The following is a 55809-nucleotide window of genomic DNA, read 5'->3' as shown; positions in this document are numbered from 1 at the left end:
GGCGCTGAAATCGAATCTGGTGCTGCCGATCGGCTATGGCTACGGCGGTGGCTTGCGCGAGACCTTGAAGTCCTCGGGGTATTCGGCGGTGGCGGTGCGCAGCATCCGCATTGTCGGCGCCGGGGATGCCGAGGAAGCCTTTGAACAGTTGCAACACAGCCATTGCACCGCACTGCTCGACGCCCAGTACGCCGACATCGGCGTCAGCCGCTCCCGTGGTGAATGGCAAGTGGTGCTGGCGCAACCGGTGCTCGACAGCCGCGTCGGCGACAACCGCAGCGTCGGCAAGGCGCTGCTCGCCGAGGTCAACGCTGCCCGGGCGCGCCCACGGATGTGTGGGCGCCAGCGCTTCGCCGCCGCCCGTCCGCTGAGCTGGAACCCCGCGCTGGGCGCCGCCGCGCAAGGACACAGCAAGGCCATGGCCTACGGCAACTACTTCGCCCACCGCGACCCGGACGGCGATCTCCCGGCGGATCGCGCCCGGGCGGCGGGTTATCGGGGGCGGCAGATCGGCGAAAACATCGCCGCCGGCCAGAGTTCACCGGGCAAGGCGATGGCTGGATGGCTGGCCAGCCCCGGGCATTGCGCCAACCTGATGAACCCGATGTTCACTCAGGTCGGTGCCGGATTCGCCAGTGAGGCGCGCAGTGATGAAGGGGTTTACTGGACGATGGTGTTTGGTGCGCCTTGATTTTCGGGGTTGATGCGGCTGGCCCCTTCGCGAGCACGCTCGCTCCCACATGGGTTCAGCGTAAACCGGACCCAATGTGGGAGCGAGCCTACTCGCGAAGGGGTCGGTACGGACAACATCAATCACTCGGGCCGCCGCACTGTTTGTAATCGGAAAAGTATGAAATCGAGACCTTCGCCGGATCTCAAACAAGCAATCCGGCGCTCTTCAGCAGCTCATGCAATCCCTTTGGAACCAATGACCCGTGCTCGCTGAAACTTGCACTGTCATGCCAGCGGATGATGAAGGGAGCCCCGTCGCTTTCATGGCCATGAATTTGCGCACGTTCATACGTGCGAGGATCGGCAAACGTCGCATCGTAGACCTGGACAATCTCATGCCCCGGTTTGCCGTTGTAGACGAACAGACTTTCAAGTGTGCCGAGCAGGCGTAAGTCGGTCACGGACAGCCCCAGCTCCTCCTGTACTTCACGCACGATAGCCTCGGCACTGGTCTCGCCGAATTCAATACCACCGCCAACAGGCCGAAAACAGATTTGCCGGCTGACCGGGTCACGAAATTCGTTAACCAGAATTTTGCCGTTATGGTGAAAAACACAGATTGCGAGCGCGCGAATACGTCGTTCGTCCATGGGATGAGGTCCGTTTACAGATGTGAGGCGCAGAATTTAACCACGATTCGCGCTGCACATCTGTGGACGCCTAATGCAGCAGGTCACCTCAGACCGGAGAAATCGTCGCGAGCATTCCAATCAGAATGGTCAACGTCAAAAACCCACCCAGGAAAATCGCCATTTTGTTCATGCTGCTCTCCTCAATACCGAGCTTGCGGTGCACCGGGCGCTTCGGGATGAAGGACTGCCGCAGGTGACCGGACTGCAGGGCCATTTTGATCGCCTGACTGAACCGGAAACAGAGGCAGATCCAACAGAAAAATACGGATCAGATGCCCATCTGATCCGCTCTGCCCATAGCCCGGTATTCAGATCGGCACACGAAGGTTCGTAATCCGCCGCTTTGAACTAGAGTGATTGCCGTCGCGTGAAGAACAAAAACAATCCCAGGAGTGGTCAATGTCCGAACTGAACCTGCACCCCAACGCCGCCGAATCCCTGAAGCGCTGGCACGAGATGATCCGCACCGGCAATCTCAAGGCTCTGCCTGAACTGCTTGATCCAAATGCGGTGTTCCGCTCACCTATGGCCCACTCGCCCTACCCCGGCGCGCCCGTGGTGACGATGATCCTCAACACCGTGTTCGACGTGTTTGAAGATTTCAAATACCACCGCGAACTGGTGACTGCCGATGGTTTGAATGTGGTGCTGGAGTTCAGTGCCAAGGTGGGGGCGAAAGAGCTGAAGGGGATCGACATGATTCGCTTCGATGAGAGCGGGAAGATTGTCGAGTTCGAAGTGATGGTGCGGCCATTGAGCGTGTTGCAGGCTCTCGGCGAAGAGATGGGGCGGCGATTGGGCGCCTACCTGGCGAAAGCGAAACCTGTGTAGGAGCTGCCGCAGGCTGCGATCTTTTGACTTTGACTTTGACTTTGACTTTGACTTTGACTTTGACTTTGACTTTGACTTTCAAAACTAGAACAAAAGATCGCAGCCTTCGGCAGCTCCTACAGGGGGGTTGTGGCACAAAAAAAGCCCACTGACCGTTACCGGTGCAGTGGGCTTTTGTGCGAATGGCGTCTAGTTACAGCGCCATGTCACGTGCAGCATTTTCCTTCGGTGCTTCAGCTTTTTCAGCTGCAGGTGCGGCCGGAGCAGCAGCCTGACCAATCACCGGAGGGGTTGGCAGTTCGAGGATCTTGGCGGTGTATGCCCACTCTTGTGCCACTTTGGCCGGATCGTTGTTCAGCTGAGTGCCGTAGCTTGGCACGATCTGGTGCAGCTTGGCTTGCCACTCAGGGGTCGCGACTTTTTCTTTGAAGACTTTCTGCAGCACGCTCAGCATGATCGGTGCAGCGGTCGACGCGCCTGGCGATGCGCCCAGCAGGCCGGCAATGGAGCCGTCTTGTGCCGCAACGATTTCGGTGCCCAGTTTCAGCACGCCGCCAGCGGCTTCATCACGCTTGATGATTTGCACGCGCTGGCCGGCTTGCCACAGGCGCCAGTCTTCGGCTTTGGCGTTCGGGAAGTATTCCTTCAGCGCGTTCAGACGGTCTTCATCCGACAGCAACAGTTGACCGGCCAGGTACTCGACCAGCGGGTATTCCTTGATGCCGACCTTGGTCATCGGCCAGATGTTGTGGGTGGTGGTGCTGGTCAGCAGGTCCAGGTACGAGCCTTCTTTGAGGAACTTGGTGCTGAAGGTCGCGAATGGGCCAAACAGGATGACGCGCTTGCCGTCCAGAACACGGGTGTCCAGGTGCGGAACCGACATCGGCGGTGCGCCAACCGAAGCTTTACCGTAGGCCTTGGCCAGGTGCTGCTCGGCGATGGCCGGGTTATCGGTCACCAGGAACGAGCCGCCGACCGGGAAGCCAGCGTATTCCTTGGCTTCAGGAATGCCCGACTTTTGCAGCAGGTGCAGAGCGCCGCCACCCGCGCCGATGAACACGAACTTGGCGTCGGTTTCGGTCTTGGTGCCGTCTTTCAGGTTTTTGTAGCTGACGCGCCAGGTGCCGTCGGCGTTCTTGGTGATGTCTTCGACTTCACTCGACAGCTTCAGGTCGAAGTTAGGCTTGGTCTGCAGGTAACCGGCGAACTGGCGGGTGATTTCGCCGAAGTTCATGTCGGTACCCAGCGGGCTCCAGGTGGCCGCGATTTTCTGGTTCGGGTCACGCCCTTCCATAATCAGCGGGACCCACTTCTTGATCACAGCCGGGTCTTCGGAGTACTGCATGCCGGCGAACAGCGGGCTCGCTTGCAGGGCTTCGTAGCGCTTTTTCAGGAACTTGATGTTGTCATCACCCCACACGAAGCTCATGTGCGGCGTGGTGTTGATGAACGAGCGAGGGTTCTTCAGAACGCCTTGCTGAACCTGCCAGGCCCAGAATTGACGGGAGACCTGGAACGCTTCGTTGATCTCGACGGCTTTCGGGATCGTCACGTTGCCTTTGTCGTCTTCCGGGGTGTAGTTCAGCTCAGCCAGGGCGGAGTGACCAGTACCGGCGTTGTTCCAGCCGTTGGAGCTTTCCAGGGCGACGCCATCGAGACGTTCGACCATTTCCATCGACCAGCTCGGTTCCAGCTCATTGATCCACACACCCAGGGTGGTGCTCATGATGCCGCCGCCGATCAGCAGAACGTCGACTTTCTTTGCTTCTGCAGCATTGGCGGACGACATCCCCATCGCCAAAGCCAGCCCGAGCAAGGCTGTGTTCACTTTCTTAAACATCCGTTGCACCTATGATAAAACGCCTTCCGCCCGCCGCTGTTGTGGGTATGAGGGCCTTTTGTCGCGACACTCAGGCCAGGGTCGCGGACACCTTCACACTGCAATTTTGACGGGTGGGCACACAAGGCCGACGTACCGCATCGACCTCAGTTAATGTCCCTTCTGAACTGACTTTTTATCATTATTGGCTTCAGCTACTTGAGCGACAGGGATTCCGTCAGCCTGCCAAACGGCAAGCAAACTGAATAAGGTCAAACCAAGTTGGCGCGAAGAATATCACGTCAGGGCAAACCCGCGCGTCTGTTCCCGACTTGAGAGTCTTTTTCCGCTGTGGGCGTTATCGGCCGGTTTGGGCTGAACATGATCGCCGAAACCTGCGGTGGCTGAGCTGACCCCATCGCGAGCAGGCTCACTCCTACAGGGAATGGGCTGCTCTCGCGATGGCGGCACTACAACCGAAACCGATCCACCGACAACGCCAGCGCCCCCGCCAGGCTTGACAGCTCATCGGTAGTATTGGCCGTCTGCCCGATCACTTTGCTGTTGCCCTCGGACATCCCGGCGATCATTTCCACCTGATGGGCGATTTCGTTGCTGGCATGACTTTGCTCGCCAATGGTGCGGGTGATGTCGTTGACCAGTTGCGTGGTGCTGAGGGTGGCGTCGAGGATTTCGCGAATCGCCCGTTCGACTTCAGCGGTGACCGCCATGCCCTTGTCGACCTGGGCCACGCCGGCTTCCATGCTGCTGACCGCTTCGCGGGTACTGTGCTGGATGCGTGCGACCATCGCAGCGATTTCCTGGGTTGAGGCGCTGGTGCGTGCCGCCAGGCTGCGCACTTCGTCGGCAACCACGGCAAAGCCTCTGCCCTGCTCGCCGGCCCGCGCCGCTTCGATGGCCGCGTTGAGTGCCAGCAGGTTGGTCTGGTCGGCAATGCTCTTGATCACCTGAATGATGTTGAAGATGCCTTCGGATTCCTGATCCAGCGTACGGATCACCTGCGCCGACTGTTGCGCCGAGCGGGCGATGTCGTCCATGTCGCTGACCACCTGATGGATCACCTGCCCGCCGCTCTTGGCCAGCGACTCGGCCTGATTGGCCATGCCCAGCGCGCGTTCGGCATGACGAGTGATTTCCTCGATGCTGGCGGTCATCTGGCTCGCGGCGGCGGCCATGGTGCCGGCCGCGGCGCTTTGCTGTTGACTGCTGTCAGCGACCTGATGGCAGCCGTGGCTCAACTGCTCGCTCATGCCGCTGACGCCATGGGCGTTGCGCCGAACGACGTCGATCATGTTGCGCAGGTCGCGCTGCATGGTCGCCAGACTGCGGATCAGCGTACTGGCCTCGTCCTTGCCGGTCGGCTCGCTGATCGGCTCGCTGAGATTGCCGTGGGCGATGCTTTGCGCAATATGGTTGGCGGATTTCAGCGGCCCCATGATGCTGCGGGTCACCCAGCGCCCTTGCGCCACCAACAGCAACAGGCTGGCGAGTAACACCACGCCGAGGGCGAAGTTGGCATTGCGAATCGCGCTGTCGGTGGCCTGGCTGGTGTCGCGGGTATTGCTTTCAATCAGTTCGCTGAGGGCGGCCATCTGCGTTTCGAGCTGACTGAATGCGGCATTGAACGTGCCGAGTTCCCGCTGCGCGCTGTCCGGGTTGTCCAATGCGAGGCCGACGATGCGTTCGGCGGCCTCGATGTAGGTGTCCAGGCTGGGCTTGATCTGCTCCAGCGCGGTCTTGATGGTCGGGTTGACCGGCAACTTCAGGTTTTCTCCCAGCACGTCGCGAAAATGCGTGGCGTGTTCGTTGATCGAGTCCCGCACCTCGCCAGCCGTGCCGGTGCTTTTGCCCAGGCCCACCAGCATTGCCGAGTACACATCGGCCCGCAGCGCGTCGTGCATCATGTCGGCTTCCATGTGATTACGCAGCGCGCTCATGCTCACCGCGTTGTCGTTCACCGCTGCGGACATGCGCGTATTCCCCACATAGCTGACCAGACTCACGATCAGCGCCGTCAACAGACTGGTTGCAATCAGCAGCCGCAAACGCAATTTGATCGACACCGTGGGTTCCTCCCCTGAGGCGCGCCGAATGCGCCTTTCAGGATTTCAGTTAAGCTTATTTGTGCAGATGTGCCGCTTCAGAGCGTTTCAGCAAGTATCCGCGTGTTCAAACGGAACTCCGGCAAAGGTCGCACCTCTGAGATTATGTAGTCCTTCCTTTTTGCTTCGCGCTTGTGGAGGAACATCGTCATGCGCAAGTTAGTGCTCATTTCTTCTCTTCTGCTGTGCCTCCCTGTCGGCTCGGCTCTGGCCCGTGTCGATGCTGGCGATGTCGCCACCTCGGCGGGCGTTTCCGCATCGCTTTACTCGACCTTCAAGGATCACAAAATGGTGATCCCGGCGCGCGACGACCTGTCAGCGTTCGTCGCCAGCGGCGGGGCCATCCGTGGGGTTTATCTGGAGTCGGTGCTGCAACAGGTGCGGCACGACAACCCCGGCCTCAATGCCAGCGATGAAGACCTCGCCAACGCGATTCTGGTGCATTACGAAGGCCTCAATCAGTAGTTGCCAGGGACGCAGCGGCCGATGGACGGCAGCTAAGGGCGCATAGGCAAAACCGTCTGACGGCCTCTATGATGGAGGCCATGACGACTCTTGCGCCTGCTGCGCCTTTGCGCTCACCCTGCCCGCCCGGCGCCTGCGATTGCGGGCGCGACGCGTTGCTGGAAACGCCGGGCACGGATCTGCGCATTCTGCGCCTGACCCGCGAGCAGGAAAAAATCCTCCTCGCCCGCCTGGAACAACTCAAAGACCTCGCGGATTTGCGGCATCTGCAACAGCGCATGCACGAGCAATTGGGCCTGCGCGTGGAAATCGCTCCGGGGTTTCATGAGGTGCGCAGCATGCTCGGCATCGAGATTCAGATCGAAGACCTGCCGGGGCTGTGCCGCAAGACACGCAAGTCGATCCCGACGGCCATTCGCCGGGGGCTGAACAACCATCCAGAAATCGCTTTCGAACTGCTCAACGCCCACGACTTGCTGCGCGACACCTGATCATCTCTTCATGCCAACCCGCTTGCGCATCTCTGCGGTGATGCTCTGGCGGGTTTTCTTCAGGTCGGCCCACGGCTCGTCGCCGACCTCGTTCAGACGCTCATGAACATTGCTGATGTTCCACTGATTGCCGCCCTTGATCTCGGCCACCTCTTCGCGAAACAGCGGTACCGACACCGGCAGTCCCTCCCGGGTGCGCGCCGCATAGGCACAAATGGTGGTGGCGCCCAGACCGTTGCGCAGGTAATCGATAAAGATCCGCCCGACACGGTTTTTCGGCCCGGACACCGCGGAAAAGCGTTCCGGCAACAGCTTGGCCATATGGCTGACGATCGCATGGCTGAAATCCTTGACCTCGTCCCAGCCATGCTTGCGCGTCAACGGCACCACCAGGTGAATACCCTTGCCGCCACTGGTCTTGAGAAAGGCTTTGAGCCCGAGTTCATCCAGCACGGTGAGGGTCAGCGCCGTGGCTTCGACCATGCTTTTCCACGGCAGCGCGGGATCCGGATCGAGGTCGAGAACAAACCGGTCAGGCTTGTCCAGATCGACGGTGGTGGCGTTCCAGGTGTGCAATTCGACCGTGCTCATCTGCACTGCGCCGATCAGTGCTTCGGCATTGTTGATCAGCATTACCGGTTGCCCGGTAACGTCCTTGTCCAGTGTGGTGATGCCGGGAATCGCCAGGCGCTCGGCGTTTTTCTGGAAAAACAGTTCGCCGGCAATGCCGTCCGGCGCCCGCACCAGCGCGACCGGGCGATCCTTGAGCTGCGGCAGGATCCACTCGGCGACGCTGGCGTAATACTCGGCCAATTGCATCTTGGTGGTGCCGCTGACCGCATCGATCACCCGATCGGGGTGGGTAATGCGCACTTTGCCGCTGGCGAGGCCGAGCTGTGATGGCGCCGCTTCGGCTTTCTTCGGCTCAGCAGCTTTCTCTGATTCTGCAGTTTTCTTCGACGCGGCAGCTTTTTTCGACGGGGTGGCTTTCGCTGAAGTCTTCACGGGTTTCGCGCGCTCCTCGGTAATCGACCTGGCCGGTTTGTCATTGCGCAGACCATGGAACACGGCGTGACGTACCGAGCCGTCCTTGGTCATTTCGGCGAACGCCACTTCTGCCAAAAGATTCGGTTTGAGCCAGTGCACGCCCTTGGCCTCGAAGCCACTCGGTGGATTGACCACCGCCGCCTTCTTGACCTGCAACGGCTTGAGCTGGGCCAGGATGCTTTTCAGTGTGGTTTCGTTAAAACCGGTGCCGACCTTGCCGGCATAGCGCAGCTCGCCACTGTCGCGATCGTGCAGGCCCAACAACAGCGCGCCGAAGGCACTGCGCGCGCCTTTCGGATCGGTATAGCCGACGACCACAAATTCCTGCCGATGCTTGCACTTGAGCTTGATCCAGTCGCTGCTGCGTCGCGACACGTAAGGCGAGCCGAGACGTTTGCCGATCAACCCTTCCATCTGCATCTGGCAGGCGCTGTTGAGCAGTGCGTCCGCCGTTTCATCGAAAGCTTCGGAGAAGCGCAGCAACGGCTGCTCATGCCCGCCGAGTACCGTGGACAACGCCGCGCGACGCTCCTCGACCGGCACTTCGCGCAGGTCGACACCGTTGAGGTACGGCATGTCGAACAGGTAGTACAGGATGCTCGCACTGCGCCCGGCTTCGAAGGCGTTTTGCAGCGCCTGAAAGTCCGGTACACCCTGCTCGTTGGTGACCACCACTTCGCCGTCCAGCCATGCCGATTCCAGTCCCAACTCGGCCAGTGCTTGCGCCTGTTGCGGCAGTTTGTGCGTCCAGTCGTGACCGTTGCGGGTGAACAGTTGCACCTGATCGTGATCGATGCGCGCCAGGATCCGGTAGCCGTCGAACTTGATCTCGTAGCTCCACTGCCCTTCCGGTGCGCTGTCGACCAGCGTCGCCAGTTCCGGCTTGAGCTGCGCCGGCAGTTTGGCCTTGCGCGCCCCGGTAAGTGTCCCGGACGCCGCTTTGCGTGGTTTGGCCGGGGCCTTTTTCACCGGCTTGACTTGCTCGGCGGCGAGCTTGGGTTTGCTGATCAGGGTGCGTTCGCTGAGCACGCTGTCCGGCTCCGCGCTGAGCACATCGTAGTCGTCTTGCGCGCGCGCGGCGCTGTCCTGATGTTTGATCAGAAACCAGTTTTCCTTCTTGCCCGGCATGTGCGTGCGCACCAGATTCCAGATGCCGGACAGCTTCTCACCCTGCAGCTCGAACTTGAGTTTGCCCTTGGCGTAGGCCTTGGCCGGATCCTCTTGCGGAATCCACACGCCGCGATCCCAGACGATCACATCGCCGGCGCCGTAATGCCCTTCGGGAATGCTGCCCTCGAACGTCGCGTAATCCAGTGGATGATCTTCGACGTGCACCGCCAGGCGCTTGACCTTGGGGTCGAGCGACGGCCCCTTGGGCACCGCCCAGCTCTTCAGCGCACCATCGAGTTCGAGGCGAAAGTCGTAATGCAGGTGCGAAGCGTCGTGCTTCTGGATGCAAAACTGCAGCGCATGCTCAGTGGCCTTGCTGCGTCCACGGCGCTTGACGGCGGCGGGTTCCGACGTCGCGGAAAAGTCGCGCATGCGGTTGTAGTCATCAAGGTTCCTGGTCATGGCGCACCTGCCTTGTGTCAGCCAATGCGGGTCACGGTCAGCGCGACCACGGCGATCCGATCCACGCGCTGGTAACCGGGGTTCAACAACTCTTCACCGAACACGTCGGGATCCAGCTCGCGATAGGTCCAGCCGAATCGCGTCGAATCCAGTCGTGGCACCACGGTGTCGAAAAACGGATCGTGGCCATCTACCATCGCCACGCCGGTGTAGAGCAGCAACGAGCCACCGGGCGCCAGCCGATTGAGCGCCTGCTCGACGATGCGCAGCGACAGCCCGGCGCCGAGCGAGCCACCGCCGTGCCGATAGGCGCGACCGGCCGGGTCTGCCATGTACGGCGGGTTGGCGACAATCAGGTCGAAATTGCCTTCGGTGCCCTGCAGTACATCACTGGCCTGCACCTCGACATTCGCGACTTCGGCCAATGCCGCATTGATCGCGGTCAGGCGCAGCGCGGCGGGGTTGATGTCAACCGCCAGCACTTGCGCTTCACGCCGGGCGCGAGCAATCAGGATGGCGCCGACGCCGGCACCGCAGCCGATGTCCACCGCGCGCTGAATCGGCGCGAAGCTCTGTTGCAGATGCGCGTGAATCAGTTGCGCAAAACGATAAGTGTCAGGGCCGAAAAACACCGAATCGGCGGCATCGGTGGGAAAGCCGGAATGCACGAACAACAAGTCATCCAGACTCGACCAGCGCACCCGGCTCTTCAAACGGCCGTCGTAGACGTCAATCACTTGGGCATCCTGCAATTGCCGCTGTTCGTCGGCGGACAGCAGTCCCGGTTCAAACGGACGCGACCAGCCGAACACATCGCGCAGGGTATCGGCGACCTGCCCTTCGTCACGCTGATTGACCCGCTGATGGGTCAGGGGCGTCGGCGTGATGAAACGGTAGCCGTCGGCCTGCAAGCGCCGGCCGAGCTGCAGCAGCGTCAGGTCATCGGCGGACAGTTGTTCTTCCTGATTCATGGAGATTTCCTTAGCGCAGACTGGATTTGAGTTCGATGAAGCGACGTGTCGCCATCAGCCCCGCCGGGTGAGCATGGCGGGCCGGTGCCAGCCACGGGATCAGCGTGGCCATTTGCGCGTGTCCGTCCTGACCTTGCAGGGCAGATGTCAGGCGCTGCACATCGGGATCGTGTTCGGGCACGGCGGCGTCCGGGGTGGCGACCTGACGGCTGCGCCGTGGTGCTTTGCGTTGCTCGGCCGGTGTCCAGTCACCCGCGATCCAATCGTGCAGCAGCTGCTTTTCATAGGGGCTGAACACGCCGAACATTGCCGCGCCGTCGCCGTCGATCAACTGCCAGAAACGGCTGGCTTGTGGATCTTCGTTGCGTTTGATCCAGCCCTTGTCCTGCATCGCCTGCAGGAAACCCGGTAGCTGCTCGGGAGTGGCCAGCCACTGATTGACGGTTTTGCCTTCGAAGCGGCAGTAGTCGGAGTGCATGTGCTGACCGAACGGGCGCTTGCGTTCGAGCATCGCCAGCACTTCCTGCTCCAGGTCAAAACCCTCGATGATCGCGCGACTGCCCTGCCCCAGGTCGTTGAGTCGATAGCCCAGCGAAACACGGCTCAGGAATTCGTCGCGATCAGCTTCCAGCGGCAGCAGGTCGAGCACCGACTGCACGGCTTTTTGCGCATGGCCAGTGCTGGCATTATCGATGGTCACGTGGAGGGTGAAGTAGTACGGATCGATGCCCAACTCGCTGAGTTCATAGGCACTGATCAGCAAGTGCAGCGGCAATTGTTCGTAGCCGAGGTTGTAGCCGATAACCTCCGGCAACAAGCTTTCGCCACAGGCGCCGAGCGCCAGTTGCAGCGCGCCTTGCAGGTAGCGTTCATCGGCCATCGCGCTGGCGTCCTGCAAACCGTGCTCAGCGAGCAGTTTGCGGTAGATCACCACATGGTTTTGCGCAGGATTACCGTCGCCGAGTTCTTCCAGATAGGTGCACAGCAACCCGTCGAAACGCGGGTCGCGCCACTGCGGCAACAAACCGTACAGCCACGCGCCATCCACCAGTTTGGTCGGCGCCACGGCTTGTAGAAAGTACAGCGCATGAGCCTTGTTGCTGAAGAACTGGCGCGGTCCGCCGGCCTGGCGTTGTTGCAGGTAATCGGCGTACTGGCGGGCAACTTCCGTGCAGTGCCCGGCGACCCAGTTTTGCCACGCCAACGGATCCTGCGGAAGTTCTTCGGGCAACAGCGCGGCACGTTGCAACTGCTCGGCGAGAAAATCCTGCGCGAGGGTTTCAGGCGCATCCTCAAGCAGCAGTGCCTCATAAATACGCCGCAGATCGCCGTCGGCAGTGATGGGCTGTTGCTGCGCGCTCGGCGCCTGCAGAGGGGTCAGGGCAGTCATGTCAGTGTTCTCGTTCGGTTGGCCGGTCAGGGCGTTGTTTCACGCCTCTACATCAGCAGAGCAACCGCTACGGAGAAAAATTCAATCGACATGAAAATTGCCCTGACGGACGGAGCATCGCGGTCCCGGCACGGGCTGCCCGAGACCGCGAGTTTTGACGATGCTTCAGCCCTGCCCCTTGGACTGTTGTTCCAGATGCACCTGCAATTGCGGGTCGATCTGCAACGCGGCAGCCAGTTCATCCAGGTAGTTGCGTTCGGCGTCTTGCTGATCGTCCACCAGAATCACGCTGACCAGGTACATTTCGGCGGCCATGGCCGGGTCATCGTTGGCAGCCGTGGCGACTTCGTTGGCGTCCAGCGGTTTGGCGACTTCGCTTTCGAACCACTGCTGCAATTGCGGATCGTCGGTGTGCTTGCTGATTTCATTGTTGATCATCTGTTGTTCCCGGGCGTCGATCTCACCGTCAGCCTTGGCCGCCGCGATCAGCGCCCTCAGCACAGCATGCCCGTGTTCCTCGACTTCGGGCCCGGCCAGCAGATTCGCCGTTTGCGGGATCTGTTGTGGCGCCGCCGAAGCCTGACTACGTTGCCAGGCCTGATACGCCTGGAACGCCATCATCCCCAGCGAGGCCAGCGCCGCATAATTGGTGCCGCCGGAACGACTTTGTGTTCCGCTGCCACCGAGTGCCCCACCCAGCGCGCCGCCCAATCCACCGCCACCGCCGCCAAGCAAGCCCCCCAGCAATCCACCCAAACCGCCCAGCCCACCGGACTGCGCCGCACTACCGCCGGGGCCTGCTCCGCCACCCAACAAACCACCGAGCAAGCCGCCCAGTCCGCCCAGACCTGCGCCGGCCGAGGCGCCACTTTGTTGTCCCGCCGAGGCCTGACCCCGTAGCAGTTGTTCAAGCAAATCGCTGGTGTTCATGATCTCGTCCTCAGGCATTGGCAATAACTGCGTCAGGCAACAATAGACCGCCGGCGCCGACGCGCCAGCACCGTTTGGCTGACGCTGACAGATTTCGCCGAGGTATTTTTTGTGCGGGCAGCTAAGATTCAAAGGTGGTGAACCTTATCCCGGCCAAACCGGTCGATAGCTGCAACCCCGACCCGGTTTGCCGGCGCCCTTTGCCCAAGGGTGATACCCGGCTTGCTTCATTTATCTGGAGAACGCCCCTGTGATATCGACCGTACACATCGCCAGGCTCAAAGCATGGGGCGCCCATGGTTTTACCGCGACCGGCGTGGTCACAGCCTTTCTGGCGACCCTCGCCCTGCTGGAGAACCAGCCGACCCACTGCCTGATGTGGCTGGGTGTGGCGCTGATCGTCGACGGTCTCGACGGCGCGCTGGCGCGCAAGGTCAATGTGCAATCGGTGCTGCCAAGTTTCGACGGCTCGATCCTCGATCTGGTGATCGACTACCTGACCTACGTGTTCATTCCGGCGCTGTTCATCTATCGCTACATTCCCCTGCCCGACTACACCCTGCTGCTGAGCGTGTCGCTGATTCTGGTGTCGTCGCTGTTCTGCTTCTGCAATGTCAACATGAAGAGCAAGGACAACTATTTCGTCGGTTTCCCCGCCGCGTGGAACGTGGTTGCCCTGTGCCTGTACATCATCGACCCGGGGCCGTGGATTACCTTTCTGACCATTATCGGTCTGGCGCTGCTGACCGTGACCCGCATGAAATTCCTGCACCCGTTCCGCGTACGCCGGTTCATGCCGATCAACATCGCGGTGACGGCGATCTGGCTGTTGTGCAGCCTGTCGCTGGTGCTCAATCACCCGGTTATCAATCCGCTGGTGATGGGTTTGTGGTTGCTGGCGTCGGCGTACTTTCTGGGGATCTGCATCTGGCGTACGGCGCTGGAGTGGTTTGACGGGGCGCATTTGAAATAGCACCAGACCTGCCAAACACGAATACCTGTGGGAGCTGGCTTGCCAGCGATTTCGTACTGTCAGTCGACATCGTTTTGACAGGACGGCCGCCATCGCTGGCAAGCCAGCTCCCACAGGGATTGGCATTGTTCCGCCATTCAGCGTTTGCTGATGACCACCTCCAGATACTCGCTCGGCACCACCAGCGACTTCTCTCCCACGCGGTTCGAGCGGGTCAGCAGGTCCGCCAGATCACTCTCCAGCGCTTGCGCGCTTTCCGGCGGCAATGCCGCAAAGGCCTTGTGCACCGGCCCGTACCAGTGGCGGAAAATGTCGATGAAATGCGCCGCCGAGCGATAGCGGAAGTTGAAGGTGCGGCGGGTGACCTGCAGCAGAAATTCGCGCTCATTGAAGTGGCTGTGCAACCACGCTTCAGTGCCCCAGTTCGACGGCGGCTGGGCCACGGCGGGGGGTGGCACGTGGCGACCGAGAACCTTGAACATCTGGCCGACGAAACCTTCCGGTGTCCAGTTCGCCAGACCGATGCGCCCGCCGCGCCGGCAGACCCGTGCCAGTTCCGCCGCCGCAGTCGCCTGATCCGCGGCAAACATCACACCGAAGGTCGACAGCACCGCGTCGTAACTCTCATCGGCGAACGGCAACGCTTCGGCATCGGCGACCTGAAAAATCACCTCCAGATGCTCGGCCCGTGCCCGATCCTGTCCCCGCTCCAGCAGCGCCGCGACATAGTCGGTCGAGGTCACCTGACAACCACGTCGCGCCGCCGCCAGTGTGGCGTTGCCATTGCCGGCGGCGACATCCAGCACCTCCTCATCGCAGTGCAGGTCGCAGGCCTCGGCGAGGTTTTCGCCGACGATCTGCAAGGTGGTACCGATCACCGCGTAATCACCGGTGGCCCAGGCGACTTTCTGGCGCTCTTTCAGACCCGTCAGATCAATGGGGGTACTCATCAATCGTGCTCCGCAGCAGGTTGGAGGACTTCATTCGGCCGTGGTCGGGTCAATGACCGTCATCACCCGCGCCACGCTGTTGGCCGGAAATCCGCCCAGCCTGGCGTGCTCGCGCACCTGCTCTTCGTCAGGGGCGATATAGACGCAATAGATTTTGTCGGCGGTGACGTAACTCTGCAGCCACTGCACCTGTGGCCCGAGTTCACGCAACACCTGGCAGGAGGTTTGCGACACGGCTTGGAGTTCTTGCGGCGACAGCTTTCCGGCCCCTGGAATCTCGCGTTCAATCACGAATTTCGGCATGGCAACCTCGCGTTCTTTTTATCAGTGACAGGGCCGGCAGTGGCCCTGCTCATCCACTATCGCGCCGAGGGTCGATGGCGTCCCTGCCAATCGTCCGAAGAGCCCGGAAAATCGCGGCCGGGCCGATGAGTGGCGGTTTTTTGTAAAGGCCTCGAGACACTCCGAGATTGCCATTGCATGGGGCAATCGGCTTTTATGCCTTCCCGTCTTCCGTGAATGGATTCCATCATGTCCCTGCGTTTTGAATGGCTCGTCGATCACCCGCAGCACAGCGACACTTACGCCGCGTGGATCCACCGCCAGTTCGCCTACGAATATGCCGAGCAACCCTTGGCCGAATGGCAACGCGAGTTCGCTGCCGGCCAGAACAATGGCGACTGGTCGTGCCTGATTGCGCTGGACGGCGAACGTCTGCTCGGCGGTGCGGCGCTGGCCCGGGCGGATCTGGCCCTGCGTCCGGATCTCGGCCCTTGGCTGGCGTGCGTGTTTGTCAGCCCGCAAGCTCGTGGCCAGGGGTTGGCAGAGCGGTTGATCGATGGCATCAGCCAGGCGGCGAAACAGCGCGGTTTCGCACGTTTCTATCTGCACACACAGAACAAGCAGGACTACTACGCCAAACGCGGCTGGACAGTGCTGGAGCGCTTTCGCGCCTGGGACAACGAGCAATGGCTCATGGTGCGCGACCTGTGAGCAATTGATATGCGCGGGCGGTGACTGTCGATGCATCTGAGCACTCAGTTCTGGTTGTTACAGCCATCGGCAAATTTGCGGTAATCCAGCACCTGGGTTTTTCCGGCCGAATCCAGGTACGTCATGCGCGCATCGACAACGCCGCAGGTCACTGCGCTGTCCTCGGTCATCGACAGCACTTTCTGGATGTCCAGGTGCGTGCCGTAGGTGTAGGTGTGCGGGCTGACATCGGCTTCAGCCCGGGCCGACAGGGTGCAGATGTTCAGGGCGGCGAACAGGCAGGCGGCGACAACGGTTTTGTGCGTCATGGTGGTTTCCTCAAGGCTTGTATGGGTTGAGCCGAGGCAAGCTGTGTGGGCCTCGATGGAGCCTATTTGAAGCGAGTGAGGTATCGCGCCTGTGTCAGGAAACGGCCGCTATCAATCACTGTGTATCCCCACCGCCCGGAGATACACGGCGATACAAAACCCTGAAAAAATCGCGTTTTTGCATGTGTGTGTATCCGCCATTACGCCAGATACACTGCAATACAAACCCGGGCAGGCAAGCCGGCGCAGGCTCGATAGACTGCATGGCATTGCCCTTTGATAGAGGTTCTGCACCGATGGAACATGTCGATCACATCCTCATCGTCGACGACGACCGCGAGATCCGCGAGCTGGTCGGCAATTACCTGAAGAAGAACGGACTGCGCACCACCGTGGTCGCCGATGGTCGGCAGATGCGCAGTTTTCTCGAAGCCAACACCGTCGACCTAATTGTGCTCGACATCATGATGCCCGGCGACGATGGCCTGCAGTTGTGCCGCGAATTGCGCGTGGGCAAACACAAGGCCACACCGGTGCTGATGCTCACGGCGCGCAACGATGAGACCGACCGCATCATCGGCCTGGAAATGGGCGCCGATGATTACCTGACCAAGCCGTTCGCCGCCCGCGAACTGCTGGCGCGGATCAACGCCGTGCTGCGGCGCACACGGATGCTGCCGCCGAATCTGGTGGTCAGCGAAAGCGGTCGCCTGCTGGCCTTCGGCCGTTGGCAACTGGATACCTCGGCCCGGCATCTGCTGGACAAGGACGGCACGCTGGTCGCCCTCAGTGGCGCCGAATATCGTTTGCTGCGGGTGTTTCTCGATCATCCGCAACGGGTACTCAGCCGTGATCAGTTGCTCAACCTGACCCAGGGCCGCGAGGCCGATCTGTTCGACCGTTCGATTGATCTGCTGGTCAGCCGTTTGCGCCAGCGCCTGCTCGATGATGCGCGTGAACCGGCCTACATCAAGACCGTGCGCAGCGAGGGTTATGTGTTTTCGCTGCCGGTGGAGATCCTCGGAGCCTCGGCATGAGTCTCAAGCTGCATTGGCCACGCACCCTGGCTTCGCGGTTGTCGCTGATCTTTCTGGTCGGACTGATACTGGCCCAGGCCCTGTCGTTTGGCGCGCAGTATTACGAGCGTTTCCAAAGCGCCAGAAGCACCATGCTCAGCAATATGCAAAATGACGTTTCGACGTCGATTGCGATCCTCGACCGCTTGCCCGCGCAGGAACGCCCCGCCTGGCTGCCACGACTGGCTCGCACCAATTACGATTATCGGTTGGACGACGGCGACCCCGGCGCCCCGCTCGACGCCGAGGAGGTACCGGTGGCTGCGACCTCGATCAGCAGTGCGATCGGCGGCGCCCATCCGCTGTCCTTCAGCCGTTTTCCCGCGGAGAAAAAACACTTCCAGGCCCATTTGCGCCTCAGCGACGGCAGCCCGCTGACCATCGATGTGCGTCCGGCCATGCCCCCCCTGTCGCCGTGGCTGCCGGGGGTACTGCTCGGGCAACTGGCGCTGCTGATCGCCTGCACCTGGCTGGCGGTGCGCATCGCGATCCGCCCCCTCGCCCGGCTCGCCAACGCCGTGGAAAGCCTCGACCCCAACGCGCACCCGGTATTGCTCGACGAACACGGTCCGACCGAAGTGGCCTACGCCGCACGGGCCTTCAACGCGATGCAGGCGCGCATCGCCGCGTATCTGAAAGAGCGCATGCAACTGCTGGCAGCGATTTCCCATGACCTGCAAACCCCGATCACCCGCATGAAGCTGCGCGCAGAGCTTATGGACGACTCGGTCGAGAAAGACAAACTGTGGAATGACCTCGGCGAGATGGAACATCTGGTGCGCGAGGGCGTAGCGTATGCCCGCAGCATCCACGGCTCGACCGAGGAAAGCCGGCGCATCGACCTCGACTCGTTTCTCGACAGCCTGGTGTTCGACTATCAGGACATGGGCAAGGACGTGCAACTGAGCGGCAAAAGCGCGGCGGTGATCGATACCCGCCCCCAAGCCCTGCGCCGGGTGCTGGTGAACCTGACCGACAACGCACTGAAATTCGCCGGTGCCGCGCAGTTGCAGGTGGATATTGGCGACGGTCTTTGCATCAAGATCCTTGATCGCGGACCGGGCATTGCCGAGACGGAGTTGCAGCAGGTCATGCAGCCGTTCTACCGGGTGGAAAACTCGCGCAACCGCAGCACCGGCGGCACCGGCCTGGGCCTGGCGATCGCCCAGCAGTTGGCCATGGCCCTCGGTGGCTCGCTGACCCTGAGCAACCGCGAGGGTGGCGGACTGTGTGCGGAGCTGAAACTGCCACTGCGCTGATCCCCACACTGGAATCTGCATGGGACACAAACGCTGCATCTTGTCCCAGCCCGACTAGACTGATTCATTACCCGGTCGAGGGGGAATGCAGGACGACGTCAGCTGTGCCCTGCCCACTTTTGTGACCACCGCCCTGCGGCCCATGCCTCGACAACGTTTTGCCACCGGACGGTGATCCTGTATCAGGAGCACTCGTGATGGACGAAACACGACTCAACGCATTCATGGGCAAACTGGTCAACGACATGGGCGGCGCCGCGATGCTGGCGAACGTCATCGTTGGCGAAGAACTCGGGCTGTACCGGGCGATGGCCGACAGTCAGCCGATCACCCCGCAAGCCCTCGCCGAAAAAACCACCTGCAACCCGCGCCTGGTCCGCGAATGGCTCAGCGCGCATGTCGCGTCCGGCTACATGGAACATCACGATGGCCAGTTTCGTTTGCCGGAAGAACAGGCGCTGGCGCTGGCGGTCGAGGATTCGCCGGTGTACGTCGCCGGCGGGCTCGGCGTGGTGGCCTCGTTTTTCCATGACAAGGACAAACTGGTCAAAGCCATGCGCGGCAACGGCGCCCTGCCCTGGGGCGATCACCATCCGTGCATGTTCAGCGGTACCGAACGCTTCTTTCGTCCCGGCTATAAAGGTCACTTGATCGCGGAATGGCTGCCGGCGCTGGAAGGTGTGGTCGCCAAACTCGAAGCAGGCGCCAAAGTCGCCGACATCGGCTGCGGCCACGGTGCCTCGACGGTGATCATGGCCCAGGCATTTCCCAACTCGCGCTTCGTCGGTTTCGATTATCACGCGCCGTCGATCACCGTCGCCACCCAGCGCGCCGAAGAAGGAGGCGTCAGCAGCCGGGCGAAATTCTTCCAGAGCAATGCCAAAAGCTACCCCGATGACGACTATGACCTGATCTGTTACTTCGACTGCCTGCACGACATGGGCGACCCGGTCGGCGCCGCCCGGCATGCATTCAAATCATTGAAGGACGACGGCACGGTGCTGCTGGTCGAGCCGTTTGCCAACGACGCGCTGGACGACAACATCACCCCGGTCGGACGCCTGTTTTACGCGGCCTCGACCTTTATCTGCACGCCGAATTCGTTGTCCCAGGAAGTTGGCCTGGGGCTGGGTGCGCAGGCCGGTGAAATGCGCTTGCGCAAGGTGTTTGCCGAGGCCGGGTTCAAGCATTTCCGCCGGGCGACGCAGACGCCGTTCAATCTGATTCTGGAGGCGCGCAAATAAACCACCGCGGTCACCTGTGGCGAGGGAGCTCGCTCCCGTCGGTTTGCGAAGCGACCCTGATAACAGGCCTGCTGCGCAGTCCAGCGGGAGCAAGCTCCCTCGCCACAGGGTTAATGCTAACCTGCGGGCATCGTCCTCCCCGGAGTGCTGACCATGCTCGATAGCCCGATCCGCGAACACTTCGACACTCTGTACCAGGCCATGGCCGATGGCGGCTTTGTGGTGCTGACTGGCGCGGGCATCAGCACGCCGTCGGGCATCCCGGATTACCGCGACAGTGAGGGTGTACGCCGGGGCCGGCAGCCGATGATGTATCAGGAATTTCTAGCCGCTCCGGAATCCCGTCGCCGCTACTGGGCGCGGGCCATGCTTGGCTGGCCGCGGGTGCGTCAGGCGCGGCCCAATGCCGCGCATCAGGCGCTGGCCGATTTGCAGCGCCGGGGTCTGATCAGCGCCTTGATCACGCAGAACGTCGACACCCTTCACGATCAGGCTGGCAGTCACGATGTGATCGAATTGCATGGCAGCCTGCACCGGGTGTTGTGCCTGGATTGCGGCCAGCGCAGCGCGCGTGACGACATTCAGCAGCGGATGGTCGAGCAGAATCCGTATCTGGCCGGGGTCGATGCGGTGCAGGCGCCGGACGGCGATACCCTGCTCGATCCGGCCTTCGAAGCGCGTTTTCAGACTCCACAATGCCCCTACTGCGCCGGTGAGCGGATGAAACCGGACGTGGTGTTCTTCGGCGAGAACGTGGCCCAGCCGACAGCGGCGCGGGCCATGGCCGCAGCGGAAAGTGCCGAGGGCTTGCTGGTGGTGGGTTCGTCGTTGATGGCGTATTCGGCGTTTCGTCTGTGCCGGGTGATTGCTGATCGGGGCAAGCCGTTGCTGGCGATCAATCTGGGCAAGACCCGCGCCGATGATCTGCTGGATCTGAAGATCGAGGCGTCCTGTGAACAACTGCTGCCGTTGTTGGTGCAACGCCTGACCGCCTGAACCCAAAAATCCCCTGTAGGAGCTACCGCAGGCTGCGATCTTTTGATCTTGCTTCTAAAAAACAAAGTCAAAAGATCGCAGCCTGCGGCAGCTCCTACAGGGATGGGGCCGCAGTTCAGGGTTCAGTGTTCGGCTTTGAGGATGTCGAACAGTGCCTGCGCCGCTGCGGACAGCTCATTGCCCGGCTCCGTGAGCACACCAATCGCCCGCTCCACCGAATCATTCAACGTCAGGCAATGCGCGCCCAGCTCCAGCATCTGTTCGGCACACAACGCTGGCACCGCACTTACCCCCAGCCCGCTGGCGACCATGCGTCCGACCGTTGCCAGTTGATGACTTTCGAATTCCACCGGCAGTTTCATGCCCCGGGCCTGCAAGTGTTCTTCGAGCATCACCCGCACCGTTGACGGTCGTTGCAGGGTGATGAACGGTTCCTGCAGCAGGGTCTGCCAGTCGATCTCCGTGCGCTCGGCCAACGTGGAATCCTGCGGCACCACCGCGACAAAGCGATCGATGTACAGCGGGGTAAACGTCAGCGAGGTGTTTTGCATCGGTTCGAATGCCACACCCAATTCCACGTGGCGGTCGCGAACCATTTCCAGCACTTGCTCGTTGATCACGTCGTTGACCGTGACATTGACGTTCGGATAGCGCGCGCGAAAGGTCTTGAGGATCGGCGGCAGCAGGTTGCCGGCAAACGACGGCATCGCCGCCAGCGTCACCCGCCCGCGTTGCAGGCTGAAGCGCTGACGCATTTCGTCTTCAGCGTTGTCCCAGTCGGCGATCAGACGCCGGGCCAGCGGCAGCAACGATTCGCCCTCGGCAGTCAGCGCCACGTTGCGCGTGTTGCGACTGAACAACCGCCCGCCCAGCCCCTCTTCCAGCGCCTTGATGGTCAGGCTCAACGCCGATTGCGACAAGTGCAGACGCTCGCAGGCCACGGCGAAACTCAGGCTCTGAGCCACGGCGAGGAAAGCGCGGATCTGTTTGATGGTCATACTGGATACCTTACCGTTCCAACGTCGTAGCCACTGTAGGAGCTGCCGAAGGCTCGGGCCGCGTTCGGACGATCTTTTGATCTTGATCTTTAAAAACAAACTCAAAAGATCGCAGCCTGCGGCAGCTCCTACACAGGGTAACAAGCAATACTGTTGAGTTTTATCAATCAATCAACCTTAAAAATCAACTTAACAAATATATCCTTCAGCGAGACACTCCAGTCATTCGGCTAGCCAGCCGCCCGACAAACAATAAAAGAGGTGCATATGGCAGGTTTCGACAAGCGCGTGAGTTCCTACGAGGAAGCTCTGGCCGGTCTTGAAGACGGCATGACCGTGATCGCCGGCGGCTTCGGCCTGTGCGGCATCCCGGAAAACCTGATCGCCGAGATCAAGCGCAAGGGCACCCGCGACCTCACCGTGGTCTCCAACAACTGCGGCGTCGACGGTTTCGGCCTGGGCGTGCTGCTCACCGACCGCCAGATCAGCAAGGTCATCGCCTCCTACGTCGGCGAAAACAAACTGTTCGAAGAGCAACTGCTCAAGGGCGACATCGAAGTCATCCTGACCCCGCAAGGCACCCTCGCCGAGAAAATGCGCGCAGGCGGTGCCGGCATCCCGGCCTTCTTCACCGCCACCGGCGTCGGCACCCCGGTTGCCGAAGGCAAGGAAGTGCGCGAATTCAAAGGGCGCAAGTACCTGATGGAAGAGTCCATCACCGGCGACTTCGCCATTGTCAAAGGCTGGAAAGCCGACCATTTCGGTAACGTCATCTACCGTCACACCGCCCAGAACTTCAACCCGCTGGCGGCCACCGCCGGCAAGATCACCGTGGTCGAAGTCGAAGAAATCGTCGAACCCGGCGAGCTGGATCCGTCGCAGATCCACACCCCCGGCATCTACGTCGACCGGGTCATTTGCGGCACGTTCGAAAAGCGCATCGAACAGCGCACCATCCGCAAATAATTCAGGCTGACGGAGAATAAAAACATGGCACTTACCCGCGAACAAATGGCTCAGCGCGTCGCCCGCGAAATGCAGGACGGCTACTACGTGAACCTCGGTATCGGCATTCCGACCCTGGTCGCCAACTACATTCCAGAAGGCATGGAAGTCATGCTGCAGTCGGAAAACGGCCTGCTTGGCATGGGCCCGTTTCCGACGGAAGAGACCATCGATGCCGACATGATCAACGCCGGCAAACAGACCGTCACCGCGCGCATCGGCGCATCGATTTTCAACTCCGCCGAATCCTTCGCGATGATCCGTGGCGGGCATGTCGACCTGACCGTGCTCGGCGCGTTCGAAGTCGACGTAGAAGGCAACATCGCCTCGTGGATGATTCCCGGCAAACTGGTCAAGGGCATGGGCGGCGCCATGGATCTGGTGGCCGGCGCCGACAACATCATCGTGATCATGACCCACGCTTCCAAGGACGGTGAGTCCAAACTGCTGACCAAGTGCAGCCTGCCGCTGACCGGCGCCGGGTGCATCAAGCGTGTGCTGACCGACCTCGCCTATCTGGAAATCGAAAATGGCGCTTTTGTCCTCAAGGAACGCGCACCTGGCGTCAGCGTCGAGGAAATCGTCGCCAAAACCGCTGGTAAACTGATCGTCCCGGATCACGTACCGGAAATGCAGTTCGCTGCCCAGTGAGGAATTCGAAAATGCAAGACGTCGTAATTGTTGCCGCCACCCGCACCGCGATCGGCAGTTTCCAGGGTTCGCTGGCCAGCGTGTCCGCCGTGGATCTGGGCGCTGCGGTGATTCGCCAGTTGCTCGAACAGACCGGTCTGGACGGTGCGCAGGTCGATGAAGTGATCATGGGCCAGGTGCTGACCGCCGGCGCCGGCCAGAACCCGGCGCGTCAGGCGGCGATCAAGGCCGGCCTGCCCCACGCCGTGCCGGCCATGACCCTGAACAAGGTCTGCGGCTCGGGCCTGAAAGCCCTGCACCTGGGCGCGCAAGCGATCCGTTGCGGCGATGCCGAGGTGATCATCGCCGGCGGTCAGGAGAACATGAGCCTGTCCAACTATGTGATGCCGGGCGCACGCACCGGTCTGCGCATGGGTCACGCGCAAATCGTCGACACCATGATCAGCGATGGTCTGTGGGATGCGTTCAACGATTACCACATGGGCATCACCGCCGAAAATCTGGTCGACAAGTACGACATCAGCCGTGAGCAGCAGGACGCCTTCGCCGCCGCCTCGCAGCGCAAAGCGGCTGCTGCCATCGAAGCCGGGCGCTTTGTTGATGAGATCACTCCGATCCTGATCCCGCAGCGCAAAGGCGACCCGGTAGCGTTCAAGATCGACGAACAACCACGCGGCGACACCACCGCTGAATCGCTGGCGAAACTGCGTCCGGCGTTCAAGAAGGACGGCAGCGTCACCGCCGGTAATGCTTCGTCGCTGAACGACGGCGCCGCTGCAGTCATCCTGATGAGCGCCGAAAAGGCCAAGGCCCTGGGCCTGCCGGTGCTGGCGAAAATCGCTGCATACGCCAACGCCGGTGTGGATCCGGCAATCATGGGCATCGGCCCGGTCTCGGCCACTCGCCGCTGCCTCGACAAGGCAGGCTGGAATATCGGCCAACTGGACCTGATCGAGGCCAACGAAGCGTTCGCCGCGCAATCGCTGGCCGTGGCCAAGGACCTGCAATGGGATCTGGACAAGGTCAACGTCAACGGCGGCGCCATCGCCCTCGGTCACCCGATCGGTGCGTCGGGCTGCCGCGTGCTGGTGACGCTGCTGCACGAAATGATCAAGCGTGATGCGAAAAAAGGTCTGGCGACCCTGTGCATCGGCGGTGGTCAAGGTGTGGCGCTGGCGCTGGAGCGCGCTTAACCCAAAGGAGCAATACAGGCGGCGGACGGATCCACGACATCCGCTCGCTGTCTGGTTTCATCGCTTTTGTGGCGAGGGGATTTATCCCCGATGGGATGCGCAGCAGCCCCAGAGTTTTTCGCCTCGACATACATCTTTGCCAGCGCTTCGCACTGGATCGGGGATAAATCCCCTCGCCACAGGGTGCTTTGAAAGTCACACCACCATCTGCAAAATCAACCAGGCATTCGCCCCACTGATCACCACAAACAATCCCCACGCCAGCATCCGGGTCGGCAGCCGGTTCACAAACGGCCCCATCAGTTGCTTGTCGCTGGTCATGCGAATCAGCGGGTACAGCGCAAACGGCAGCTGCAGGCTCAACACCACCTGACTCAGCACCAGCAATTTGCCCACCGCGTTATCGCCCATCAGCCACACGCCGATGAACGCCGGGATCAGCGCCAGCCCACGGGTGATCAATCGCCGCTGCCAGCAAGGAATCCGCAGGTTCAGATAACCCTCCATGATCACCTGTCCGGCGATGGTCCCGGTGAACGTCGAGCTCTGCCCCGACGCCAGCAACGCCACGCCGAACAGCACACTGGCCAGCGCGCCGCCGACCAGCGGGTCGAGCAGGTGGTAGGCGTCCTGAATGTCGACCACGTCGGTATGCCCGGACTGGTGAAACGCAGCCGCCGCCAGAATCAGGATCGCCGCGTTGACCAGCAGCGCCAGCGCCAGCGAGCCGATAGTGTCGATGCGCGCCAGGTTGACCGCGTCCTGCTTGCTGGCCAGGTCCTTGCCGATCATCCGCGTCTGCACGATCGAAGTGTGCAGGTAGAGGTTATGCGGCATCACCGTGGCGCCGAGGATGCCGATTGCCAGGTACAACGGCGCGGCATCGCTGATCGCCGAGAGCGACGGTTTGAAACCGGCGAACACATCTGGCCAGTACGGTTTGATCAGCACCAGTTCGACGAAGAAACACACGCCGATGGTCGCCACCAGCACCAGCATGATCGCCTCCAGCCGACGGAAGCCACGGTTCTGCAAGGCCAGCACCAGCAGCGTGTCGAAGGCGGTCAGGGCAATGCCGAAGGTCAGCGAACAGCCAAGCAACAAGTGAAACGCCAGGGCGCAGCCGAGCACTTCGGCCAGATCAGTGGCGATGATCGAGATTTCCGCCAGCACCCATTGCAGGCGTGCGGTCGGGGTGCTGTAGCGCTCGCGGGACAATTGCGCCAGATCGCGACCGGTAGCGATGCCCAGCCGCGAGCACAGGCACTGCACGACCATCCCCGCCAGACTTGCGAGCAACACCACAAACAGCAGGCTGTAACCAAAACGCGAACCGGCCTCAATCGCGGTCGCCCAGTTGCCCGGATCCATGTAGCCGATCGACACCAGCAAGCCAGGCCCGGCAAAACGCAGCACGCGTTTGAAGAACGAAGCGTTCGGATCCACCGCGACACTGCCAGCCACTTCCGGCGGGCAGAACGGCGCGGTGGCGATTTTGGGTAGGCTGAATTTCACGCACACATCCAGAAACAAGTCGGAAAGACGCAGCTTAGACGTTTCAGTTGAACCCTTGAAGAGCAAAAGATCGCAGCCTTCGGCAGCTCCTACACTGGAATGCGTTCCCCTGTAGGAGCTGCCGAAGGCTGCGATCTTTTGACTTTAATGGCTCATGCCCAGTAACTGCTGACGCAACTCGGGGTTACGGGTGCGCGGATCCAGCCAGATATCGAAAAACGCCCGGGCAAACTGCGGATCATCGATTTCATGCTGCAACTGCTGACCGATAAAAAACCGCGCACCCTGCCCCGGCAGATACACGCCCGTAATCCGCGTGCCGGCCTGCACATCGACGAACGATTGCTGCATTTGCTCTTGCCACCTGGACAGTTGTGCGGGACTGACGCTCGAGCCTGCCAGCCGTTTGATTTCATCGACACTGGCCTGCACCAGATCGTCACGGGAGATCTTGCGCCGATAGATCAGCTCCAGAGCGAAGGGCTGCTCGGTGGACAACGGGCGTGCCGCGCTCCACAACCGGGCGTTGTAGACGTCGAAGCCGAACACACTGAAATCGCCGCTGCCGATGATTTGCGCCCCGGGCACCGCGTCCTGCCAGTTGGCCCAGGTCGGCGTCAGCAGCAACGCCCACAGACCAATGCCACAACAACCGCGCAACACCCTGGGTGCTCTGTTCATCGTGGCATCGACTCCGGTAAACCCTGATAGTCAGAGCATAGTCGGCGATCCACACCAGCACTTTGTATACAGTTTTTGTAGAACAATGCAGCAATCGGTGAGCGGCAATGCTAACGTGGCCTCTCTCATCCGACGGAGCCTCCCGCGTGCTGATCCTCAAATTACTGCTGATCCCCGGTTTTCTGCTGCTGATCTCCCTCGCTGGCAAGCGCTGGGGGCCGAGCGTGGCCGGTTGGCTGTCGGGGTTGCCGGTGGTGGTCGGGCCGATTCTGTTTTTCCTCGCCATTGAACAGGGACCGCAATTTGCAGCGCAATCGGCGGTCGCGGCGCTCTCGGCGATGTTTGCCATGATTGCGTTCTGCGTCACCTACGCGCAGGTCGCGCAGCGAGCGAACTGGCCGTGGGCGCTGACGGCGTCACTGTCGGTGTGGGCGGGACTGGCGCTGGTTTTGTCACTGATTCCGGCGTCACTGACGTTCTCGGTCGCGGCGGCAGCCACTGCCCTGCTCGCCGCGCCGTACCTGTTCCCCAGCGTGCAGCCGGTGCTCAACGGCCCGGCACCGAAGTCGGACAAACTGCTCTGGCGGATGATTGCCGGGGCGGCGCTGACATTGCTGGTGACCCTGCTCGCCAGCACCGTCGGCGAGCGCTGGAGCGGTTTGCTCGCGGTGTTTCCGGTGCTCGGCAGTGTGATGGCGGTGTTCTCCCAGCAGACTCGTGGCCCGGCGTTTACCGCGGCATTGCTGCGGGCGACGGCGATCGGCATGTACTCGTTCTCGGCGTTTTGCCTGGTGTCGGCGCTGACCCTGCCCACCCTGGGCCTCAGCGGATTCATCGCCGGTGTCGCGGTGTCGGTGGCGATGCTCGGCGTTACCCGCAAACTGCTGGCCCGCCCAGCGCCAGCCAAAAGCCCACAACCCCAAGGCTGACGCAATTTACTGTGGCGAGGGAGCTTGCTCCCGCGGGCGTGCGCAACGCCCTGTAATTGTTGCGTAGCCGAGCGGGACGGTGCGGCGATCCGACAAGCTCCCTCGCCACAAATGTTCGACAAACCGCGCTGGAATGCCATGCACGCTCCGTGGGATCATCGCCGCCCTGGCGCGACCATCCCTCGGAGATTCACATGTCATTGTTCAGCAAGAAAGCCGTCGTCCTGTTGCTGGCGGCGGTCGCCGGCCTCGGCGCCATCAATGCCCAGGCCGCCAAGGCCAAGGAAAAAGCGGCGACCAATAGCGTGTCGATGCTCGACGGCAAGTTCACCTTCGTCCTGCCCAAAGGTTTTACCGCCGACCCGCTGCCGGCCGGGCCGACCGGTGCCAAAGGCACGATGTATACCAATCAGGCGACCAAAACCGTGGTCATCGCCGCGGAAAACCAGATCGCCGGGGGTACCAGCGTCAAGGACAACGACAACGAATTTCTCGATGGCAGCCTGGCGAGTTTCATCGATGACCAGCGCAAGGCCCTGCCCGATTTCAACAAGCTCAGCGAAAAAAGCCTGACCCAGAAAAGCAGCGGCCTCGGTGTGCGTCAGGTCGACAGCACTGCCACCCAGGGCGGCGGCCAGACTCTGAACACCACCCTGCTCGCCGCGTCCGGCAAACGCATGGCGCTGGTCCAGGTGATTTCCCGGGCCAGCGACAAGAGCGGTCACGATGCGCTGGTGAAAACCATCCTCAAGGACAAGTGATCGTCACGGGTTGAGCTGCTGCAGCCAGGCATTCAAGTCGCGCAGCTCGGCCGTGCTGATGCTGTGGCCGACGCCGGGATAGGCGTGAAACTCGGGCTTATAGGCGAGTTTCTGCAGCAGCGCATCAGCCTCGGTGCCGTCGTGGTACGGCACTCGATCATCGGCGGTGCCATGGCCGATGAAGATGTGCAGGGGCAACGGTTGCTGCTGCGTCTTGAGTTCGGCTTTCAACACCGGCAACAGCCGTCCACTCAACGCCGCAATGCCGCCGACCGCCACCGGCGGACGCAAGCCGACCTCGTAGGTCATCATCGCGCCCTGGCTGAATCCGATCAGGTACACCTTGTCCGGGCTGGTGTGATATTTCTGCGCCGCCTGCGCGACAAACGCCCGCAACTTCTGGCCGCTGGCCTGCAGATCATCGGTCTCGCCGTTGTAGGCCCCTTCGCCTTTCTTGCGAAACCACTGGAAACGCCCTTCGCCCAGCGCCAGCGGTGCCTGCACCGACAGGTAGTTGTACTGCGCCGGCAACTGGAACTTCATACCGATCAGATCGGCTTCGTTACTGCCGTAACCGTGCAGGAAAATCACCAGCGGCCGGGTGTTCGCGTCCGGGTGAACCTGTTCGATGTACTTCAGTGGCAAGTCGCTTTGCAGCGTGGTCTGCGCGTGGACGGCGCTGGACGCCAGGAGGGTCAACAGGGCAAACGCCTTCAACATAAAGCCTTCCTTCGCGGAGTGTCGGGTTCGTCGGTGAGCCTAACACTCTCTGAAGATTGTGGTGCTGGCGAGACCGCAATCGCGAGCAGGCTCACTCCTACAGGGACAACGCATTCCAAATGTAGGAGTGAGCCTGCTCGCGATGAGGCCGGAAAATCCAAGGAAATCTGTCAGTCGTTGATCAGCTTGCCCACCCGGATCGGCTCGCGCCCCGCCACCTTGGCCTGCCAGATCCCCGGTTGGGTGTAACGCCCACGATCAATCGCAAACAGCACGCCGCTGGTGCCGGCGCGCACGGTGGTGAGGCGGTCATTCAACGGATCCACCACCTCGAACAACGCATCACCCTTCTCCACCCATTCCCCGGCATTGCGCAGGAAACTGACCACGCCATGGTGCGGCGCGAACAGATATTCGGTGCCTTCGAAGGGCATGCCTTCGCAGCATTCCTGCGGCGCCGCCGGCCATTCGCCGCTGATGAATCCTTGCTCGGCGAGAAAGCCGAGAATCGCTTCAGAATTGGCCTGCGCCTGATCAACCCGGGTGTCGCCCATGCTGCCCAGTTCCAGGGTGGTGGCAAGATTCGCCGGAGGAATCGCCGCGTTCGGGAACGCCCGCGCCAGACGCAGCCACGGCGATGAGCACGACTCGTCGAACGAACTGCCACCGGAGTCTTCACACAGCAAGGCCACGCCAGCCTTCAGTCGCGCCGCCAGCGATTGCCAGCGCGGCCAGTGCTGCGGCAGTGCGTAAATGTGAATCGCCGCGTCAAAATCGCAATGCAGATCAAGGGTGATGTCGGCGTCGCAGGCATGGCGCAGCAGCAAGCGGTGCAGCGCTTCCAGTTGCGAGGCCGGGACCGGCAGCTCGTCAAGCACCTGACCCATGGTCTGGCGGATCAACGCGATATTGGCTTCGGCATCACTGCCCAGCCGCTCGCCGATTCGCGCCGCCACTGGCGCGCTGAGTTCAACGAACGAGCGGTTGAAATTCTTCCCGCTGCCCAGCTCGAAGCGCCCCATGTGACTGCCTTGCAGATGCTGGTCGAGGCCGATCGGATTGGCCACCGGCACCAGCTCGATCACCCCTTGCAGGCGACCCTGCTGTTCCAGTTCGCTGAGGCGCTGCTTGAGTTCCCACGCGGTGCGCATGCCCGGCAGTTCGTCGGCGTGCAGACTGGCCTGAATATACACCTTGCGGCTGCCGGCGCCGTAACGGAAGACGCTGAGGGAACGTTCGCTGCCCAGATGGCTCCAGGGCAGGACATGGTCGATGCGTTGCATGAGAAAACTCCTGAATGGCTGGATCACGCAGATCCCCTGTAGGAGTGAGCCTGCTCGCGATAGCGGTGTGTCAGGCACCAAAGCGGCTGAATGTTAAACCGCTATCGCGAGCAGGCTCACTCCTACAGGGTTCTCCTATGAATCAGAGCACAAAAAAAGTGGCCACCGCATTCACGGGGCCACTTTTTTCTACAGCGTATTAATGGCCGTACACGTCAAAGTCGAAGTACTTGTCCTGGACTTTCTTGTACTCGCCATTGGCGCGGATTTCGGTGATGGCCTTGTTGAATTTCTCCGCCAGTTCGGTATCGCCCTTGCGCACCGCGATGCCGGCGCCACCGCCGAAGTACTTGGCGTCTTCATAGGTCGGGCCGACGAATTCGAAGCCTTTACCGGCATCGGTCTTCAGGAAACCGTCGCTGAGGTTGACCGAGTCGGCCAGCATCGCGTCGAGACGACCGGACTTCATATCCAGGTTGGCTTCCTGTTGCGAACCATAGCGCACCACTTCAAACCCGGCGTCTTTGGCCATGTCGGTGGCATAACGGTCGTGGGTACTGGCGCGCAGCACGCCGACCTTCTTGCCCTTGAGCTGGGTCAGCGGATCAGTGATGCCCGAGCCTTCCTTCATCACGAAACGCGCCGGGGTGTGGTAGTACTTGATGGTGAAATCGACGTTTTTCTTGCGGTCGTCGGTGATGGTCATCGAGGACAGGATCGCGTCAATCTTCTTCACTTTGAGTGCCGGGATCAGGCCATCGAATTCCTGCTCGACCCATACGCATTTGACGTCCATCTGTTTGCACAGGGCATCGCCGATATCGACGTCGAACCCGGTGAGTTTGCCGTCAGCGGTTTTCATCGAGAATGGCGGGTAAGCGGCTTCAATCCCCAGACGAATCGGTTTGGCGTCTTCGGCTACAGCGGTCAGGGACAACATCGACAGTGCCAGGGCACCGAACATCACTAGCTTCTTCATTTATTACTCCTGTGTGCGGAGGCTTTTATTGGCAGCTTTCGATTGGGCGTTCGGTCCTGGCCAATTAGCGGCAAAAACCGACGTGGCCGGCAGTCTATGGCGGCGCGCACAGGGCAAATTGTGTTTAGGCGACAAATACTTACAGAAAATCGGCGCACGCGTTGACCGGGATCAACGCTGCGCCGACATGGTGCAAAGGCTGTAGGACAAATCTTTGAAAATGACAAAAATCACCCGTGTAGGAGCTGCCGAAGGCTGCGATCTTTTGCTCTTGAAAGTCAAAAGATCGCAGCCTTCGGCAGCTCCTACAGAAGCAGTTCAGCATTCGCAGGCGATGGTGGGTTTGGCGGTTTGAGTAGCACTCAAGCTGAAGCCTTCATCGAGCCACCCAGTCACACCGCCAATCATCTCCTTGACCGGGTAACCCAACGCCGCCAGTTTCACCGCAGCCTTGTTGGCGCCGTTGCAGTGCGGGCCGGCGCAATAGACCACGAACAACGTGCTCGTCGAATACTCCGCCAGGCCTTCGGCGGTCAGCGAGCGGGTCGGAATGTTGATCGCGCCCGGCACGTGACCGCGCTCGAACGCCAAACGACTGCGCACATCGACCAGGACAAAATCGACTTCACCGGCCTCCTGGCTGCTGAAGACGTCAGAACAATCGGTTTCAAACGTCAGACGGTTGCTGAAATGCATCAGGGCAATGGCCGACGGTGCGGCAGGAATGTCGCGAACCAGGCTGGTCATGTTAGGTAGCTCCTACGTCAGTTGAGGTGTGAGCAGACTTTATCGGGCCGGCACTTGGCGCTACAGTGGCGCGCAAGACACTCACCGGGAATTTTCCGCCAAATGCCTGACTCACCTGGATTGGTTGCGATTCTGGCCTACGACGGCCTCTGTACCTTCGAGTTCGGCATCGCCGTGGAGATTTTCGGCCTGCCCCGGCCGGAGTTCGATTTCCCGTGGTACGAGCACCGCATCGTCGCCGTCGATCAAGGGCCGATGTGCGCCATGGGCGGGATTCACGTACTGGCCGACGGCGGTCTGGAGCTGTTGGCGCAGGCGCGCACCATCATCATTCCCGGTTGGCGCGACCGCGCGGCCCCGGTGCCGCCGGCATTGATCGACGCCTTGCGACAGGCCCATGCCCAGGGTGCGCGGTTGCTGTCGATCTGCTCCGGGGTGTTTGTGCTGGCCGCCAGTGGCTTGCTCGACGGTCACGGCGCGACCACGCACTGGCGCTACACCGAGGAACTGGCGCGGCGCTTCCCGACGATTGCGGTGGATCCGGATGTGCTTTACGTCGACTCCGGCCAGTTGATCACCTCGGCGGGCAGCGCCGCCGGGATCGATGCCTGCCTGCATCTGCTGGCGCGGGACTTTGGCACCCAGGTCGCCAATTCAGTGGCCCGGCGCCTGGTGATGTCGCCGCAACGCACTGGCGGCCAGGCGCAATTCATCCCCATGCCAGTCAGCGCGACACCCCGCAACGACTTGTCGCGGGTGATGCAGTGGGCCCGCGAACGCCTGCACCAACCACTGGAAGTGCGCGATCTGGCCAGCGAAGCGGCGATGAGCGAGCGGACCTTTCTGCGCCGTTTCACTGAGGCCAGCGGGCAATCGCCCAAAGCGTGGCTGCAACACGAGCGACTGGCCCGGGCGCGGGAGTTACTGGAGAGCACCGAGCACAACACCGAGCAGATCGCCCAGCGCTGCGGTTATCGTTCGGTGGAGAGTTTTCGCGTGGCGTTTCGCAGCGTGGTCGGGGTGCCGCCGTCGGTGTATCGAGAGCGGTTTGGGCGTGGGCTCAAAGCGATTTCCTGAGATAAATTTCCGGACGCCATCGCTGGCAAGCCAGCTCCCACAGGCTTTGCGTCGTACACACCACCTTGTTTCAACTCAGAAACCTGTGGGAGCCGGGCTTGCCCGCGATGAGGCCTGCACCGACAACCTACAAATCAAGGCTTGCGCAACAAATAGGTATCCATGATCCACCCATGCTCGGCCCGCGCCGCTTTGCGCGTGCGCTCGATCTGCTCCGCAACATCCTCAAGCTTGCCACTGATCAGAATCTCATCCGGCGTGCCGAGGTAAGCGCCCCAGTAAATCTCGGTCTGCTGATCCGCCACGTGGTGGTAGGAATCTTCAGCGTCGAGCATCACCACCAGGCTGTCCGTGTCACTCACCTGCCCCGCCGCCAGACGCCGGCCCGTGGTAATTTCGATTGACCGGCCAATGCTGTTCAGCGGCACCTTATGCTGCGCCGCCAACGCCTGAACGCTGGTAATTCCAGGGATCACTTCAAACTCGAAAGCACAGCGGCCTGACGCCAGAATCGCCTGCAGAATACGGATAGTGCTGTCATACAGTGCCGGGTCGCCCCACACCAGAAAACCGCCGCATTCGTTGTCAGCCAATTCTTCATTGATCAGCCGCTCGAAGGTTTCTTGCTTGGCGCGGTTCAGATCATCGACCGCGCGGGTGTAGTCCACCTCGCCGCGTTCGCGCTCCGGGCTGTGGGCTTCGACGAAGCGATACGCAGGATCGGTGATGTAGCGCGCGCAGATTTCCCGTCGCAGATCAATCAATTTGTCCTTGCTCTGGCCTTTATCCAGCAGAAAGAACACGTCGACCTGATTCAGCGCTTTTACCGCCTGCATCGTGATGTAGTCGGGATTTCCGGCGCCGATGCCGATGACCAGCAGTTGTTTCATCACAGTGCTCCCGCAAGATCGATACCCGACAAGCGTAGCCGCCAGATACCGTTGAACCGCAGTTCAACAACTGACAACGGTTCAACATCAATCGCGTTGAACGCTGCGCCCTGCAGCACCTGCAGTAATGCTGCGCGCACCACAAACGGATGGGTGATGGCGACGATATGCCCCGGCGCACCTTGCAGGCTGGCCAGCCACGCCGCCACACGCTCGCCCAATTGCCTTACCGACTCGCCACCATGGGGTGCCGCCTGCGGATCACTGATCCACGCCTGCAAAGCCTCGGCCTCGCGCCGTTGCAGATCCTTGATCGCTTGCCCGTGCCAGCGCCCCCAATCGCAATCGCGCAGCGCTTCGTCCACTTGCGGCGCCGCACCGAACCATTCGGCAGTCTGGCGGGTGCGCAATTCCGGCCCGCACAACACACGGTTGGCGCTGGCGAATTGTGTGGCCAACGCACCGGGCGCCAATGGCAGATGTTCAACAGGCTCGTTCGTAGGAAAACGCGACAATTTCTGTGCGACGGTTCGAGCGTGGCAAATCAAAGTCAAACGGGTGGATTGCACGGTATTGCACTCGATGGACATCCGGTAAATCGGCGGCAAACGGCCGGTCTTGCGGCAATTGTGCCGCAAACCGGGCGTTGCAGGGGATCCCGGGAATTTCTGGCCTGACATGTTGAAGGCGAAAAAACGGCAATGTCTGACACGCCGATGGGCAATGGACTACAAGGATCGGCGACAACTGTGTAGGCCTTGTTGCACATGGCTCTGAGGTTATTTAAACGCTGAATCGCTACCGCTAAAAATTCACTAGACATGTAACCTGAGTTACATAAATACTGTTTTAACGGATTATGAAACGAATTCAACACCCTTCCCCTTCATCCAGCAGGAGCCCGGATGCCGCCTCTCAGAGACTTGATCACCGATCCCGGCCTGGAGCTGACGCCGTCTGAGCGCAAAGTGATTCGCGCCCTGCTCGACCAGTATCCACGCAATGGCCTGGGTCCGATGGCGCGTCTGGCCGAGCACGCCGGCGTCAGTGATCCGACCATCGTACGGCTGGTGAAGAAGCTCGGATTCGGCGGTTATGCCGAGTTTCAGGACGCCCTGCTCAGCGACATGGATCACCGCCTGCGTTCGCCGCGCACCCTGTTGCAGCCCCGTTCGCACCTGAACAAGGATGATGCCTGGGGCCATTATCTGGCCGACAGCCAACGGCTGATGGTGGAAACCCAGGCCCTGACACAACCTGAAGACGTGCGCATTCTGCTCGACTGGCTGCTCGACACCCGGCACCAGATCTACTGCTTCGGCGGGCGCTTCAGCAGCCTGATGGCCAACTACCTGCTCAACCACTTGCGCCTGCTGCGACCCGGCTGCTTTGCGCTGGAAGACAACGCGCAACTGCCCGACCGCCTGTTCGATCTGCAACGCCAGGACGTGGTGCTGCTGTTCGACTATCGGCGCTACCAGTCCCAGGCCCTGCGGGTGGCCTCGGCGGCGAAGAACAACAACGCGCGGGTGGTGCTGTTCACCGACATCTATGCCTCGCCGCTGCGTGAACTGGCTGACCTGATCATCAGTGCTCCGGTGGAATCGGCCTCGCCGTTCGACACCATGGTGCCGGCGCTGGCCCAGGTCGAGGCGCTGATTGCCTGCCTGACCCTGCGCAGCCCCGATCTGGCCGATCGCCTGGAAGGCATCGACGCCCTGCGCAACGACTTCAACACCCATCTGCTGGAGGATAAATAAGGATGTTCAGTCTTCCCCACCGCTCGCCGCGGGATTTGCCGTTCGTCACCGACCACACCGCGTTGCTGCTGGTGGACATGCAGCGTGCCTGGCTCGAACCGCAGTTCGACCCGCACCTGAACGGCCCGGACGCCGAGTATTTCCTGACCCGCGCGCACATGCAGGTGGTGCCCAACCAGCGCCGTTTGCTCAGTGCCTTTCGCGAAGCGCGGCAGAACGTGTTGCACACGATTATCGAAAGCCTGACCGCCGACGGTCGCGACCGCTCGCTGGATCACAAACTGTCGGACATGCACCTGCCCAAGGGCAGCACCCAGGCGCGGATCATTGATGACCTGACCCCGGTGGAAAACGAGATCGTCCTGCCGAAAACCTCGTCTGGGGTGTTCAACTCGACCAACATCGATTACGTGCTGCGCAACCTCGAAACCCGCCACCTGATCATCGCCGGCATCGTCACCGATCAGTGCGTCGACATGGCCGTGCGGGATGCCGCCGACCGTGGCTATCTAGTAACACTGGTCGAAGACGCCTGCGCCACCTACACCCCGGCGCGGCATGACGCCTGCCTGAACGCGATCAAGGGCTACTGCTGGATCACTGACACGCAAACCGTGCTCGGCCGCTTGCAGGAGATGCGTCCATGAGCGAGCGCCTGACGCCGTTGCCGATGACCACCATCGTCACCACCGACCTGATCGGCATCACCCGTGGCCGCTCGTTTCCCACCGATCAGCTGGAGCATTATCAAGCCGCCGGGTGCGGCTGGGTGCCGGCCAACAGCGCACTGACGCCTCAGGACATTATCGCTTCGACCAACCCGTGGGGCGCATACGGCGATTTGCGGCTGATTCCTGATCTGGCCAGTCGCGTCACCGTCGGCAACGGCCCGGACACCGCGGCACCGGCGCTGGACTTCATCCACGGCGACATCCGCGAGACCGATGGCCAGCCGTGGAGCACCTGCCCGCGCACGCTGCTGCGCGATGAAATCGAGCGCTATCGCGACGACCTCGGCTTGCAGGTCAACGCGGCGTTCGAGCACGAATTCAACCTGCATGCCGGCTTTGCCGAACACCTGGCGTTTTCCCTTGAAGCCCAGCGTCAGGGTGCAGAGTTCGGCGGCTGGCTGCTCAGCGCCCTGCGCGCCGGTGGTGTCGAGCCGGAAATGTTCCTGCCCGAATACGGCAAGCACCAATACGAAATCACCTGCCGGCCGACCCTCGGCGTGGCGGCGGCGGATCGTGCGGTCAACGTGCGCGAGATCACCCGCGAAATCGCCCGGCAAATGGGCGTCGACGTCAGCTTCGCGCCAAAAACCAAGGCCGACGCGGTGTGCAACGGTGTGCACCTGCACGTCAGCCTGCTCGACCTGCAAGGTCTGCCGCTGCTTTACGACGCCGGCACCAGCAACGGTCTGTCGACCCTCGGCCAGCATTGGGCCGCAGGGATCCTGCATTACCTGCCGGCGCTGTGTGCGTTCACCGCACCGACGCCGGTGTCGTATGAGCGTTTGCAGCCGCACCACTGGAGCGCGTCCTACGCGTGTCTGGGGCAGCAGAACCGGGAAGCGGCGCTGCGCATCTGCCCGACCGTCAGCCTGGGCGGCAAATCCGTGGCGGCGCAGTACAACCTGGAATTCCGCGCCATGGACGCCACCGCCTCACCGCATCTGGCAATGGCCGCGCTGCTGATCGCCGGACGGCTGGGCATCGAACAGCGTCTGGCGCTGAACGCGATCACCGATGAAATTCCCGATTCACTCAACGACGAGCAACGCAAGGCCCGGGGCATCGTTGCCCTGCCCGCCTCGCTGGCCCAGGCGCTGGATTGCCTGCGTGACAGTGCAGCCTTCAATCAATGGCTGCCCAAGCCGTTGCTCGACACTTACCACGCCCTTAAAACCGAGGAACTGGCGCTGACGGAACAGCTCTCGCCCGCTGACCTGTGTGAGCACTATGCACGCCTGTACTGAATCCGCCGAGCTGGGGTTGTACACCCGCCCGGTCTACAACCTGAGCCGCGAAGATTCATCGCATCCGGTGATCCTGGTGTGCGAGCACGCCAGCCGCTACATCCCCGAGGCCCTGAACAATCTGGGCCTGGACGATGCAGCCGCGCGCGAACACATCGCCTGGGACATCGGCGCACTGCAACTGGCTGAAAAGCTCTCGGAGACACTCGGCGCGACACTGTTGAGCGCCAACTATTCACGGCTGCTGATCGACCTCAATCGGCCCCGGCATGCCCCCGACAGCATTCCGGCGCAGAGCGAGATTTATCAGGTGCCGGGTAACCGCGAGCTGGACGAAGCCACGCGCGAATACCGGCGCCAGACCCTGTTCAAACCGTTTCACGCCCGGCTGCAGACCCTGATCGACCAGCGCGTTGCGCAAGGCCAGGCGGTACGGGTAGTCGGGATTCACAGTTTTACCCCGGTGTATTACGGCCAGCCGCGTCCACTGGAAGTCGGCGTGCTGTTTGGTCAGGCCAGCGCCTATGCGCAACGGGTGATAGACGGCCTCGGCCAGCACCCGCTGAAAGTCGCGGGCAACCAGCCGTACCGGGTTGATCCGCTGGGCGACATGACCGTACCGGTGCACGGCGATGCCCGGGGGCTGGAATCGGTGTTGATCGAGGTGCGCAACGACCTGCTGCGCAGCCCCGAAGCGGTATCGTTGTGGGCCGGGCGCCTGGCGCCGCTGCTGTAAAGAATGCTGCAAGACTGCTGACGCTGTAACGATGGATCGACATAACAACTAAAACGCTGGATAGGCTGACAAGGAGTTGCGCTTCATGGAAATAGAAGAGTTCGGCTACAAACAGGAGTTGAAACGTAGCCTGACACTGACCGACCTGGTGGTGTACGGGATGATCTTCATGATCCCCATCGCCCCGTTTGGCGTGTATGGCTACGTGAATGCCGAGGCACCCGGGATGGTGCCGCTGGCCTACATCATCGGCATGGTGGCGATGCTGTTCACCGCGCTGAGCTATGGCAGCATGGCCAAGGCGTTTCCGATCGCAGGCTCGGTGTATTCCTACGCGCAACGCGGCCTCAATCAACACGTCGGTTTCATCGCCGGCTGGCTGATGCTGCTCGACTACCTGCTGATTCCACCGCTGCTGTACGTCTACGCGGCGATGGCCCTGAACCATCTGTACCCGGACATTCCGAAGGTCGGCTTCATTCTGGCGTTCCTGGTCAGCGCGACGTTCGTCAACCTGCGCGGGATCACCTTCACCGCGCGGATGAACATCATCTTCCTGCTGGCACAGCTGGTGACACTGGGAATCTTCCTGTTCTACGCCTGGAACGCCCTGCACAACGGTGGCGGCAACGGCGAGCTGACCCTGGCGCCGCTTTATCACCCGGAAACGTTCAACTTCGCCCTGCTGATGCAAGCCGTGTCGATTGCCGTGCTGTCGTTCCTTGGCTTCGACGCGATCTCGACCCTCGCCGAAGAAATCAAGGGCGATCCGGGCAAAAGCGTCGGCCGCGCAGCGCTGATCACTCTGGTGGTGATGGGGGTGATTTTCGTCGTGCAGACCTGGATCGCCACCGATCTGGCCGCCGGCATGGGCTTCAAGTCCGCCGACACCGCGTTCTATGAAATCGCCGAAATCGCGGCCGGCAGCTGGCTGGCAACCCTGACCGGTGTGGCCACGGCGCTGGCCTGGGGCGTTGCGGTGGCGATCACCTCGCAAGCCGCGGTGTCGCGTCTGCTGTTCGGCATGGCCCGCGATGGCAAGTTGCCGAAAGTGCTGGCCAAGGTGCACCCGAAGCACAACACCCCGTACCTGAGCATTTATCTGGTGGCGGTGCTGTCGCTGGTGATCTGCTACCTGTTCATCAATTCGGTCGACACCCTGACCTCGCTGGTCAACTTCGGTGCCCTCAGCGGCTTCATGCTGCTGCACCTGACAGTGATCAACTACTACTGGCGTCGGCAGAAGTCCGGTCAGGTCGTGCGCCATCTGATCTGCCCGGTGATCGGCTTCATCATCGTCGCCGCCATCATGTACAACATGGGCGTCGATGCGCAGAAACTCGGCCTGATCTGGATCGCTTTGGGCCTGGTGTATCTGTTCTTCCTGAACAAGCTCGGCGCCAGCACCGCGCTGCCTGACCCGAGCAATGGCTGACAAGAAAAAGAGCGGCGTCTGACAACAAATCAGGCGACCGCCGCTTTAAAGCGTGGCAACCGACAGTGATAGTCAGGTTCGGTGGGGATCACCGGACCCTTTGATACAGGAGTGCATCCATGCTGGTCTTACGCCCAGTCGAGCCAACCGACCTGCCGCAATTGCAACAGCTGGCCCGCGACAGCCTGGTCGGCGTCACGTCGCTGCCGGATGACAGCGAGCGCCTGCGGGATAAAATCGCCGGCTCCTGCGCCTCGTTCGCCAGCGACATTCAGGCGCAAGGCCCGGAAAACTACTTCTTCGTGCTGGAAGACCTCGACACTCAGCGGCTGGTCGGCTGCTCGGAGATCCTCGCTACTGCCGGTTTCAACGAACCGTTCTACAGCCTGCGCAACCGCCACTTCACCAGTGCCTCGCGGGAGTTGAACATTGAACACGGGGTGCCGGCGCTGTCGTTGTGTCACGACCTCAACGACCACACCTTGCTGCGCGGTTTTCACATCGACAACGCGTTGGTGCGCAGCGCCTTTTCCGAATTGCTGTCACGGGCGCGGCTGCTGTTCATCGCCGCTCACGCACAACGTTTCGCCGATGCGGTGATTACCGAGATCGTCGGCTACAGCGATGAGAACGGTCATTCGCCGTTCTGGGATGCACTGGGCAAGCACTTCTTCGACCTGCCCTACGTCGAGGCCGAGCGCCTGTGCGGCCTGCAAAGCCGCACGTTTCTCGCCGAACTGATGCCGCAATACCCGATTTACGTACCGATGCTGCCTCTGGCAGCGCAGGAATGCATTGGCCGAATTCACCCGGACGGCCAGGAAGCCTTCGACATCCTCGAACGCGAAGGCTTTGAAACCAACAGCTACATCGACCTGTTCGACGCCGGTCCGACCCTGTATGCGCGCACCGCGAACATCCGTTCGATCGCCCGCAGCCAGACCGTCACCGTCCGCCAGCAAGCGCAGATCGGCGCCCGTGGCCATTACCTGCTGAGCAACGACGCCCTGCATGGATTCCGGGCCATCGTCGCCGAACTGAACTACCAGCCCGATCAACCGCTGTCGCTGACGCCGGCACTGTGCGCGGCGCTGAAAGTTACCGATGGCAGCACGGTCAGGCTGACAGCCCTGTGAACCGCGCCCGGTTGCATACCCAACGACAGTGCCCGAACAGGCGCGTACAAGGAGTTACCGCATGATCGTCCGTCCGGTCAAAGTCAGCGACCTGCCAGCGCTGATGACCCTGGTGCAACAGGCCGGTCCGGGGTTTACGACCCTGCCGGCCAATGAGGATCGCCTCGCCCACCGGGTGCGCTGGGCGCAGCGCGCGTTCGCCGAACAGGTTGAACGGGCCGACGCCGATTATCTGTTCGTGCTCGAAGACGACGACCTGCGGGTGGTCGGTGTCAGCGCCCTGACCGGCGCAGTAGGTCTGCGCGAGCCGTGGTACAACTATCGGGTCGGTCTGACTGTGAGTTCGGCACCGGATCTCGGCATTTCGCGGCAGATCCCCACACTGTTTCTCAATAACGAGCTGACCGGCCAGTCGGAGCTGTGTTCGCTGTTCCTGCATCCGCAACACCGCCAAGGCAGCAACGGTCGGTTGCTGTCGTTGGGGCGGCTGCTGTTCGTGGCCGAATTCCCGCAGTTGTTTGGCGAAAAGATGATTGCCGAACTGCGTGGCAGCGCCGATGAACTCGGCTGCTCGCCGTTCTGGGACAGCCTGGGCCGACACTTTTTCAAGATGGACTTCAGCCATGCCGACCACTTGTCGGGGCTGGGCAACAAGTCGTTCATCGCTGAGCTGATGCCGCGCCAGCCGTTGTACACCTGCATGCTCACCGAGCAGGCACAAGCCGTCATCGGCCAGCCGCACCCCAACACCGAACCGGCGCTGAAGATCCTGCGTGCAGAAGGCTTCACGCATAAGGGCTACATCGACATCTTCGACGGTGGCCCGGTGATCGAGGCGCCGATCGGCAACATTCGGACCGTGCGCGACAGCCTGGCGCTGACCCTGAGTCTCGGCACGCCGGACGATCAGGCACCGTTGTGGCTGATCCACAACCGGCGCCTGGAGAACTGCCGCATCACCGTGGCCCCCGGTCGTCTGGTCGGCAATACCCTGGTGGTCGACCGCCTCACCGCCAAGCGCCTGCAATTGCAACCGGGCAATTCGGTACGCGCGGTGCTGCTGCCCAGGCAACAGCAACAGGCGGTAGCGGCCTGATCTGCGGTTTAGCCACTGAAAATCCGCTGACTGCCGATGAAACCTTTCAGCCGCTGGATCCTTCATCAACGCCTCACTCGCAAATTCGTCATGAACCTTGACCCATTCGCGTGATAGCCTTTTCATTCTTCGGCGTTGACACCTTTGCTCAAGCCGTTCCATTCCTTTGTATTGGTGGAACTCGTATGACCAGGCTTTCCCATCAAGATTTGCGCCGTAACTTCCGTCAATTGCTGGCTTCCGACACCTGCTACCACACCGCCTCGGTGTTCGACCCGATGTCCGCGCGCATTGCCGCCGACCTGGGTTTTGAAGTGGGGATCCTCGGCGGCTCCGTGGCCTCATTGCAGGTGCTCGGCGCCCCCGACTTTGCCCTGATCACCCTCAGCGAGTTCGCCGAACAGGCCACCCGCATCGGCCGCGTCGCCCAACTGCCAGTGATCGCCGACGCCGACCACGGCTACGGCAACGCCCTCAACGTGATGCGCACCATCGTTGAACTGGAACGCGCCGGCGTCGCCGCCCTGACCATCGAAGACACCCTGCTGCCGGCGCAATTCGGGCGCAAATCCACCGACCTGATCTCGGTCGCCGAAGGCGTCGGCAAGATCCGCGCGGCGCTGGAAGCCCGAGTCGATTCGGAAATGGCAATCATCGCCCGCACCAACGCCGGGATCCTGCCGAATCAGGAAATCATCAGCCGCACCAAGCAATACCAGGCCGCTGGTGCCGATGGCATCTGCATGGTCGGGGTGCAGGACTTCGATCAGCTCGAGCAAATCGCCGAACACCTGACGGTGCCGCTGATGCTGGTCACCTACGGCAACCCGGCCCTGCGCGACGACAAGCGCCTGGCCGAACTCGGCGTACGCGTGACCATCGACGGCCATGGCGCGTACTTCGCCGCGATCAAGGCCACCTACGACAGCCTGCGCGAACAACGCCAGATCTTCACCCAGGCCTCGGACCTGAGCGCGACGGAACTCACGCACACCTATACCCAGCCTGAGGATTACATCCTCTGGGCCAAGGAATACATGAGCGTCAAGGAATAAGCTGCGGTCAGGACTGGCCTCTTCGCGAGCAAGCTCGCTCCCACAGTGGATCTTCAGTGAACACAGCATTGGTGTTGAACACAGATCCCATGTAGGAGTGAGCCTGCTCGCGATGACGTCGGCACATTCAACACCCATTTAGCCTGACCCGCCGCCTTCGCGAGCAAGCTCGCTCCCACAGTGGAACTTCAATGAACACAGCATTGGTGTTCGGCACAGATCCATTGTGGGAGCGAGCTTGCTCGCGAAGGCGTCAGTTGCAGCACCGCCAATCCGAGGGAGTCAGCGCTTGGCCAACTCCATGATCATCCGCGACAACAGATAAATCCGCGGCGTCACGCTCGCCACTTCGGCGTATTCCTCCGGCGTATGAATATTGCCGCCGACAATCCCGAAACCGTCCAGCGTCGGCGTACCCACCCCGGCGGACAGGCTGGCATCCGCCGCGCCCCCACTACCCTCCTCGGTCAGCTTGCGGCCGATCTCGCCGTAAATTCCTTGGGCCATGGCCATCAAGCGATCCGACTCTGCCGTCTGCGGCATCGGCGGCAACCCGCGTTTGAGGCTGGTGGTGACTTCGGTTTCAGCGATCAGCTTGTCCTGCGACACTCGCGCCAGGTCTTTCTCGATCCGGTCGAATTCTTCCGGCACGGCGGCGCGCACGTCAGCCTTGGCGCTGGCGTGATCCGGAATCACGTTAGTGCGATCGCCGGCCTGGAGCACGGTGAAGTTGATCGTGGTTTTCTTCGCCTCGTCGCCGAGTTTGCCCAGCTGCAGAATCTGGTGCGCCGCTTCCATCGCCGCGTTACGCCCCAGTTCCGGCGCAACCCCGGCATGCGCCGCCTTGCCTTTGACCTCGACCAGCGCCGTCGCGCTGCCCTTGCGCCACACTACCAGACCATCGGCCGGACGACCCGGTTCGAGGTTGAGGGTCACGTCGTGGGCCTTGGCGGTTTTCTTGATCAGGTCGGTGGCGACGTCCGAACCGGTTTCTTCGCTGGCGTCGAGCAGGAAGGTGATTTGCGCGTAGTCCTTGAAGTCCAGATTCTTCAGAATCTTCAGCGCGTAGATCCCGGCGACGATGCCGCCCTTGTCGTCCATCACCCCCGGCCCGTAGGCGCGGCCGTCCTTGATGTGGAACGGGCGCTCGGCCGCGGAGCCTTCCTTGAACACCGTGTCCATGTGCGCCATCAAAAGGATTTTTGCCTTGCCGGTGCCTTTGAAGGTGGCCAGCACATGATTGGATTTTTCCGGGGTATTGGGCACCAGTTCGATGGTGGCGCCGAGCTTCTTCAGCTCATCGATGGCGATCTCGCTGACTTGTTTCAGGCCCGGTTCATAACCGGAACCGGAGTCGATGTTGACCAGCCGTTCCAGCAGTTTCAGGGCTTCGGGCTGATACTGCTCGGCATCCGCCAGCACTTGCTTGTGCGGTTCGGCGAAGGCGCTGGCGGAGCTGAGGACGAGGGACAGGCCGAGGCTGGCGGCCAGCAGCGAGCGGGAAAATGAGAACGTCATGAATCGATCCTTGTTTCGCGTCGGGGGGAATTGAACCGTACCTGACATCGACGCAAGGCTCTATACCGGATGCGACATCTCTGCGGCCGACACCGAACACCTGTAGGAGGAAATTGTGCTGGGCAGTCAGACCGAATCGAGCAGTTCCTGCTTCGGCAGATCATCACTGTTGCAGATCACCCGATTGCGCCCGCTCGCCTTGGCCTCGTACAGCGCCTGATCCGCATCATTGAGCCAACGGGTCGCGTCGCCGTGTGCCGGTTCGTAAGCCGCCAGACCAATGCTCAGACTGACCTTGAGCGCCGGGTTCTGCTCGTAACCCAGGGTGGCGAAACGCTCGCGCAAGGCTTCCATGACCTGCGCGGCATTGAACAGCGGCAGGTCAGGCAGGATCACGCAAAACTCGTCGCCGCCATAGCGCCCGGCGACGTCCGCAGCGCGCAGGTTCTGCTTGAGCATTTTGCTCAACTGGCGCAGCACGATGTCACCCGCCACATGCCCGTAGGTGTCGTTGATCGCCTTGAAGTGATCGATGTCGATCAACGCGATCGCTGCGCCCTGCTGCTGCCGGCGGCAACGTTGAAAGGCGATTTCCAGTTGATCCTTCCACGCGCCGTGATTGAGCAGGCCGGTGAGGCTGTCGGTGCGGCTCAGCGCCAGTAGCTCACGTTTGTGCAGGCCCAGCGTGTAGGCCTGGCGAAAGCAGATCCAGCCCAGCGCCAACGGGTACAGCATCAGCAACGGCAGGCACGCATAGAGCTGCAACGGTGAGGTCTGCGGGATGAACGCCGGGGCGAACACCACCAGGCCGACGCCAATGCCGAGGATCTGCGCGGCCAGGCCCGCCGCGAGAAAACGCATACCGCCGATGGCGACGTTGTTCATCGCCATCATCGAGACGGTGGTGGCACTGGGCAGCGGATTGAACTGCATGGCGGCGACCCAGAAGCCGCCCATAAAGGCGTCAACCAACAGATTGCGGTGTTCCGCATGGTAAGGAACGCTGGCACGACGGGCCCATTGAAACGCCAGGTGCGGCCAGAGCAGGCCATTGAACAGCATCAACGCCCAGACCCACAGCGGCGGGTCTAGCGGGTACATCGCCGCGCTCACGCACAGCAGCCCCAGCACCAGCCCGAGGGTTCGCGATGTATAAAGCCTCCTGGCCAATGAAAGTCCCTTTCCCCCCTTGTTTCGCATAAGGGCCTCGACCACTCAACGGAACCTGCGAACACCGTCAGACGGATGTGCTGGAAGTCTAACAGGCAGCCGTTAAATAGCTATCACCGGCCAGCCGCTGAATACCGCGCCATCGCCGTCGCGCACAGGGCAAATTTTTAGCTATACCTGAAAGGACGAAAACGGAAAAACGACTATAAGAAGGAGGCCCATGCAGACCTACCGAGTGTTGATCATCGGCAGCGGATTTGGCGGCCAATGCGCGGCGGTCAACTTGCTCAAGGCCGGAATCGACGATTTTCGCTTGCTGGAAAGAAGGGACTTTTTCGGCGGCACCTGGTGCCAGAACACCTACCCCGGCGCGGCGGTGGATGTGCCGTCGCCGCTGTACTCGCTGTCCTTCGCGCCGTACCGCTGGACGCAGATGTTCGCCGCCCAGGCTGAACTGCACCAATACACCGAACATGTCATCGAGCGCTTCGGCCTGCGCGAGCGCGTGGCGCTGCAAACCAACGTCGAACGCATCGAATGGGACGACGCCGAACAGCGCTGGGCGGTGCACACCAGCAAAGGGATTTTCTACGCGCAGTTCGTGATCAACGCCTCCGGGCCGTTGAGCCAACCGGTGATCCCGCCCTTCCCCGGCCAGGATCGCTTTGAGGGCAAGACTTTTCATACCAACAATTGGGATCACAGCTACGACTACCGCGGTAAACGCGTGGCCATTGTCGGCAGCGGCGCCAGTGCCGCCCAGGTGATTCCGGCGATTGCCGCCGAAGTCGAGCAATTGCACGTGTTCCAGCGCACGCCACATTGGGTGCTGCCGCGCGCCGATCGCACGTTCGGGCCTTTCCAGCGTTGGCTGCTGGGGGTGAAACCGGCTTACAAGCTGCTGCGCTGGCTGCTCTACTGGCAATTCGAAACCCGGGTCATCGCCTTCAAATATTCGAAACCGGCGATTCACCTGGTTCAGCGTCAGGCGCTGCGTTTTCTCAAGCAACAGGTGCCGGACCCGGTATTGCGCGCAAAACTCACCCCGGACTTCACCATCGGTTGCAAGCGCATTCTGCTGTCCAGCACCTATTACCCGGCGCTGACCCGGCCCAACGTCACGTTGCACAGCCGCGAACAAGGCATCGCCGAAATCGATGAAACCGGGATCACCACCACGGACGGCCAGCACATCGACGTCGATCTGATCGTCTGGTCGACCGGCTACGACGCCACCGACGGCGTGGTCTCCTACCCGGTGACCGGCAGGCACGGCGTGCAACTCAAGGACGTCTGGGCGCAGTACCCACGCGCCTATCTGGGCACCAGCCTGCCGGACTTTCCCAACCTGTTTATCGTCACCGGCCCCAACACCGGCATCGGGCATACCTCGGCGCTGTTCATCATCGAAGCGCAGATGAACTACATCCTCGACTGCATCCACACCCTGCAGTCAAAAGGCCTGCGCAGCATCGAAGTGCGCCCCGCAGCGGAACGTACCTACACTGCAATGATCCACCGTGAGATGGAACGCACGGTGTGGAAGTCCGGCGGCTGTCACAGTTGGTATCAGAGCAAGAGCGGTCATGTGATCGCGATATTTCCGGGCTTCAGTTTCAGCTACTACCGGTTGACCCGGACGCTGAAACCGGCTGACCACATTCTGTCCTGAACACGTAAAAGGAAGACGTCGATGCTTGTGCTGTTTGTCGCTCTCGCGGTTTTCGTGGCCTGGAGCTGGTTGAGTTATCCAGCAATCGGCCATTGGTTGTACGACCTGAGCACGGCGCTCGAGGCCAAGTTGTACAAGTTGCACAAAATCGAGGTGCCGATTGCCGAAATGACCGTCTCGACCTGGCAGGGTGGTCCCTATGAAGCAGCCAGCGCGATCCTGATGCTGCACGGCTACAGCGCCGAGAAGAATCTGTGGCTGCGCTTCGCCAGGCATTTTGTCCGCCAGTACCGGGTGATCATTCCGGACATCGCCGGTCATGGGGAAACCGGGTTCAAGGCCGGTGGCGGCTACGACATTGCGCTGCAGGCCAAGCGCATGATCCAGCTGCTGGACGTGTGCGGCGTGGAGAAAGTCCACGTGATCGGCAACTCGATGGGTGGCTACATCGCGGCATGGCTGGCAGCAACTTACCCGGAGCGGATCGCCTCGGTGGCGCTGATCGACCCGGCCGGCGTCACTGCACCGCAGGCCAGCGACATGGAGCGCCACCTCGCCCGTGGGCATAACCCGTTCCTGATCAACTCCCGGGAAGAGTTCCGCCAGTTTTATGCGATGACCATGGCCTCGCCGCCGTGGGTGCCCGGGCTGGTGCTGGACGCCATCGCCCAGCGATACGAACGCCAGCGTGATGAACTGGAAGAGATCTTCCGCGACTTTCGCGCCAGCCCACCCATGGAGCCGAAACTGGCCGAGATCAAATGCCCGGCGCTGCTGCTGTGGGGGCGCAAGGACCGCTTGATCGACGTCAGCAGCGTGCCGGTGTGGAGCAAGGGCATCGCCAATCTGCGGGTCGAAGTGTGGGATGGCGTCGGGCACATGCCGATGGTCGAACAACCGGGGAATACCGCGCGGTTGTATCGGGAGTTTCTGGGAAACCAGCGATGAGTCCTAACACTATTCTTGTGATGAGGGAATTTATTGTGGTGAGGGGATTTATCCCCGATGGGTTGCGCAGCAGCCCCAGTTCCAGCACTAAGCTGAATCAGAGACACCGCATTCTCTGGGTTGGGGCTGCTGAGCAGCCCGTCGGGGATGAATCCCCTCACCACAATGAATCCCCTCACCACAATGAATTTCCTCACCACCTTAAGTCTTATTCATCCAAAGAATTGAGGTTGGCAGAAGGTTGTGTGAAATGAACATTCTCTACGACGAACGCCTCGACGGCCCGCTGCCGGAAGTGAACAAGGCCGAGCTGCTGAAAACCCTGCAGCGCGCCATCCCGGACCTCGACCTGCTCTGGCGCGAAGACGAGCTCAAACCCTACGAATGCGACGGTCTCTCGGCCTATCGCACCACGGCGATGCTGGTGGCCCTGCCCCGGCGACTCGATCAGGTGCAAACCCTGCTCAAGCTCTGCCATCAACACAACGTGCCGGTGGTGGCCCGGGGTGCCGGCACCGGGTTGTCGGGCGGTGCGCTGCCGCTGGAAAAAGGTCTGTTGCTGGTGATGGCGCGTTTCAACAATATTCTGCACATCGACCCGGCGGCCCGTACCGCGCGGGTTCAGCCCGGGGTGCGCAATCTGGCGATCTCCCAGGCCGCTGCGCCGTACGGCCTGTATTACGCGCCGGATCCGTCCTCGCAGATTGCCTGCTCGATCGGCGGCAACGTCGCGGAAAACGCCGGTGGCGTGCATTGCCTCAAGTACGGTCTGACCGTGCACAATCTGCTGAAAATCGAAGTGCTGACCATCGAAGGCGAACGCCTGACGCTGGGCAGCGAGGCGCTCGATGCGCCGGGTTTCGATCTGCTTGCGCTGTTTACCGGCTCCGAAGGTCTGCTGGGGATCATCACCGAAGTCACGGTCAAACTGTTGCCAAAACCGCAAGTCGCCAAGGTCTTGCTGGCCAGTTTCGACTCGGTGGAAAAGGCTGGCCGCGCCGTGGCCGACATCATCGCCGCGGGGATCATTCCCGGCGGCCTGGAGATGATGGACAACCTGGCGATCCGCGCCGCCGAAGACTTCATCCACGCCGGTTACCCGGTGGATGCCGAGGCAATCCTTTTGTGCGAACTCGATGGCGTCGAAGCCGATGTCCACGACGATTGCCTGCGGGTGCGCGAGGTCATGCTCCAGGCCGGCGCCAGCGAAGTGCGGCAGGCCCGCGACGAAGCAGAGCGCGTGCGCTTCTGGGCCGGGCGCAAAAACGCCTTTCCGGCCATTGGCCGCTTGTCGCCGGATTACTACTGCATGGACGGCACCATCCCGCGCCGCGAATTGCCCGGCGTGTTGCAAGGCATCGCCCGCCTCGGCGCCGAATACGGCTTGCGCGTGGCCAACGTGTTTCACGCGGGCGACGGCAATATGCACCCGTTGATCCTGTTCGACGCCAACCAGCCCGGCGAACTGCATCGCGCCGAAGCGTTGGGCGGGAAGATTCTGGAATTGTGCGTGCAGGTTGGCGGCAGCATCACCGGTGAACACGGGGTCGGCCGGGAGAAAATCAATCAGATGTGCGCGCAGTTCACCAACGCTGAACTGACCCTGTTCCACGCAGTAAAAGCCGCGTTCGACCCGCAAGGCCTGCTCAACCCCGGCAAGAACATCCCGACCCTGCATCGCTGCGCCGAATTCGGCGCGATGCACATTCATGCCGGGCAACTGCCATTCCCCGAACTGGAGCGTTTCTGATGGTTGACGTCGACGCCAGTAGCGCCCTGCTCGATCAGGTCAATGAAGCCCGGGCCAACGCCACGCCACTGAAAATCCAGGGCGGCAACAGCAAGGCATTTCTGGGTCGAGAGGTGGCCGGTGAAGTGCTCGACGTCCGCGCGCATCGCGGCATCGTGCGCTACGAACCGACGGAGCTGGTGGTCAGCGTGCGCGCCGGTACGCCGTTGCGCGAGTTACTGGCGGCGCTCGACGCGGCCGGGCAGATGCTGCCGTGCGAGCCGCCAGCCTTCGGCGAAACCGCTACGGTGGGCGGAATGATTGCCTGCGGTTTATCCGGGCCACGGCGACCATGGTCAGGTTCGGTGCGCGACTTCGTCCTCGGCACCCGAGTCATTACCGGCCTCGGCCAACACCTGCGCTTCGGTGGCGAAGTGATGAAAAACGTCGCCGGCTACGACCTCTCACGCCTGTTGACCGGCAGTTTCGGCTGCCTCGGCGTGCTGACCGAAGTTTCGCTGAAAGTCCTGCCGAAACCGCGCCAGTGCCTGAGTATCCGCCTCGATATCGATTGCGCGCGGGCGCTGACCAGACTGGCCGAGTGGGGCCAGCAACCGTTGCCGATCAGCGGCGCCTGCCATGACGGGCAAAGCCTGTATCTGCGCCTTGAGGGCGGCGAAGGCTCGGTCACTGCCGCGCATCAACGGCTCGGCGGCGAACCACTGGATTCGACGTTCTGGCGCGACCTGAACGAGCAACGCCTGAGCTTTTTCGACGAAGGCCTGCCGCTGTGGCGCCTGTCGCTGCCGAACAATCTCGGACCGCAGGACTTGCCCGGCCAGCAACTGATCGACTGGGCCGGTGCGCAACGCTGGCTGAAGTCCGATCACGAGCACATCCAGATTCTTGCTCAGGAACTCGGCGGGCACGCCACCTGCTTTACCCATGGCGCCAGCGACACACCGTTCCAGCCGCTGCCGCGCACGCTGATGCGTTATCACCAGCAACTCAAGGCGCAACTCGACCCGCAAGGGCTGCTCAACCCCGGCCGGATGTACGCGGAGTTCTAGCCATGCAAACCACCCTCAGCGAACAAGCCCGACAACTGCCGCGTGCCGCCGAGGCGGAAAAAATCCTCCGCACCTGCGTGCATTGCGGGTTCTGCAACGCCACCTGCCCAACGTATCAATTGCTCGGCGATGAACTCGACGGGCCGCGCGGACGCATCTATCTGATCAAGCAAGTGCTAGAAGGCGCACCCGCTACCGAGCAGACACAACTGCATCTGGATCGCTGCCTGTCCTGCCGCAATTGCGAAACCACCTGTCCGTCTGGGGTCGACTATCACAACCTGCTCGACATTGGCCGAGCGGTGGTCGATCAGGCCGTGCCGCGCCCCGCCGCCCAGCGCTTGTTGCGCGAGGGTCTGCGCGCACTGGCGCCGAACCCCGGTGTGTTCAAGGGTTTGCTGCGCGTTGGTACAACGTTCCGACCCTTGCTGCCGCGAATGTTCGAAAGCAAATTGCCCCAGCGCTCGCCAGCGTCTGGCACACGCCCTGCTCCGCGCCATGCGCGGCGGGTGTTGTTGCTCGAAGGCTGTGTGCAACCGGGCCTGTCGCCGAACACCAATGATGCGACGGCGCGGGTGCTTGATCGGTTGGGAATCAGCGTCACCCCGGTGGCCGAGGCCGGTTGCTGCGGCGCGCTGGACTATCACCTCGACGCCCAGGCCAAGGGCCTCCACCGCGCGCGGCAGAACATCGACGCGTGGTGGCCGCACCTGGAAAACGGCGCGGAAGCCATCGTGCAGACGGCCAGCGGTTGCGGCGCGTTCATCAAGGATTACGGGCATTTGCTGGCACAGGATCCGCGCTACGCCGACAAGGCGCGGCAGATCAGCGAACGGACGCTGGATCTGGTACAGATCCTGGCCCGGGAGCCCTTGGAGACAGTGTGTGCCGCCAGCCAGCGGCGGATCGCCGTGCATTGCCCCTGCACCCTGCAACATGCGCTGAAACTGGGCGGCGCGGTGGAGGCGCTGCTGACCCGCCTGGGTTTTAACCTCACGGCGGTGCCGGACGGGCATCTGTGCTGTGGTTCGGCCGGCACCTATTCGCTGACCCAACCGACCCTCGCCCGGCAACTGCGCGACAACCGCCTCAACGCCTTGGAAAGCGATCGTCCAGACTTGATCGTCACCTCCAACATCGGCTGCCAGAATCATCTGGCCGGCGCCGGACGCACGCAAGTTCTGCACTGGATCGAACTGGTGGATCAGTCGTTGGCAGAATGAAGTTCGTAGGATTCTTCGTTTGCCGCCGCCAGCGAAGGCTGCGATCTTTTCCTCCATCCAAACCGTGACCGTGGCAGGAATTTTTTTCATGACTGTGCAGCCTTTCGTCAGCCCCGACCTGATCCGCCAACGCTTCTCCAAAGCGATGTCCGACATGTACCGCGAAGAAGTGCCGCTGTACGGCGCGCTGATGGAACTGGTGGAACAGACCAATCGCGAAGTGCTGGCGGCTCAGCCGGACATCGCACGGCAGCTCGACAGCACCGGTGAAATCGAACGACTGGACATGGAACGCCACGGCGCCATCCGCGTCGGCACGGCTACAGAGCTGGCGACCCTCGCCCGTTTGTTCGCGGTGATGGGCATGCAACCGGTGGGTTATTACGACCTGACCCCGGCGGGCGTGCCGGTGCATTCCACGGCGTTTCGCGCGGTGCATGAAGCGGCGCTGCAGGTCAGTCCGTTTCGGGTGTTCACTTCGTTGCTGCGTCTGGAACTGATCGAAGATCCCGAGCTGCGCGCGTTTGCTGAATCGGTGTTGAACCGGCGTTCGATCTTTACCCCTGCGGCATTGCGTCTGATCGAGCAGGCTGAGTCAGCGGGTGGGCTGAATGAGGATGAAGCCGCGCAATTTGTCCTGCAGGCACTGGAGACCTTTCGCTGGCATCACAGCGCAACCGTCACCGCCGCGCAGTACCAGACCCTCAGCGCTCAGCACCGTCTGATCGCCGATGTGGTGGCGTTCAAAGGCCCGCACATCAATCACCTGACCCCGCGCACCCTCGACATCGACAGGGTTCAGGCGCAAATGCCGGTGCACGGCATCACCCCGAAAGCGGTGATCGAAGGTCCGCCGCGTCGGCAATGTCCGATCCTGCTGCGCCAGACCAGTTTCAAGGCGCTCGACGAGCCGATTACCTTCACTGACCAGATTGGCACTCAAGGCAGCCACAGCGCGCGCTTCGGCGAGATCGAGCAGCGTGGTGCAGCGCTGACGCCCAAGGGTCGGGCGCTGTATGACCGCCTGCTGAATGCCGCCCGCGATGAACTGGGCGATTTCCCTAACGAAGGCAACGCCGCACGCTACAACGCGCTGATGGCTCAGCACTTTGGCGAATTTCCTGACAGCGTCGAGGGCATGCGCGCACAGGAGCTGGCGTACTTTCGGTATTTCCCTACGGAAAAAGGCTTGGCGGCGGGTAGCCTTAAGTCGGCATCGCTGGAGGATTTGCTCCGCGAGGGCCATGTGAAAGCTGAACCGTTGGTGTACGAAGATTTCCTGCCGGTGAGTGCGGCGGGGATTTTTCAGTCGAACCTTGGGGATGCCGCGCAGACGCACTATGGCGAACACTCGAACCGCCAGGCATTCGAACAGGCGCTGGGGCGTGCGACCATTGATGAACTGGGGTTGTATGCCGAGACGCAGCGGCGGTCGATCGAGGAGTGCTCCCAGGTTTTAAACCTGAAACTGTTCTGACTGTGGCGAGGGAGCTTGCTCCCGCTGGGCTGCGAAGCGGCCCTCGTTTTGGGAGCGCTGCGCACTCCAGCGGGAGCAAGCTCCCTCGCCACAGAATCAAATGTTGCCTCTAGCGCAAGCGTGACAACAACGCGAACGCCGTCTCCTCCGACGACGCCGGATTCTGCCCCGTCAGCAACAATCCATCTTCACGGGTGTAGCTCGACCAATCTGCGCCCTTGGAGAAAATCCCGCCCTTGGCCTTGAGCTCATCCTCCACCAGAAACGGCACCACATTGGTCAGCCCTACCGCCTCCTCTTCGCTGTTGGTAAAGCCTGTCACCTGCTTACCCTTGACCAACGGCTGACCGTCAGCGCCTTTGGCATGGCGCAACACGCCGGGCGCATGGCACACCGCTGCGACTGGCTTGCCACCGTTGTAAAACGCTTCGATCAAGGCGATGGAATGGCGGTCTTCAGCCAGGTCCCATAGCGGGCCGTGGCCGCCGGGATAAAATACGGCATCGAAATCCGCAGCCTTCACCGTCTCCAGTTTGACCGTGGAGGACAGTGCCGACTGGGCGGCGGAGTCCTTGCGGAAGCGATCGGTGGCGGCAGTCTGTGCGTCCGGCTCGTCACTCTTCGGATCCAGCGGTGGCTGGCCGCCCTTGGGCGAGGCCAGCGTCAGTTGCGCGCCTGCGTCCTTGAACACGTAATACGGCGCGGCGAATTCTTCCAGCCAGAAGCCGGTTTTCTTGCCGGTGTCACCCAATTGATCGTGGGACGTTAAAACCATCAGGATTTTCATGTCGTTCTCACTCGATAGGGGGAATGTGCAGACGCCGTCGGCGCGCTCGTGAGTGATTGACCGTCGTGCAGGACGAATCGTTTCAAGCGCTCGACGCTGGCCCTTGGCCTTACTGCGCAACTTCTTGCGCACTTGTTCGGTGAAAAAGGCGACTCATCGCGCTGCAGGCCTTGACTGGCGTGGCTTACAGCCAAGTGCGCAACTTCTTGCGCAGTACTGCGCAAGAAGTTGCGCACTTTCCCTCTCGATTCAGCAATAAACATCGGCGAAACCGCACGCCAGAGCCACTCCACCCCCGGTTGCCGGGACCTTCGACAAACCTGGCACGCTCCTTGATAACAGTCAGGCACCCACCGGGCGATTTCGCCTCCCGGGCACCCTAAATTTATCCGCAAGGAGAGCACCCCATGGCAACACCAGCGTACATGTCGGTTACCGGCGAAAAACAAGGCCTGATCACTGCCGGCGCCTTCACCGCCGACTCCGTTGGCAACACTTACCAGGAAGGCCACGAAGACCAGGTCATGGTTCAGGCTTTCAGCCACGACGTAATCATCCCGCGTGACCCACAATCCGGTCAGCCAACCGGTCAGCGCGTGCACAAGCCAGTGATCATCACCAAGGTCTACGACAAGGCTTCGCCTCTGCTGCAAGCTGCTCTGACCTCCGGCGAGCGCATGAGCGAAATCGTTATCCAGTGGTACCGTACCTCTGCTCAAGGTACTCAAGAGCACTACTACACCACCAAACTGGAAGACGCGATCATCGTCGCCATCAACAACAAAATGCAC

General features: G+C 61.5%; 54 protein-coding genes and 1 pseudogene (1 of these 55 only partly in view). 32 read left to right on the top strand and 23 right to left on the bottom strand.

What is annotated here, in order from left to right:
* A protein-coding gene (locus ACIP8I_RS16060) for a CAP domain-containing protein (RefSeq protein ID WP_400762330.1) crosses the window boundary here: on the top strand, positions 1-691 show its 3' portion. The gene continues 176 nt to the left of window position 1, outside the view; 691 of the gene's 867 nt are visible here — the last part of the coding sequence; its start codon lies off the left edge, out of view; its stop codon occupies positions 689-691.
* Positions 692-875: 184 nt separating this feature from the next.
* On the opposite strand, the gene ACIP8I_RS16055 is transcribed toward ACIP8I_RS16060, so the two are convergent.
* Positions 876-1322 carry an NUDIX hydrolase gene (locus tag ACIP8I_RS16055; protein ID WP_400762328.1) on the bottom strand — a complete coding sequence of 149 codons (447 nt, stop codon included), beginning with the start codon at positions 1320-1322 and terminating at the stop codon, positions 876-878.
* A 73-nt stretch (positions 1323-1395) separates the two neighbouring features.
* Here ACIP8I_RS16055 and ACIP8I_RS16050 point away from each other — a divergent pair, with 73 nt between their 5' ends.
* Both ACIP8I_RS16050 and ACIP8I_RS16045 read left to right on the top strand, forming a co-directional pair.
* A complete protein-coding gene (locus tag ACIP8I_RS16050; RefSeq protein ID WP_400762326.1) occupies positions 1396-1698 on the top strand; it encodes a hypothetical protein in 303 nt (100 codons plus the stop codon).
* 65 nt (positions 1699-1763) lie between these two features.
* A complete protein-coding gene (locus ACIP8I_RS16045) occupies positions 1764-2195 on the top strand; it encodes a nuclear transport factor 2 family protein (RefSeq protein WP_400762324.1) in 432 nt (143 codons plus the stop codon).
* 193 nt (positions 2196-2388) lie between these two features.
* Here ACIP8I_RS16045 and mqo read toward each other — a convergent pair whose 3' ends face one another.
* From mqo to ACIP8I_RS16030, 3 genes and pseudogenes are all read right to left on the bottom strand, one after another.
* Complete coding sequence (mqo, locus tag ACIP8I_RS16040) at positions 2389-4035, bottom strand: malate dehydrogenase (quinone) (RefSeq protein ID WP_400762322.1); 1647 nt, start codon at positions 4033-4035, stop codon at positions 2389-2391.
* Between the two features lie 449 nt (positions 4036-4484).
* Positions 4485-5210: a methyl-accepting chemotaxis protein gene (locus ACIP8I_RS16035; protein ID WP_400762408.1), complete on the bottom strand. Its 726-nt coding sequence runs from the start codon at positions 5208-5210 to the stop codon at positions 4485-4487.
* 132 nt (positions 5211-5342) lie between these two features.
* A pseudogene (locus ACIP8I_RS16030) lies at positions 5343-6098 on the bottom strand (HAMP domain-containing protein); the annotation flags it as partial.
* 189 nt (positions 6099-6287) lie between these two features.
* Between ACIP8I_RS16030 and ACIP8I_RS16025 the strand changes: the two are divergent.
* Together ACIP8I_RS16025 and ACIP8I_RS16020 are read left to right on the top strand one after the other, a co-directional pair.
* The gene (locus tag ACIP8I_RS16025) at positions 6288-6602 is read left to right on the top strand and encodes a DUF2388 domain-containing protein (RefSeq protein ID WP_007962425.1); all 315 of its coding nucleotides are present in this window, start codon (positions 6288-6290) and stop codon (positions 6600-6602) included.
* 68 nt (positions 6603-6670) lie between these two features.
* Entirely contained in the window at positions 6671-7093 is a 423-nt protein-coding gene (locus ACIP8I_RS16020; RefSeq protein WP_400762320.1) for a hypothetical protein, read from the top strand.
* Here ACIP8I_RS16020 and ligD read toward each other — a convergent pair whose 3' ends face one another.
* The 4 genes from ligD to ACIP8I_RS16000 all read right to left on the bottom strand — a co-directional run bounded on the left by ligD (position 7094) and on the right by ACIP8I_RS16000 (position 13003).
* Entirely contained in the window at positions 7094-9712 is a 2619-nt protein-coding gene (ligD, locus tag ACIP8I_RS16015; protein WP_400762318.1) for a DNA ligase D, read from the bottom strand.
* Positions 9713-9729: 17 nt separating this feature from the next.
* Positions 9730-10683, bottom strand: coding sequence for a methyltransferase (locus ACIP8I_RS16010; RefSeq protein WP_400762316.1), 954 nt, complete (start codon positions 10681-10683; stop codon positions 9730-9732).
* A gap of 10 nt (positions 10684-10693) precedes the next feature.
* A complete protein-coding gene (locus ACIP8I_RS16005; protein WP_400762314.1) occupies positions 10694-12073 on the bottom strand; it encodes an iron-containing redox enzyme family protein in 1380 nt (459 codons plus the stop codon).
* Positions 12074-12238: 165 nt separating this feature from the next.
* Entirely contained in the window at positions 12239-13003 is a 765-nt protein-coding gene (locus ACIP8I_RS16000) for a tellurite resistance TerB family protein (RefSeq protein ID WP_400762312.1), read from the bottom strand.
* A gap of 250 nt (positions 13004-13253) precedes the next feature.
* On the opposite strand from ACIP8I_RS16000, the gene pcsA reads away from it, so the two are divergent.
* Complete coding sequence (pcsA, locus tag ACIP8I_RS15995) at positions 13254-13976, top strand: phosphatidylcholine synthase (protein ID WP_400762310.1); 723 nt, start codon at positions 13254-13256, stop codon at positions 13974-13976.
* Between the two features lie 137 nt (positions 13977-14113).
* Here the strand turns inward: pcsA and ACIP8I_RS15990 are convergent, their stop codons facing one another.
* Positions 14114-14926 (bottom strand): class I SAM-dependent methyltransferase, encoded by an 813-nt coding sequence (locus ACIP8I_RS15990; protein WP_400762308.1) that lies wholly within the window; start codon positions 14924-14926, stop codon positions 14114-14116.
* Positions 14927-14956: 30 nt separating this feature from the next.
* Positions 14957-15229 (bottom strand): DUF4242 domain-containing protein, encoded by a 273-nt coding sequence (locus tag ACIP8I_RS15985; RefSeq protein ID WP_007962415.1) that lies wholly within the window; start codon positions 15227-15229, stop codon positions 14957-14959.
* Between the two features lie 228 nt (positions 15230-15457).
* Between ACIP8I_RS15985 and ACIP8I_RS15980 the strand changes: the two genes are divergently transcribed.
* On the top strand, positions 15458-15919 hold the full coding sequence (locus ACIP8I_RS15980; RefSeq protein WP_400762306.1) for a GNAT family N-acetyltransferase: 462 nt from the start codon (positions 15458-15460) through the stop codon (positions 15917-15919).
* Positions 15920-15963: 44 nt separating this feature from the next.
* Here the strand turns inward: ACIP8I_RS15980 and ACIP8I_RS15975 are convergent, their stop codons facing one another.
* Complete coding sequence (locus tag ACIP8I_RS15975) at positions 15964-16227, bottom strand: DUF2790 domain-containing protein (protein ID WP_400762304.1); 264 nt, start codon at positions 16225-16227, stop codon at positions 15964-15966.
* 296 nt (positions 16228-16523) lie between these two features.
* Here ACIP8I_RS15975 and ACIP8I_RS15970 point away from each other — a divergent pair, with 296 nt between their 5' ends.
* The 4 genes from ACIP8I_RS15970 (at position 16524) to ACIP8I_RS15955 (ending at position 20802) form a co-directional block, all read left to right on the top strand.
* Positions 16524-17264: a response regulator gene (locus ACIP8I_RS15970; RefSeq protein WP_007962407.1), complete on the top strand. Its 741-nt coding sequence runs from the start codon at positions 16524-16526 to the stop codon at positions 17262-17264.
* Positions 17261-18562, top strand: coding sequence for an ATP-binding protein (locus ACIP8I_RS15965; RefSeq protein ID WP_400762302.1), 1302 nt, complete (start codon positions 17261-17263; stop codon positions 18560-18562). Before ACIP8I_RS15970 ends, ACIP8I_RS15965 begins: the two co-directional genes overlap by 4 nt.
* Before the next feature lie 197 nt (positions 18563-18759).
* A complete protein-coding gene (locus ACIP8I_RS15960) occupies positions 18760-19806 on the top strand; it encodes a class I SAM-dependent methyltransferase (RefSeq protein WP_400762301.1) in 1047 nt (348 codons plus the stop codon).
* Positions 19807-19959: 153 nt separating this feature from the next.
* On the top strand, positions 19960-20802 hold the full coding sequence (locus ACIP8I_RS15955; RefSeq protein ID WP_400762299.1) for an NAD-dependent protein deacetylase: 843 nt from the start codon (positions 19960-19962) through the stop codon (positions 20800-20802).
* A 122-nt stretch (positions 20803-20924) separates the two neighbouring features.
* Here ACIP8I_RS15955 and ACIP8I_RS15950 read toward each other — a convergent pair whose 3' ends face one another.
* On the bottom strand, positions 20925-21800 hold the full coding sequence (locus ACIP8I_RS15950) for a LysR family transcriptional regulator (RefSeq protein ID WP_258675107.1): 876 nt from the start codon (positions 21798-21800) through the stop codon (positions 20925-20927).
* A gap of 267 nt (positions 21801-22067) precedes the next feature.
* Here ACIP8I_RS15950 and ACIP8I_RS15945 point away from each other — a divergent pair, with 267 nt between their 5' ends.
* From ACIP8I_RS15945 to ACIP8I_RS15935, 3 genes are read left to right on the top strand one after another with little or no spacing between them, the layout of a single operon-like run.
* Entirely contained in the window at positions 22068-22766 is a 699-nt protein-coding gene (locus ACIP8I_RS15945; RefSeq protein WP_016983257.1) for a CoA transferase subunit A, read from the top strand.
* Positions 22767-22790: 24 nt separating this feature from the next.
* Positions 22791-23456: a CoA transferase subunit B gene (locus tag ACIP8I_RS15940; protein ID WP_367085043.1), complete on the top strand. Its 666-nt coding sequence runs from the start codon at positions 22791-22793 to the stop codon at positions 23454-23456.
* A gap of 11 nt (positions 23457-23467) precedes the next feature.
* Positions 23468-24649: an acetyl-CoA C-acetyltransferase gene (locus tag ACIP8I_RS15935; RefSeq protein ID WP_400762296.1), complete on the top strand. Its 1182-nt coding sequence runs from the start codon at positions 23468-23470 to the stop codon at positions 24647-24649.
* Positions 24650-24844: 195 nt separating this feature from the next.
* On the opposite strand, the gene ACIP8I_RS15930 is transcribed toward ACIP8I_RS15935, so the two are convergent.
* Both ACIP8I_RS15930 and ACIP8I_RS15925 read right to left on the bottom strand, forming a co-directional pair.
* Entirely contained in the window at positions 24845-26164 is a 1320-nt protein-coding gene (locus ACIP8I_RS15930) for an Nramp family divalent metal transporter (RefSeq protein ID WP_400762294.1), read from the bottom strand.
* Between the two features lie 144 nt (positions 26165-26308).
* Positions 26309-26845: a chalcone isomerase family protein gene (locus ACIP8I_RS15925; protein WP_400762292.1), complete on the bottom strand. Its 537-nt coding sequence runs from the start codon at positions 26843-26845 to the stop codon at positions 26309-26311.
* A gap of 146 nt (positions 26846-26991) precedes the next feature.
* On the opposite strand from ACIP8I_RS15925, the gene ACIP8I_RS15920 reads away from it, so the two are divergent.
* A complete protein-coding gene (locus ACIP8I_RS15920) occupies positions 26992-27774 on the top strand; it encodes a hypothetical protein (RefSeq protein ID WP_400762290.1) in 783 nt (260 codons plus the stop codon).
* Positions 27775-27968: 194 nt separating this feature from the next.
* Positions 27969-28535 (top strand): hypothetical protein, encoded by a 567-nt coding sequence (locus tag ACIP8I_RS15915; RefSeq protein ID WP_007968780.1) that lies wholly within the window; start codon positions 27969-27971, stop codon positions 28533-28535.
* Between the two features lie 3 nt (positions 28536-28538).
* Here the strand turns inward: ACIP8I_RS15915 and ACIP8I_RS15910 are convergent, their stop codons facing one another.
* From ACIP8I_RS15910 to ACIP8I_RS15895, 4 genes are all read right to left on the bottom strand, one after another.
* Positions 28539-29255: an alpha/beta hydrolase gene (locus tag ACIP8I_RS15910; RefSeq protein ID WP_400762289.1), complete on the bottom strand. Its 717-nt coding sequence runs from the start codon at positions 29253-29255 to the stop codon at positions 28539-28541.
* A gap of 170 nt (positions 29256-29425) precedes the next feature.
* Positions 29426-30538, bottom strand: a complete 1113-nt coding sequence (locus tag ACIP8I_RS15905; RefSeq protein ID WP_400762288.1) for a succinylglutamate desuccinylase/aspartoacylase family protein — start codon at positions 30536-30538, stop codon at positions 29426-29428.
* Between the two features lie 199 nt (positions 30539-30737).
* Complete coding sequence (locus ACIP8I_RS15900) at positions 30738-31517, bottom strand: ABC transporter substrate-binding protein (RefSeq protein ID WP_007968774.1); 780 nt, start codon at positions 31515-31517, stop codon at positions 30738-30740.
* Between the two features lie 318 nt (positions 31518-31835).
* On the bottom strand, positions 31836-32264 hold the full coding sequence (locus tag ACIP8I_RS15895; protein ID WP_400762286.1) for a rhodanese-like domain-containing protein: 429 nt from the start codon (positions 32262-32264) through the stop codon (positions 31836-31838).
* Between the two features lie 102 nt (positions 32265-32366).
* On the opposite strand from ACIP8I_RS15895, the gene ftrA reads away from it, so the two are divergent.
* Complete coding sequence (ftrA, locus tag ACIP8I_RS15890) at positions 32367-33341, top strand: transcriptional regulator FtrA (RefSeq protein WP_400762284.1); 975 nt, start codon at positions 32367-32369, stop codon at positions 33339-33341.
* Positions 33342-33475: 134 nt separating this feature from the next.
* Here ftrA and cobF read toward each other — a convergent pair whose 3' ends face one another.
* Both cobF and ACIP8I_RS15880 read right to left on the bottom strand, forming a co-directional pair.
* On the bottom strand, positions 33476-34231 hold the full coding sequence (cobF, locus tag ACIP8I_RS15885; protein WP_400762282.1) for a precorrin-6A synthase (deacetylating): 756 nt from the start codon (positions 34229-34231) through the stop codon (positions 33476-33478).
* The gene (locus tag ACIP8I_RS15880) at positions 34231-34821 is read right to left on the bottom strand and encodes a histidine phosphatase family protein (protein ID WP_400762280.1); all 591 of its coding nucleotides are present in this window, start codon (positions 34819-34821) and stop codon (positions 34231-34233) included. The genes cobF and ACIP8I_RS15880 overlap by 1 nt, the downstream gene beginning before the upstream one ends.
* Positions 34822-35136: 315 nt before the next feature.
* Between ACIP8I_RS15880 and ACIP8I_RS15875 the strand changes: the two genes are divergently transcribed.
* The 8 genes from ACIP8I_RS15875 to ACIP8I_RS15840 all read left to right on the top strand — a co-directional run bounded on the left by ACIP8I_RS15875 (position 35137) and on the right by ACIP8I_RS15840 (position 43424).
* Positions 35137-35991 (top strand): MurR/RpiR family transcriptional regulator, encoded by an 855-nt coding sequence (locus ACIP8I_RS15875; protein ID WP_007968763.1) that lies wholly within the window; start codon positions 35137-35139, stop codon positions 35989-35991.
* A 2-nt stretch (positions 35992-35993) separates the two neighbouring features.
* Entirely contained in the window at positions 35994-36638 is a 645-nt protein-coding gene (locus tag ACIP8I_RS15870) for an isochorismatase family cysteine hydrolase (protein ID WP_007968761.1), read from the top strand.
* Positions 36635-37966 carry a glutamine synthetase gene (locus tag ACIP8I_RS15865; RefSeq protein WP_400762277.1) on the top strand — a complete coding sequence of 444 codons (1332 nt, stop codon included), beginning with the start codon at positions 36635-36637 and terminating at the stop codon, positions 37964-37966. The genes ACIP8I_RS15870 and ACIP8I_RS15865 overlap by 4 nt, the downstream gene beginning before the upstream one ends.
* Positions 37950-38702: an N-formylglutamate amidohydrolase gene (locus ACIP8I_RS15860; protein WP_007968758.1), complete on the top strand. Its 753-nt coding sequence runs from the start codon at positions 37950-37952 to the stop codon at positions 38700-38702. Before ACIP8I_RS15865 ends, ACIP8I_RS15860 begins: the two co-directional genes overlap by 17 nt.
* A gap of 85 nt (positions 38703-38787) precedes the next feature.
* On the top strand, positions 38788-40137 hold the full coding sequence (locus ACIP8I_RS15855) for an APC family permease (protein ID WP_400762275.1): 1350 nt from the start codon (positions 38788-38790) through the stop codon (positions 40135-40137).
* Between the two features lie 119 nt (positions 40138-40256).
* On the top strand, positions 40257-41273 hold the full coding sequence (locus ACIP8I_RS15850; protein ID WP_400762273.1) for an arginine N-succinyltransferase: 1017 nt from the start codon (positions 40257-40259) through the stop codon (positions 41271-41273).
* Between the two features lie 61 nt (positions 41274-41334).
* Entirely contained in the window at positions 41335-42369 is a 1035-nt protein-coding gene (gene astA, locus ACIP8I_RS15845) for an arginine N-succinyltransferase (RefSeq protein ID WP_400762271.1), read from the top strand.
* A gap of 185 nt (positions 42370-42554) precedes the next feature.
* Positions 42555-43424, top strand: coding sequence for an oxaloacetate decarboxylase (locus ACIP8I_RS15840; protein ID WP_007968750.1), 870 nt, complete (start codon positions 42555-42557; stop codon positions 43422-43424).
* 282 nt (positions 43425-43706) lie between these two features.
* Here the strand turns inward: ACIP8I_RS15840 and ACIP8I_RS15835 are convergent, their stop codons facing one another.
* Together ACIP8I_RS15835 and ACIP8I_RS15830 are read right to left on the bottom strand one after the other, a co-directional pair.
* Positions 43707-44942 carry a M20/M25/M40 family metallo-hydrolase gene (locus tag ACIP8I_RS15835; protein ID WP_400762269.1) on the bottom strand — a complete coding sequence of 412 codons (1236 nt, stop codon included), beginning with the start codon at positions 44940-44942 and terminating at the stop codon, positions 43707-43709.
* Between the two features lie 126 nt (positions 44943-45068).
* Positions 45069-46142 (bottom strand): diguanylate cyclase, encoded by a 1074-nt coding sequence (locus tag ACIP8I_RS15830; protein WP_400762267.1) that lies wholly within the window; start codon positions 46140-46142, stop codon positions 45069-45071.
* Between the two features lie 190 nt (positions 46143-46332).
* Here ACIP8I_RS15830 and ACIP8I_RS15825 point away from each other — a divergent pair, with 190 nt between their 5' ends.
* From ACIP8I_RS15825 to ACIP8I_RS15800, 6 genes are all read left to right on the top strand, one after another.
* Positions 46333-47784 carry a flavin-containing monooxygenase gene (locus ACIP8I_RS15825; RefSeq protein ID WP_400762265.1) on the top strand — a complete coding sequence of 484 codons (1452 nt, stop codon included), beginning with the start codon at positions 46333-46335 and terminating at the stop codon, positions 47782-47784.
* A gap of 21 nt (positions 47785-47805) precedes the next feature.
* Positions 47806-48732: an alpha/beta fold hydrolase gene (locus tag ACIP8I_RS15820; RefSeq protein ID WP_096796512.1), complete on the top strand. Its 927-nt coding sequence runs from the start codon at positions 47806-47808 to the stop codon at positions 48730-48732.
* A 250-nt stretch (positions 48733-48982) separates the two neighbouring features.
* The gene (gene glcD, locus ACIP8I_RS15815; RefSeq protein ID WP_400762263.1) at positions 48983-50482 is read left to right on the top strand and encodes a glycolate oxidase subunit GlcD; all 1500 of its coding nucleotides are present in this window, start codon (positions 48983-48985) and stop codon (positions 50480-50482) included.
* Positions 50482-51531, top strand: coding sequence for a glycolate oxidase subunit GlcE (glcE, locus tag ACIP8I_RS15810; protein WP_400762261.1), 1050 nt, complete (start codon positions 50482-50484; stop codon positions 51529-51531). Before glcD ends, glcE begins: the two co-directional genes overlap by 1 nt.
* Positions 51532-51533: 2 nt before the next feature.
* On the top strand, positions 51534-52754 hold the full coding sequence (gene glcF / locus ACIP8I_RS15805; protein ID WP_400762259.1) for a glycolate oxidase subunit GlcF: 1221 nt from the start codon (positions 51534-51536) through the stop codon (positions 52752-52754).
* An 88-nt stretch (positions 52755-52842) separates the two neighbouring features.
* Complete coding sequence (locus ACIP8I_RS15800; protein WP_400762257.1) at positions 52843-54231, top strand: VOC family protein; 1389 nt, start codon at positions 52843-52845, stop codon at positions 54229-54231.
* 109 nt (positions 54232-54340) lie between these two features.
* On the opposite strand, the gene ACIP8I_RS15795 is transcribed toward ACIP8I_RS15800, so the two are convergent.
* On the bottom strand, positions 54341-55018 hold the full coding sequence (locus tag ACIP8I_RS15795; protein WP_367085069.1) for a type 1 glutamine amidotransferase domain-containing protein: 678 nt from the start codon (positions 55016-55018) through the stop codon (positions 54341-54343).
* 407 nt (positions 55019-55425) lie between these two features.
* On the opposite strand from ACIP8I_RS15795, the gene ACIP8I_RS15790 reads away from it, so the two are divergent.
* Positions 55426-55809, top strand: a 384-nt coding sequence (locus tag ACIP8I_RS15790; protein ID WP_400762255.1) for an Hcp family type VI secretion system effector, incomplete at its 3' end; no start/stop codon positions are given.

This window comes from Pseudomonas sp. NPDC088414 (assembly GCF_044753325.1).
Lineage (GTDB): Bacteria > Pseudomonadota > Gammaproteobacteria > Pseudomonadales > Pseudomonadaceae > Aquipseudomonas.
This window is presented reverse-complemented; position numbering and strand designations above follow the sequence as displayed.

Bases quoted from the DNA above. Each gene is read 5' to 3' on its own strand.
- ACIP8I_RS15795 (WP_367085069.1), bottom strand. From the start codon at position 55,018: ATGAAAATCCTGATGGTTTTAACGTCCCACGATCAATTGGGTGACACC.
- ftrA (WP_400762284.1), top strand. From the start codon at position 32,367: ATGCCTGACTCACCTGGATTGGTTGCGATTCTGGCCTACGACGGCCTC.
- ACIP8I_RS15875 (WP_007968763.1), top strand. From the start codon at position 35,137: ATGCCGCCTCTCAGAGACTTGATCACCGATCCCGGCCTGGAGCTGACG.
- ACIP8I_RS16050 (WP_400762326.1), top strand. From the start codon at position 1,396: ATGCAGCAGGTCACCTCAGACCGGAGAAATCGTCGCGAGCATTCCAAT.
- ACIP8I_RS15860 (WP_007968758.1), top strand. From the start codon at position 37,950: ATGCACGCCTGTACTGAATCCGCCGAGCTGGGGTTGTACACCCGCCCG.
- ACIP8I_RS16025 (WP_007962425.1), top strand. From the start codon at position 6,288: ATGCGCAAGTTAGTGCTCATTTCTTCTCTTCTGCTGTGCCTCCCTGTC.
- ACIP8I_RS15915 (WP_007968780.1), top strand. From the start codon at position 27,969: ATGTCATTGTTCAGCAAGAAAGCCGTCGTCCTGTTGCTGGCGGCGGTC.
- ACIP8I_RS15925 (WP_400762292.1), bottom strand. From the start codon at position 26,845: ATGAACAGAGCACCCAGGGTGTTGCGCGGTTGTTGTGGCATTGGTCTG.
- ACIP8I_RS15840 (WP_007968750.1), top strand. From the start codon at position 42,555: ATGACCAGGCTTTCCCATCAAGATTTGCGCCGTAACTTCCGTCAATTG.
- ACIP8I_RS16000 (WP_400762312.1), bottom strand. From the start codon at position 13,003: ATGAACACCAGCGATTTGCTTGAACAACTGCTACGGGGTCAGGCCTCG.
- ACIP8I_RS16010 (WP_400762316.1), bottom strand. From the start codon at position 10,683: ATGAATCAGGAAGAACAACTGTCCGCCGATGACCTGACGCTGCTGCAG.
- ACIP8I_RS15870 (WP_007968761.1), top strand. From the start codon at position 35,994: ATGTTCAGTCTTCCCCACCGCTCGCCGCGGGATTTGCCGTTCGTCACC.
- ACIP8I_RS15905 (WP_400762288.1), bottom strand. From the start codon at position 30,538: ATGCAACGCATCGACCATGTCCTGCCCTGGAGCCATCTGGGCAGCGAA.
- ACIP8I_RS15950 (WP_258675107.1), bottom strand. From the start codon at position 21,800: ATGACCATCAAACAGATCCGCGCTTTCCTCGCCGTGGCTCAGAGCCTG.
- ACIP8I_RS15965 (WP_400762302.1), top strand. From the start codon at position 17,261: ATGAGTCTCAAGCTGCATTGGCCACGCACCCTGGCTTCGCGGTTGTCG.
- ACIP8I_RS15940 (WP_367085043.1), top strand. From the start codon at position 22,791: ATGGCACTTACCCGCGAACAAATGGCTCAGCGCGTCGCCCGCGAAATG.
- ACIP8I_RS15900 (WP_007968774.1), bottom strand. From the start codon at position 31,517: ATGAAGAAGCTAGTGATGTTCGGTGCCCTGGCACTGTCGATGTTGTCC.
- ligD (WP_400762318.1), bottom strand. From the start codon at position 9,712: ATGACCAGGAACCTTGATGACTACAACCGCATGCGCGACTTTTCCGCG.
- glcD (WP_400762263.1), top strand. From the start codon at position 48,983: ATGAACATTCTCTACGACGAACGCCTCGACGGCCCGCTGCCGGAAGTG.
- ACIP8I_RS15835 (WP_400762269.1), bottom strand. From the start codon at position 44,942: ATGACGTTCTCATTTTCCCGCTCGCTGCTGGCCGCCAGCCTCGGCCTG.
- ACIP8I_RS15935 (WP_400762296.1), top strand. From the start codon at position 23,468: ATGCAAGACGTCGTAATTGTTGCCGCCACCCGCACCGCGATCGGCAGT.
- mqo (WP_400762322.1), bottom strand. From the start codon at position 4,035: ATGTTTAAGAAAGTGAACACAGCCTTGCTCGGGCTGGCTTTGGCGATG.
- glcE (WP_400762261.1), top strand. From the start codon at position 50,482: ATGGTTGACGTCGACGCCAGTAGCGCCCTGCTCGATCAGGTCAATGAA.
- ACIP8I_RS15945 (WP_016983257.1), top strand. From the start codon at position 22,068: ATGGCAGGTTTCGACAAGCGCGTGAGTTCCTACGAGGAAGCTCTGGCC.
- ACIP8I_RS15980 (WP_400762306.1), top strand. From the start codon at position 15,458: ATGTCCCTGCGTTTTGAATGGCTCGTCGATCACCCGCAGCACAGCGAC.
- ACIP8I_RS15825 (WP_400762265.1), top strand. From the start codon at position 46,333: ATGCAGACCTACCGAGTGTTGATCATCGGCAGCGGATTTGGCGGCCAA.
- ACIP8I_RS15800 (WP_400762257.1), top strand. From the start codon at position 52,843: ATGACTGTGCAGCCTTTCGTCAGCCCCGACCTGATCCGCCAACGCTTC.
- ACIP8I_RS16055 (WP_400762328.1), bottom strand. From the start codon at position 1,322: ATGGACGAACGACGTATTCGCGCGCTCGCAATCTGTGTTTTTCACCAT.
- ACIP8I_RS16035 (WP_400762408.1), bottom strand. From the start codon at position 5,210: ATGGCCGCCGCCGCGAGCCAGATGACCGCCAGCATCGAGGAAATCACT.
- ACIP8I_RS15990 (WP_400762308.1), bottom strand. From the start codon at position 14,926: ATGAGTACCCCCATTGATCTGACGGGTCTGAAAGAGCGCCAGAAAGTC.
- ACIP8I_RS15960 (WP_400762301.1), top strand. From the start codon at position 18,760: ATGGACGAAACACGACTCAACGCATTCATGGGCAAACTGGTCAACGAC.
- astA (WP_400762271.1), top strand. From the start codon at position 41,335: ATGATCGTCCGTCCGGTCAAAGTCAGCGACCTGCCAGCGCTGATGACC.
- ACIP8I_RS15850 (WP_400762273.1), top strand. From the start codon at position 40,257: ATGCTGGTCTTACGCCCAGTCGAGCCAACCGACCTGCCGCAATTGCAA.
- cobF (WP_400762282.1), bottom strand. From the start codon at position 34,231: ATGAAACAACTGCTGGTCATCGGCATCGGCGCCGGAAATCCCGACTAC.
- ACIP8I_RS15865 (WP_400762277.1), top strand. From the start codon at position 36,635: ATGAGCGAGCGCCTGACGCCGTTGCCGATGACCACCATCGTCACCACC.
- ACIP8I_RS15895 (WP_400762286.1), bottom strand. From the start codon at position 32,264: ATGACCAGCCTGGTTCGCGACATTCCTGCCGCACCGTCGGCCATTGCC.
- glcF (WP_400762259.1), top strand. From the start codon at position 51,534: ATGCAAACCACCCTCAGCGAACAAGCCCGACAACTGCCGCGTGCCGCC.
- ACIP8I_RS16045 (WP_400762324.1), top strand. From the start codon at position 1,764: ATGTCCGAACTGAACCTGCACCCCAACGCCGCCGAATCCCTGAAGCGC.
- ACIP8I_RS15880 (WP_400762280.1), bottom strand. From the start codon at position 34,821: ATGTCCATCGAGTGCAATACCGTGCAATCCACCCGTTTGACTTTGATT.
- ACIP8I_RS15830 (WP_400762267.1), bottom strand. From the start codon at position 46,142: ATGCGAAACAAGGGGGGAAAGGGACTTTCATTGGCCAGGAGGCTTTAT.
- ACIP8I_RS16005 (WP_400762314.1), bottom strand. From the start codon at position 12,073: ATGACTGCCCTGACCCCTCTGCAGGCGCCGAGCGCGCAGCAACAGCCC.
- ACIP8I_RS16020 (WP_400762320.1), top strand. From the start codon at position 6,671: ATGATGGAGGCCATGACGACTCTTGCGCCTGCTGCGCCTTTGCGCTCA.
- ACIP8I_RS15985 (WP_007962415.1), bottom strand. From the start codon at position 15,229: ATGCCGAAATTCGTGATTGAACGCGAGATTCCAGGGGCCGGAAAGCTG.
- ACIP8I_RS15975 (WP_400762304.1), bottom strand. From the start codon at position 16,227: ATGACGCACAAAACCGTTGTCGCCGCCTGCCTGTTCGCCGCCCTGAAC.
- ACIP8I_RS15970 (WP_007962407.1), top strand. From the start codon at position 16,524: ATGGAACATGTCGATCACATCCTCATCGTCGACGACGACCGCGAGATC.
- ACIP8I_RS15820 (WP_096796512.1), top strand. From the start codon at position 47,806: ATGCTTGTGCTGTTTGTCGCTCTCGCGGTTTTCGTGGCCTGGAGCTGG.
- ACIP8I_RS15855 (WP_400762275.1), top strand. From the start codon at position 38,788: ATGGAAATAGAAGAGTTCGGCTACAAACAGGAGTTGAAACGTAGCCTG.
- ACIP8I_RS15910 (WP_400762289.1), bottom strand. From the start codon at position 29,255: ATGTTGAAGGCGTTTGCCCTGTTGACCCTCCTGGCGTCCAGCGCCGTC.
- ACIP8I_RS15955 (WP_400762299.1), top strand. From the start codon at position 19,960: ATGCTCGATAGCCCGATCCGCGAACACTTCGACACTCTGTACCAGGCC.